Here is a 57,671-nt window from a genome sequence, read left to right as displayed (position 1 = left end):
TACCACTTAAAATGTGTAACCACGCTGTGCCACTGAAATTACTAGAACCTCGAATTTGGCGTAAATACCATTCAGCTTTAGTTTCATTTGCAGTGTCATCTGCTTCAAAATTCTCGGCATCTTCAGTGAAATGTCCATTAAAAATCACCGCCGATGCCCATACACTGCGTATGATATTGGCGACCACATTACCCGCAAAAACTGGCAGTGCATTTGGCCCTGCAATAAGCGGGAAAAATACATAATCTTTCACAACCTGACGTTTTATTTTTTTACGAACATCACGTGCTTCATGCCAAACCTCACGCCATGTTTTTGTTTTATAGACTAAAACATCTTCTAAATGTAGTCGCTGAATACCCACATACCATTCAAAAAACAGCATCAGTTGAATCGCCAGCGGAATATTGAACAAAAAGCGTGGTTCCCAAGCCTGGGATTCACTCACACGTAGTAAGCCATAGCCGACATCATGGTCTTTTCCGACAATATTGGTGTAGGTGTGATGAATATAATTGTGGGTATATTTCCAGTCATCGCCCGTGGCAATGGTATCCCAGTCATAATTGGCACCATTCAAATGAGGATCGTTCAACCAATCAAACTGACCATGCATGACATTGTGTCCCAACTCCATATTTTCAACAATTTTGGATACGCCCAGCAATGCCGTCCCAAGCAACCACACAGGTGGAATCGAGCCTGCAAACATGAGCAAACCACGTGAAGTGATTTCACTATATCGCACAAAATTACGAATTTTATAAATATAAGCTGCGTCTTTTTCATTGAGACTTTGCATTATCTCTCGTCGAATTTCTTCAACTTTGGCACCAAATTCTTCAACTTGTGCAGCATTTAAAAATCGGGATTTACTATTTTCATTAAAATATACGGGCTTATTCATTGTTATGCCTCACATTTTTATAAATTGATGGTGACAGGAGTTAAAGCCTGCGAAATGCATAATTTGATTTGAGTATTGGGCTCATGGCTCACTTCACCCGTGAGCATGTTTTGCACGCTTCCATTGAGTTTGGTACAGGAACAGGTATTGCAAACACCCATACGACAGCCACTTGCAGGTTTTAATCCTGCATGTTCTGCACTATCCAATAAACTACCTTGAGCCATAAAACTTTGTTGAGCACGTAAAAACTGTACGGGTTGTGCTGTAATGTTTTCATTTGCTCTGAACTGAAAAAATTCAGTTTTTAATTGAGCGAATATATCTAAGTCTTGATAGATTTGCTGCGCACTTTTCATCAAAGCTGCGGCACCGCAGGCATAGCACATCCGCTGCTGAAAATCTGGAATATACTGCTGAATCAGTTCAAGCTGTAAGTGTTGCTGTTGCTGAGTCGTATTAAAATAATGCAATTTAAATTGAGGATACTGCTGAAGCAGTGAGTGCAACTCTGGAAGATAAGCATCATCGCGACTGAAATAAATCAAATCTAAATTTTGAGTGCTTTTCTTTAAGTGCTCGACTGCGAGTGCATAAATTGCGGTAATGCCGCTGCCCGAAGCAAGTAATAAAGTTGCCTGTTTGTGTGCAGATACATCTAGTATAAAGTCACCTTGCGCTTGTGAAATTTCCAGCACATCACCACGTTTTAAATTACATAGTGCATGTGAAACTCGACCTTGCTTTTTTACTGCAATGACGACATTACCCTGCGCTGTAATTTCTACCACAGAATAGCTGCGTTGCTGGCGGACACCTTGCAAAGTCAGAGTAACTAAAATACTTTGACCTGCACGTACATTGTTTTGCTTAAAGTTCTGATTAGGCCGAAGTTTAAGCTCAACAAAATCATCACTTAAATTACGTTGTGAGATGAGTTCTACTTTGACTTTTTTCCATGCCCAAGTGGGATGAACTTTTTCTGCTATAAAATCGATAAAATCTTCACGAATCCATTCGGGTTGATAGGCTGTAATGCTCATGTTCATTCCCCTTGCGATAATGTTTTTAATTAAAATACAAATGTTCTTTATTTCTTGATTGAAGATAAAACTTGAGGTTTGGCTGCACCATGTCATTACAGGACAAAGCCGTGTCTTTAGAATTTTATTATGTGTTTTTGTCTAACAATTTAAGGTGGTGGAGACGTTAGCTGAACTTAAAAACTTAATAAAAAACCAAGCCGAAGCTTGGTTTTTTATTTTTAATTATTGAATTAAAAGGTTATTCATCAAAATGAATTACACTGCGAATTGATTTACCTTCATGCATCAAATCAAAGGCTTTATTAATTTGTTCAAGTTTCATGGTATGGGTCACAAAAGGTGCCAATTGAATATCACCACGCATGGCTTCATTTACCATTTCAGGAAGTTGTGAACGACCTTTCACTCCACCAAATGCTGTACCTTTCCATGTACGGCCTGTAACCAACTGGAATGGACGTGTTGAAATTTCCTGACCTGCACCTGCAACCCCAATAATAATTGACTGCCCCCAACCACGGTGTGCACACTCCAAAGCTGAACGCATAACATTGGTATTGCCAATACATTCAAATGAGTGATCAACGCCCCAACCTGTTTTTTCAACGATAACTTCCTGAATTGGGCGGTCATAATCTTTAGGGTTTAAAAATTCAGTTGCACCAAATTGTTCTGCCAGTTTGAATTTCTCAGGGTTAGTATCAATCGCAATAATACGGCTGGCTTTGGCTTTACGTGCACCTTGCACGACAGCTAAGCCAATTCCACCTAAACCAAACACTGCAACGGTATCGCCTTCTTGGACTTTGGCTGTGTTTTTAACTGCCCCCAAACCTGTCGTTACACCACAACCCAGTAAACAGACCTGTTCGTGATTGGCTTCAGGGTTAATTTTAGCCAAAGAAACTTCTGCAACCACAGTATATTCACTAAAAGTTGAACAGCCCATGTAGTGATAAATTGGCTGCCCGTTATATGAAAAACGTGTTGTTCCATCGGGCATGACACCTTTACCCTGTGTAGCACGGACTGAAACACATAAGTTAGTTTTACCTGACTTACAGAATAAACACTCACCACATTCTGCGGTGTATAGTGGAATTACGTGATCGCCAGGTTGTACACTGGTCACACCTTCGCCTACTTCAACAACAATTCCTGCACCCTCATGGCCTAAAACTGCAGGAAAAACACCTTCAGGATCATCACCCGATAAAGTGAATGCATCGGTATGACACACCCCTGTATGGGTAATTTTGACCAAGACCTCACCTGCTTTAGGCGGAGCAACATCAATTTCAACAATTTCGAGTGGTTGACCAGGGCCAAAAGCGACGGCTGCACGTGATTTCATGAGCACATTATCCCTAAAAAATTTGATTAACAGATGACTAACAGTATCCTCTTTCTATTGCGCGTTTCAAGCATTAACATGAATAGAATATCAACGTATAACAATATGCTAGAGAAGACTTAAGAATAATGACGCACACCCCAACACAGTACAGGCTTGGGATATTGGCTTTTGCAGCTATTTTACTGACAGGATGCAGTTTGCCTATGAATCAAGCAAGTAAAGATAGTCCTGTAGAACACTATGTAGATCATTGGCTAAATGGCAATGAAATTGATGCACATTTGGCCAAAAATCTCACTGCTTATTTGGCACTGAACGATGCGTTCAGTAGTATCGCCTCGCGTTTATACTTGATTCAAAAAGCACAGCATCATTTAGATTTACAATATTATATTTGGGAAGATGACTTAATTGGTCAGCTAATGCTGGCTGAACTTTTAAAAGCTGCAGATCGCGGGGTAAAAGTACGTTTATTGATTGATGATCAAAACGGTACGCAACTTGATTCGACCTTAAAAAGACTGGTTCAGCATCCTAATTTTGAAATTAAAATCTTTAATCCCTACAAGTTTCGTAATATTCGCGTCTTGGATTACCTGTTTCGATTTAAGCAGATTAACCACCGGATGCACAATAAACTGATTATTGCCGATGGCGCGATTGCCGTTACAGGTGGCCGTAATATTAGTCGTGAATATTTTGATGCCAGTGAAAACTTCCAATTTACCGATATGGATATTCTGTTTTATGGCAGTGCAGTCCCACAGGCCAATGCTGTATTTTTAGACTTTTGGAATGATGAATTAAGTTATTCAGTGCATCAGCTACTCGGTGCAGGCAGCGCAGTTCAACTTAGAGAATTGCGTAATCTTTATGAACAAAATGCAAAATATAAAGATAAGATTCGTGAACGGGTTGCCAGTGCGCAAGAAGAAGTCAGCATTAAATTGGAACAGCACCCTGTACAGTGGGTGAATGCACATTTTGTGGCGGACTCTCCGAATAAAATTCGTGGCAATGCTGAAACTGAGCAACTTATTTATCAGCAAATGCTCAATATTATGGGCAAACCCAAACAGCATTTGGAATTAGTTTCTGCCTACTTTGTTCCAACCGAAAAAGGCATGCATGCCCTGACCAATTTAGCGAAAAATGATATACAAATTCGGGTGCTTACCAATTCTTTTCTAGCTAATGATGTGCCCTTGGTACATGCGTTTTACCAGAAATATCGGGTAGATTTACTCAAGTCAGGTGTGCAATTATACGAATTTAAACCCTATATAGAGCGCAAAAGAAGAACTTGGTATGAAGTTGCAACGGGCAATGTAATTCCCGCCAAAGGTAAAAATGCCTCAAGTTTACATGCTAAATTCTTTGATATAGATGGTATGGTATTTGTAGGTTCTTTTAATTTTGATCCACGCTCTGCCAATTTAAATACTGAGGTCGGTTTAGTTCTAGAGTCAGAACAGCTTCAAAATGATGTTTCTCAATCTTTAGACCAATACTTACCGCAAATTGCCTATCAACTCAAATTAAATGAAGATGATGAACTGATTTGGTTAGATCACCAAGCCGACGGCAGTGTTAAAACCTATACCCATGACCCCGAAACCACAAAGTTCCAACGTTTTATGATGCATGCAATCTCTTATTTACCCATTGAATGGATGATGTAATGACATTGTAGTGTCTTTTATAGAGTCTAATAAAATACGTATTGATTGTGGATACCAATTACAAGATTAGTTAATATTAATATCAAAAGTTACTTATAGTAAGCCAATTTCTTTAAATAAGCTTAAATAGGCTTCTGCCTTTTTCTCTAAAGCCAAAGGATAAGCGCGTGATGAAGATGGCATGCGGTATAAACGTATCTCACGATTAGCCAAGTAACTTTGTGTCGACTGCCCAATCTGAGGTTTTTCTGTTTCTACTGGCATTGACTGCATGAGGGTATCTGTAGCTTTATCACCTGTAGTCATAATACTGCGGCATTCAGGCATCTGCTTTAAAAGTGCTGCAATATCCATATTTTGATGAATCTGCAAAAACTTATCGGAAGCATTGCCCTTGAGTCGAATCACCTGTTGCGCCGTATCAGAAATAGCGATTCCTGTTGCATTTAAGAACTCAATAATTTTATTTAAATGAAAGTTTTTATGTTCTAAATCTAAAAAATAGTTTTTATCTTGAAAAAAGCATAAACCAAAAATTCGCCACATATCGTTTTGATAATTCGGATAGTAAAAATCCATTTTCCAGCGGCTTTTTGGCGGAGGAAAACTACCCAACATTAACAGCTTAGCATTGGCGGGTAAAAAGGGTTTAAGCGGATGGGTTTCTATTTTGGAATCAGTCATTTATAGATAAAGTGTTTTATATTTTCAAATTCAGCTAAGACATTACTGTGCGGGCAACTTCATAATGGTTTTTATGTAATTTCCCTTGATTGAATAACCAGGTCGCAACTTCTGGCCAGAAGTACATGGCAGATTTAGATGCAAGCCCATACATAGGACGTGGAAAATTACCATCTCCACGTTTATTTTGAGCATATAGAGATAATGCTTGACGAGTCATACCCGCACGTTCAGCCATTTCGGCCAAAGTAGAATACCCTTGCTCTTCCACAATCAAATCATGAAATCCTAATGAGCGAATATCGTTTAAAGCAGAGCTAACAGCTTGTTCTGCATTGTCAGCTTCACGATCAAATTCAAGATAAATTGTATCGTTATAGCTACAAAGTAATGCATCATCACAACCCGCTTCAAAAAATTTATCTTCTAGTTCGGATAGATTAGCACGTGCATCACGTACCACAACGGTAAAGTGATAGTTATTCATAGCTCATCTCCATTACATTGCTTTAGCTTACGCAGGATTTGCTTTGCATGTGTTTCAGGATCTTTAGGTGTGCTCCACACACTCATTTGATGTTCCGTATGACCTAGGATACATTTTAATCGGCAAAATGCATGTCCTGACTTGCCAGAGTCGACAACATCCCAACTTCAACAGCATAGTCAATCGCTTCGCGAATATGCTTATTGGGATGTTTCTTCATTTTTCCACCTTTATCTATTTTTTAACTATAGCACCATGTTGACCAATGTCAACAAAAGAATTATCAAAAAATTACCTGAATTTATACTTAGTATTGCATCTATTTTAAAACCACGCTAAAACCCTATCCGCAACGTCTTTCCCCCAAATTTTATAAATTTCTTTACTCGGATGAAAACCATCTTTTGCCATTTCTAGATTCATGGACTGATATTTCTGAATATCGTATTCGATCCACTGCATAGCATCGTGTTGTGCAACAAATTGGGCTAATTTTTGATTCATTTGCTGTGCATATTGACCAAATAACCATGCCAAAGGGTTGGGCAATGCTGGAAATAAATGCATCGGTGGTACGCCTGTTGCAATAATCAATTCAGGTTGAAATTTATCCTGAATTAACTGATAAAACTGCTGTTGTTGCTTTATCCATTTTTGTGCAGACATGAGTTTAGTAACATCATTCACACCAACTGATGTCACAACGACGTCATATTTTTGATTGCTAAGTTTTTGTGTTTGATGAATAACTTGTGCTGTATTGTTACCCGATTGTGCTTCCAAACACCAATGCAGCTGATATTGATGTTTTAACTCAGCAATCATTGCACCGAGTAAGGCATCTTGCTGATGTTCTACGCCTACACCCGCAGCAGCGGAGTCACCTAAAATTAATAATGACAGTGGTCGGCCTTGCCCTGTAATACCCTTACGCTCACCTGAGGGTTCGGGCAGCCTTATAGTATTTTTCTGCACTCTACTGCCCTGTATTACTAAGGCTGGAATTAAGGCAAGGGTTGCCGTTTTTAACCACATACAACTTTCACTCTAAAAGACAAAGGCAGTAAAACTAAAAAGTAAACGCTCAAATATAAAAATAGCACCCCATCATTTAAAGTGAGTCATGTATAACTCATCATCTTTAAATTTTAGGATGCTAATCTGAAAATCAAAACACCACTGTTTAGCCCAGTTTATTCACCAGTTTTAATGGTAAGACTTTCATGGCTAAACCAAGTGGCAACCATGGCCATTTAGGTACATAAGCCTTAATAGGTGCTTTTTCAATTTCTGCGGCAAGTAAACGTGAACCTGTTTTTTCATCCACCTCAAACGGTAATTTTTTTGCACCTTCGTTAATCTCGGTACGTATATAACCTGGGAAAATTGTGGTGACTTGAATAGGCGTATCAATTAGTTCTGCACGAATACCTTCTGCTAAATGTGCCACTGCAGCTTTACTTGCGCCGTAAGCAGTCAGATGTTTTGGCATACCACGAATGGCACTCATAGATGAAATCATCACCAAATGCCCTGAATTTTGCTCACGGAAAATTTCAACTGCTGCTTCACACTGTGCCAAAGCCGAAATAAAGTTGGTTTCTACCGTAGCTTTGTTGATGGCAAAGTTGCCTTTACCAATGCGACGTCCTTCGCCCACACCTGCATTGACAATAATTCGATCCAACTGTCCAAAGTTTTGTTTAAATTCACGAAATACCTGAAATACTTGATCGTAATTGGTAACGTCCAAACTTTTAGCAATCACACGAATACCATATTGCTGCTCAAGTTCCTGTTTCAATGTTTCTAAACGCTCTAAACGTCGTGCACAAATGGCAAGGTTATAGCCCTTTTGAGCGAATTCACGCGCCATACCTGCGCCAATTCCAGAACTTGCACCTGTAATTAGAATTGTTTTTGTCATGGTTCGATCCTTGTTAAATCCAAGTCAATAAATTTGAGTTTTCAGCTTTAATAAAATGATGTTCATTTAAGCTTAAGAGTTGTGGCTCGCTGCCCACCAAGCGTAAAGTGGTGATGCTTGAGTTGGTAATCGCCCAGTTCAATGCAAAGGTTTTATTAGGCGTTAAGCCCAAAATTTTACCTGCCGCTACAGAAATGACACCACCCGAAGTAAACACAACTGCATAACGTGGCTGCTTTTGTGCCAAGTCGGTACATAAATTTTGTAAGGCATCTTCCACACGTTGTTTGAAATGCGGCCAAGATTCTTCATATTCATGGTGATACTCACCACCTGTCCAGCGCTCAATTGCACCTTCAAAAATCTTTGCCAAATACGCACGAGGATTCACCTCTTTAGCCACATCCTGCTTCATTAGTTCAGGGTGATTAAAACGCGGCTCATACTGCGCAAAGACTTGTTGATGATTAAACTCATTCCAAGCACTGTCAGTTTGAATTTCAACTTCAGGAAAACACTCTGCTAAAGCCAATTGCGCCGTTTGCTGATGACGCTGCATTGAACCAGCAACGACATAAGGCGCTTCTTTTAAAATACGTTCAAAGTAGCGGCCGAGTAATTTGGCCTGTAACTCACCATTAGGCGAAAGTTGGTCATAACTTTCTGCACCAAACGAAGCTTGCCCATGACGAATTAAATAAATAGTGGTCATTTCGGCATGAGTTCCTTAAATTTAGCGATGTATTTTTGCGCCAGTTCATTGGCTTCAATCTTTTGTAAACCAATAAGCTTCAACGCACGAATATGCAAGGCATGAATCACAATCCAGAAGTCTTTAAACGCAGGATTATTGGTTTGTTTGTGGTAATAGCGATAATAAATTTGCTGAGCAATCACGGCTAAACGGAAAATTCCAAATACTTCATAGAAAGTCCAGTTGTCAGTGCTTAATCCAGTTTTTTGCAAATAGTAGTCCACCACTTGCTGACGCGTGAACATGCCTTTTAAATGCGTTGGTTGACGACGAGTGGCTTTAAAAATTTGGTTGTCCGTACCTTCTACCCAATACGCCAAAGCCGAGCCTAAATCCATAAGTGGATCACCCAATGTCGCCATTTCCCAGTCCAGCACGCCAATAACTTGCGTCGGATTTTTGGGGTCTAAAATGACATTATCAAAACGCCAGTCATTATGAATAATACAAGTTTTTGAATCGGCAGGAATATGGTCTAACAACCATTTACGCACATACTTAAAAGATGGCACGTTAATGGTGTGTGCTTTTGCATAGCGAGCATCCCAACCTTCTACCTGACGACGACAATAGCCATCGCCCTTGCCTAATTTTTCAAGCTCTGTCCCCCGATAAGGCACTTGATGCAATTCAATGAGTTTATCAATGACATTCACACAAAGTTCATGCACTTGCGTTTCGTTAAACTCAAGTTCAGGCGGCAATTTAGCTCGTGGAATAATACCTTCAATGCGTTGCATCACGTAAAAATCACAGCCAATTACAGATTCATCCTGACACAAAGCCACCATTTCGGGTAATACAGGATAAAATGGTGCTAAATTCTTTTGCACATGATATTCACGTGCCATGTCGTGGGCAGATTTGGCCTTAGTACCTTTAGGTGGACGACGTAAAATTAAATCGGTATTACTATACTTGAGGCGATAGGTCCAGTTTGATGCACCACCTGAATATTGTGTGACTTCTACGGGTTCAACGACTTCTACATTTTGTTGTTTTAACCATGCCGTGACCGCCTGAATATCGAGCTCTTCGCCATCGCGTACTGTGCCGCCTACATCAATAACTGACATTATTTTTCCCTAATTTTCTATCTTTTTAAATCTAGCATAAATTTTCTGCGTTCTCTTAAGATGTATTGGCAATATCAACAATATTGCCAAATACCATGCAAGAGAAACAGGAAAAAGTGTGCGCTAATGCCTTATTTTTTACGACTGCTACGGTAGCCACGTTTTGCCAACTCGAGTTTAGCAATCATGCCTTTATGTACTTCATCAGGCCCATCGGCAAGACGTAAACTACGGGCTTGGGCAAAGAAACCTGTGAGCGGCGTATCTCTAGACACGCCTGCACCACCATGAATTTGCATGGCCATATCTACCACTTTTTCCAAGACACTTGGTGCAACAACTTTAATTGCGGAAATTTCAGTCAATGCCGCCATATTACCTAAAGTATCCATTTTATAGGCTGCATATAGGGTTAATAAACGCGCCTGATCAATGGCAACACGCGCTTCTGCCACACGTTCCAAATTACCACCAAGTTTTAAAATTTCCTTACCAAATGCGGTACGGCTCATGCCGCGATCGATCATCAATTCTAAAGATTTTTCGGCTGCCCCGATGCAACGCATGCAGTGGTGAATACGGCCTGGCCCTAAACGACCTTGTGCAATTTCAAAACCTTGCCCTGCACCGCCAATAAAGTTTGCGACAGGCACACGCACATTATCAAAACTAACTTCACCATGACCATGAGGTGCGTCATAATCGCCAAATACAGGTAACATGCGCTCAATTTTAACGCCCGCAGTATCTACAGGCACTAAAACCATAGAGTGTTGGTGATGTCGGTCTTTGCTTTCATCAGGGGTATGCGCCATAAAAATAATAATTTTGGCATTTGGATCGCCTAAACCCGAAGACCACCATTTACGACCATTTAAGACAATTTCATCACCATCTACCACAGCTGTCGCCTGCATATTGGTGGCATCACTTGAAGCCACTGCAGGTTCAGTCATACAAAATACTGAACGAATTTTGCCTTCTAGCAGCGGTGTGAGCCATTCTTGTTTCTGTGCTTCAGAACCATAACGCCACAAAACTTCCATATTGCCGCTGTCTGGTGCATTACAGTTAAAAACCGTTGGCGCAATTAAACTGCGACCACTGAGTTCTGCAATGTGTGCATATTCTTGTACCGACAAGCCCTGCCCCAATTCTGGACAAGGTAAAAACATATTGCATAAGCCAGCAGCTTTGGCTTTGGCTTTTAGTTGTTCTAATTGTGATGGCCATTGCCATTTGGTCCAATCACCACCCTGATTCAGCTCATGGACTTCTGCCCAAAATTCGGCTTCAATTGGCTCAATTTCTTGGGCAATAAAGGCTTTGGTACGTTCTATATAGTCTTTGGCACGTGCAGATAGCTCAAACATGGTTCAAATCCCTTAAAATATTGTATTCATTGCTTTACAACACCTTAACTTGAAAACTAATATGAACAAAATGATTTAATTCAATAAAACACTATGAATCATATTCATAATAATGCAAAAATTGATCTTGCTGCTTTTCATCGTTTAGACATCAATTTATACCCAATGTTTGTTGCAATTTATGAACAGCGCAGTATTTCCAAAGCAGCACAAATTTTGTGTATCAGCCAATCTGCTGCCAGTCATGCTTTGCAACGTTTAAGACAGCATTTACAGGATGATTTACTGGTGCGTAATGGCAATAAAATGTTACCTACTCCTTTTGCTGAGCAAATTTATCCCACCATAAAAAATGCCTTGTTGGCCATTCAAAGTATTGCGGTACAAAAACAGCAGTTTGAACCCAATATGCTGCAATCACTTAAAATTGCTGTACATGATGAAATTGAACCGATTATTTTTCCTAAACTGGTGGCGCATTTCCAAAACCTGAATCTAGATATTCAATTTTTTAGCCACAAATTAGAGCGTAAAACGGTTTTGGCAGATTTGGCTGCCCAGCAAATTGATTTTGTCATTGATTTAGAACAAAACTTTGGCGATAAAATCCAGTTTCAATCTTTAGTACAAGATCAATTTGTAGTGTGTAGCCAATTAAATGAAATGACGACGGAACTGTATTTATCATCTGCGCACATTGGGGTTTCATCGCGCCGTACTGGTATGTTGCTTGAAGATATTTATTTGCATCAAAAACAATTATCGCGACAGGTTTTTTTACGTTGTCAGCACTATTCAACAGCCTTACAAATTTTGCAGCAGCATCCCCAAGCGATTTTGACCATACCGGAAATGATCTTAAAACATTTAAGCATCAGCCAAAAACTAAAGATTTTTACCGTTCCTGTAGACCTGCCTTTGATCAATATGGGGATGTATTGGCATAAAGACTTACAGGAAAATTCAAGACATCATTTTTTAAGACAGGAAATTTCTAAAATTTTTGCTTAGGCTATTTTGGTCAATTGGTACTATTAGTGCTTTCCTCATTTTTTAACCAACTTAAAAATGTCGGCTAAAACGACGGCGATAATCTAAAGGTGTCAGCCCTGTTTTCTTTAAAAATAAACGGCGAAACGAGCTGCTGTCATTGTATCCAACTGCTAGCATAATCTGCTCAACGGTATAGTCGGTTTGTTCTAATTGTTTACGTGCAGCTTCTATACGCATAGCCTGTAAATATTGATTCGGTGCTAAGTCCAATGCTGCTTTAAAACGGCGAATGAGGCTGCGAGTGCTTAGATTGAAATGCTGAGCGACCTCATCTAAATTAAAGTTTTGCGAATAATGCTGTTCCATCCAATTTTGAACTTCCTGCACTAACGCATCTTGATGTGGTTTGGCAATTTTCATTAAGGAGTATGACAACTGGCTGTCACGGCGATAATCAATGACAAAAGATTTTGCAGTCTGTATCGCAACTTCAAAGCCATAAAAACGCTCAATTAAGTGCAAACCTAAATCAAACCATGCTAAGCCCCCTCCTGCACAGTAGATATGATCTGCATGGGTAATCATTCGCTCTACTTTTAATTCAACTAGCGGATAGCGCTGCTTAAAAATAGCTTCAAAACCCCAATGCGTCGTAGCCTGCTTGCCGTTTAGAATTCCCGCTTCAGCCAAGAAGAAATTACCAGTGCAATTTGCCGCAATCATGAAATGCTGCTGCTGTGCGTACTGTAAAAAATTTATCAATTCTGGTGTTCGTTGCAGCACAGACAATAAAGCGGCACCAATGGTTGGTACAACCACAAGGTCTGCATGTTGAATTTCCTGATAGCTAAATTCTGCATACATTTTAATGCCGTTAATGCATTGAATACTTTGCCCTTTGGGACTGGCAATTTTCACTTCAAACAGACGTTCAATCTGCTGGTTTTGAATACGGTTCCAACTGGCACCTGCCAGAGAAAATAAATCAACAATACCTGTAATGGCCGATGCCAAAGCACCATCAAAGGCTAGAATTACCACTTGCTTCATTGTTCTAATTCAATTTGTCACTTTTAGCTGCTTTGATGTCATTATTGACAATCGTCAGCTAATCTAGCAACTGTTATTTTTAACCCCAATATAAAAATATTCGGGTAAACCATGACACAGCTCATCAACGATCAAAATTTAGAATTTATGTTGTATCAGGTATTTAATGCTGAGCAATTGAACTCGTTTGAGCGTTATCAGGAACATGACAAAGTCACTTTTGACAGTATCCTGCATACAGCCAAAGGCATCGCCTGCGATTATTTTGCAGCGCATAACAGCAAAGCTGATCAGCAAGAACCAAGTTTTGATGGAAAAAAGGTAGAAACCATTGCCGAAGTGAAAACTGCATGGCAACAGTTTGCCAACGCAGGTTTGCTCAGTGCACAGCATGATTATGCAGACGGCGGCATGCAATTACCTACGCTCATCAATATGGCTGCAAATGCCTATTTTATGTCAGCCAATCCATCTACAGTGGCCTATTCATTCCTGACTGCTGCCGCAGCCAACGTAATTCAAGCGTTTGGCACAACAGAACAAAAACAGCGCTTTCTTCCACACATGTTCAGTGGCCGTTTTTCTGGCACGATGGCACTGACAGAACCAAACGTTGGCTCATCTTTAGGGGATTTGATCACTAAAGCCATTCCGCAGGCAGATGGCCAATACCTGATTAAAGGCCAAAAAATGTTTATTTCTGGTGGTGATCAAGACATTACCGAAAATATTGTGCATTTGGTTTTGGCACGTATTCAAGATGCACCCCAAGGGGTAAAAGGCATATCCCTATTTATTGTGCCTAAATTCAGAACGCATTTAGATGGTACATTAGCAGAAGCCAATGACGTACAACTTGCCGGCTTATTACACAAAATGGGCTATCGTGGCACAACATCTACCGTACTGAATTTTGGTGAGCAAGATGCTTGCTTAGGCTATTTAATTGGTGAAGCGGGTTCTGGTCTTAAATATATGTTTAAGATGATGAATGAGGCTCGTGTTGGTGTGGGTTTAGGTGCAGCTATGATTGGTTACCGTGGCTATTTGGAATCTTTGGAGTATGCCAAGCAGCGTCCACAGGGTCGTTTAGCGACTGAGAAAAATCCTAACAGCAAGCGTGTTAATATTATTGAACATGCAGATGTAAAACGTATGTTGTTGGCACAAAAGTCTTATGTTGAAGGTAGTTTGGCCTTATGTTTATTTGCTGCACGTTTAATAGATGAACACCAAGCAAATCATGATACTGACAGTGAAATTTTACTGGATTTAATTACCCCTATTGTAAAGTCCTTCCCTTCTGCTTATGGACCTAAAGCGAATGATTTGGCTATTCAGGTTCTAGGTGGTGCGGGCTATACCCGTGATTATCCTATAGAGCAATATTATAGAGATAACCGACTCAACCCAATTCATGAAGGTACTTTTGGTATTCAGTCATTAGATTTACTGGGACGTAAATTATGGCAGCATCAGGGTAAAGGCTTGAGCTTACTCATGCAGCGTATACAGCAAACGCTTACTGAAGTCTCCCATCCTGAAATACAAACCCTGGCCACAATTTTCCGTAATCATTTGGACACTGTCCAAAAGACCACGCAAACTCTTGGTACTGCCTTACAACAAGGCAAAATTCAGGAAGGACTGGCAAATTCGGCCTTATATTTAGATATGATGGGTAAGACTATGATTGCTTGGCTCTGGTTAGAGATGGCTAACAAAGCACATTTGCATTATGCAGCATCTACACACGAGCAAGACCAACACTTTTGGTTAGGGAAATTACAAGCCGCTCGTTATTTTATACGTTGGGAGTTGCCTGAAATAGAGCATCAAGCCAAACTGCTGTGTAGTTTTGATGATAGCTGCTCCACGATGCAAGCAGACTGGTTTTAATTAATTAAAAAGGGATTGTGCTATTTATAGACACAATCCCTGCTTCCTTCACGTTTATATTGAAATTGATATTGAATGAATATTTAAAATTTCGCTTCGAGCACTTTTGCCGAGACTTTGCCTTTCCATAAATCACGCAAAATAGGTAAATAGAATTTTTCACCGACTTCAACTAATTCTGCATCAATCAAGGCATGCGTTTCATGCATGAATAAATAATCCAGTTCCACTGTTTCTAGTTGTGGTTGCGCCTTGGCAAATGCTTTGCGTTTTTGTTGGGCTTGTTTGACTAACTGATCTGCGAAAGTTTTGCTCTTAAATTGACTAATTGCATTTAAACGCAATTCAATTACGCCCCAACCACTAAGCAACAATTTAAATAATGCAAGGTCTGCAGTGGTAGATTCCCAAGTCATTTCTTCTAGGTTTTCATTTTCAGGCAATACAGGAAGCATCAGTTCCATTACGCTTGGGAAAATCTTTTTAAAATTCAGAATAAATTTAACAGGATGCTCACCTGGATAATCTTGAAATTGCACATGTTGCTGAACATCAGTTAAATAAATATCGAACATTGAAAAAACCTTAAATAAGACACCGTTGTTTATCATTTTATCTTAAGTATGTGAAACAACAGCATACTTATAAAAGCATAAACAACAAGGGAGATGCATTTTAGCAACTATAGCATTTAATTCAATGTCGTATTTTTTGACAGCTCACAACAAAGTCTAAATTGAATAAGAAAACCGCCTCTTGGCGGCTTTCCTTTAAAGTATTGGGTATGCAAAATGAGTGATGATCATTCAGCAAGGTAAATTATTTCTGTTCCCTTAACGGATGATCTGGTTCAGCATTGGGCTTTTTCTGTGGCTCAGTGTTTTTATAAAGATCGTGCTTACCTTTATCTTCATTCGACTCTTGATGCAGATTTGACTCCTGCTGTGATGGATTGTTATTGCTCATGTGGTTAGTCCCTTATTTCTGTCTACGTTAAGAAATTAATAAAATGAATCGGGAGCAACATCAATAATGCTTATGTTACCCCTTACCAATCTGCAACAGAGCAACAAAATGATTATAAAAAAGTCTGTATTGACCTAATTTAAGCAAGGCACATACAGACTTTTTAAATACACTCAGCCCCGACTATTTAGCATTTGGCGCAATCATCTGCTCAGGACGCACCACCTCATCAAACTGTTCTGCCGTGACCAAATTCATTTCTACCGCAACTTGTTTTAAGGTTTTATTTTCCTTGTAGGCAGTTTTAGCGACCTTGGCTGCATTTTCATAACCAATCACAGGATTTAATGCTGTGACCAACATGAGTGAGTCATGTAAAAAATGATCTATTTTTTCACGATTGGCTTCAATTCCAATAGCACAATGTTCATTAAAGCTGTTACAAGCATCACCAAGTAATTGAATCGATTGCAACAAGTTATAAGCAATCACGGGCATGAACACATTCAATTCAAAATTACCCGATGCGCCTGCAACATTAATTGTGGTGTCATTACCCAAGACTTGTGCGACTACCATGGTCATGGCTTCACTCTGAGTTGGATTAACCTTGCCTGGCATAATACTTGAGCCAGGTTCATTTTCAGGAATACGCAACTCACCAAAACCACAACGTGGGCCACTGGCCAACCAGCGAATGTCATTGGCTATTTTATTTAAGCTTACCGCCAGTGTTTTTAATGTGCCAGATGCAAACACTGCAGCATCGCGCCCAGCCAAAGCTTCAAATTTATTGGGTGCAGTGATAAACGGCAAACCTGTAAGTTCGGCTAATTGTGCTGCTGCTTTTACTGCGTAATCTGGGTGAGCATTCAACCCCGTACCTACCGCAGTTCCACCAAGTGGTAATTCATATAATCCTGTTAAGGCCTGTTGTAAGCGCTTTAAGCCATGATCAAGCTGAGACACATAACCACTAAACTCCTGCCCTAAGGTTAAAGGTGTGGCATCTTGTAAATGTGTACGACCAATTTTGACAATATCTGAAAACGCTTCACTTTTGGCATGTAGTGTATGCCGTAAGGCTGTTACCGCAGGAATAAGAAGCTCATTCATTTGCAAGCTTGCAGCCACATGAATGGCTGTTGGAAACGAATCATTGGTCGATTGTGCACGGTTAACATGATCATTTGGATGTACTGGCTTTTGTGCACCCAGTGGATTCCCCAGTTTTTGATTGGCAATATTGGCAATGACTTCATTGCAGTTCATATTGCTCTGTGTGCCTGAACCCGTTTGCCAAACCACCAATGGAAATTGGCTGTCCCACTGACCTGCAATTACTTCGTCTGCAGCCCCCACAATATACTGCGCCAACTCCTGAGGAATTTGTCCTAACTCTGCATTCGTGATTGCAGCGGCTTTTTTAACCAAGCCCATGGCTCGAATCATGGGACGTGGCAAACGCTCATGACCAATTTTAAAATTTTGTAAGCTGCGTTGGGTTTGTGCTCCCCACATCGCATCATTGGGAACTTCAACTTCACCCATAGTGTCATGTTCAATACGTGTTTGCATGTTCCGCCTCTTTCCCTAATGATTGTTAGATGATATTAATTTGATCTTACAAAAAGTCCGCCACCCAGTAAATGATAATTATTATCAATAATAGCTTTTGAGAATATTTGCTTTCACGATGCTAACGTATATGTGACCTATCTACCTCGTTCTAAATTCTCTCTAATGCTTCAAGGTATTTTGATAAAACCGCCATTCATCTTCCAGCATTTTTTCCAGACTACGTTTAGGTTGCCAGTTTAGATATTGCTCTGCCTTGTCCAAACTTGCCCCTAATTGATCCAGTTCAGGGTGCTCATAATGAATTGCAGGCATAGTATGGATTTCAGCCTCAGTGACTTGGGCAATTTGCGCCAACAACTGTTTAATTGAAATGACCTCGCCTGCAATATTAAATGCCTCACACGCATGCGTTTGCTGAAATAACCAGTGCAATGTCGCAATAACTGCTTCACAGGCATCTAATACATGCACAAAACTACGTTCTACCGTTTGATCGTCTGTATTGGCTTGTTGACGCAGTTCAATTGCTTCCCGCTGCTGTACCGCGACTTGCATCGCCAAAGGAATAATATTTTTGGGTAGTGGCGCAACAACTTCGCCCAATACTCCATGTTCAAATGCACCAGCAACATTACTCAAGCGCAAAATGGCAATATTCCATTCATTATCGGTTCTAAAGGTATCTCTAATGATTTCTTCAACCATTTGCTGTGATTTTACATAAGGGTTGGCATAGGCATAATTAAAAGGCTGAGTTTCTTCTAAATCCAGTCCTGATTTGCCATAGACTGCCAAACTCGACAAATGCACCAAACGTCGCACACCTGTACGCTGCATAGAGCGCAATAAACTCATAATGCAACTGACATTATCGTTATAATATTCCAGCGGCTTTAACACCGATTCTTCTAAAGATTTAAAGCCCGCACAATGCACCACTGCAGCAATTGAATATTGTTCAAAAACTTTGTTTAAAGCAGGCGTATTGCGTATATCCACTTTGGCAAAAGGCACATAACGCCCTGCAATATATTCAAGTCGCTCTAAAGTTTGCATGCTTGAATTAGATAAATTATCTACAATAATGACCTCTTGCCCTTGAGCCATCAGGCTTAATGCAATGTGTGAGCCTATAAAGCCTAAACCACCAGTCACTAAAATCATTTATACTACCTTTGTCTTTATGAAGTCCAAATGCGCTTAGGCACATTTCATTAGTGAATTTTGATGAGTACCTTATTACTAATAACCTCTGCACCAACCTCCATTCATGCGTGGCATGCACTGGGGCTTGCCCAAGCTTTACAACACAAAAATGAAGCATTTCGTGTGTTTTTCTATCAAGATGGCGTTGCTGTGGCGAACGAATTGCAATGGGTACCTGACGATCAACGCAACCTGAAAACTGAATGGCAAAAATTGGGCATTCGTTTACCAGTATGTGTCAGTGCTGCCCTAGCACGAGGAATCTGCGATGCAGAGAATGCCAAACGCCACCAACTCAGCCAACACAATTTAGCCAAAGGCTTTGAATTAGTAGGCTTGGGCGAATTGGCCGATGCTGTGCAAAGTACAGAACGCCTGATTCAATTCTAAGCAATCTGTTATTAACCATGTGTTGCATTTAAAAGGTAAATTGTGTGAAAACTGTACTCGTTATTTTACGTCAGGCCAATTTAAGCAGTCTGCAAGTCCATGAAAGCTTGTCAGCAACGATGGTTTTGGCCACTTTTGGTTGTGAAGTCAAAGTCTTATTGCAAGACGCTGCCTTGAGTTTGTTGCAATCTGACCTTGCTTTTGACTCGCTACAACACGCCTTTAAGCTTGCGTCCAACTTGGTCGATAGCTTTGAATTTTACGATCTGAGTCCTATTTTGATAGAAAGTAAGCATGCTCAATCGGCTTTTGTACAAAATACACCACATGAAATTGAGTTGGTTGAGCTGAATCGCGCATTGATTCAAAGTTTTGATCGGGTTTTATATTGGTAATTTGCCTTAACTTAAAATGAATCGAGCATCGTATGTCTGAAGCACAGTTATATTTAGTCCAGTCTAGTTTTTCGAGTACACCTGCAGTTTTGGAACAACTCCAAGCGCTCTATGCCCCACAAGATTCTGTAGTTTTAATGGGTGGTGCAGTGCTGCATCAAACTCATGCTATATGTGCAGGTTTAGACAAAATTTATATGTTAGAGCATGATGCACAAATGCTGAATGGTCACCTGGCTGCCAATATACAAGTTTTAGATTATGTCGCTTTTGCAGACCTGTGTTTGGCACAGCAACGCTGTATCAGTTTAAAATAACTGTTTGTAATATTTTACCAAAGACCTAAAAAACGAAGATATAGAGTTTTCGCATTTATGAACCAAAACACAACTCTCGAACTAGACCAAGATGGACATTTATTGGATTACACCATTTGGGATGAACATGTCGCACAACAACTGGCAAATAGTTTAGACCTTGAGTTAACTGCATGGCATTTTCAGGTACTGCAAGCGGTACGTCAGTTTTATCAGCAGTTTGGGCACTCGCCTGCGACTCGACCTTTAATTAAGTTTTTAATGAAAACGGTTGGCCCAAAAATTAACAATGCCGTTTTACAGGAAAAATTTAACACTGGTTTGGTTGCACGTCATTTGAGTCGCTTAGCGGGTATTCCCAAACCTGCCAACTGCTTATAGCATTTTTTATGATTGTTAAATCGAAATAATTGATCGCTTTTTGCCTTTAATGTTCTAGGCTTCTTGCGCATCTTTTAGGTTTTGCTGTGCCTGAATGGCATGATAATACACAGGCGTCAGAAATGGTTTTACCTGTTTGGCATGTAACGCTTCACCACATGCTGAACAGACTAGAATAGGCTCAAACTTTTGGGCACAGGTTTTATGAATATATTCCACAGGTTTGCCTAAGCCTTGATCCATCCATTTATCTGCCCATTTCACCATAGACAGCATTAAGGGATATAACTCTAAACCTTTTTCAGTCAGTTTATATTCAAAACGCTCTTGCCGCTCTACATAAGGGACTTTGACTAAAACGCCATGCTCCACCAAACGCTTTAGACGATCAGATAAAACATGCCGCGTAACCCCTAAATGCTGCTGAAAGTCATCAAAGCGACGCATTCCCATAAAGGCGTTACGTATGATTAGCAATGTCCAACGGTCACCAATAACCGATAAAGTACGTGCAATTGAACACGGTTGATCACCAATTTCATCCCACTTCATCTATAGCCGTCCGTTCTGACTCAATACTTTCAAATTAAAGGATTCTATAAATTTTGCAAAGCAACTTTTGTTCATATACAGATATAAATTTAAGTTTTACTTCACAATACAGCATAAATTAAACACATCATAAAAAAATCCCCAATTTAGGGGATTCAGCGTTATTTCAGCACTAAGCTTACTGATTGATCTATTCTACAACAGCAGATGCAGCTAAAAGGCATTGATAAACCTTACTTCGCTTCTGCACAAAAAACCTGCTCGGTCATACCCGAGGCAGTCAAACTATTATGCTGTTGTTCCAAGTAACGATTGGCTACCATCAGCATGACACTGGCGGGATATAAATTTGGATTGCGCTCTGAAATATCTGCAATATTTTTATAGGCTTGGTAACGTGCACAAAATGCCTGTTTTTGCTCATTGGCAGTGGCTTGACTAGCAGGATCATCCAATACCTTTTTACTGTCATTCACCACTTGGGTGTATTGATTCAATAAGGCTTGATATTCTTGCTGAGACAAATGGCTGTGAGGCTGCTTTGCCTCACTCGCAAGCTTTGCTGTAGCTGTTTCCGCTGCCTGAAGACTAAAACTCAGACTGGAAAAGCTTAGTAATAGTGCAACACCAATTTTATTCAGTTGCATGATATGCCGTACGCTAAAATTAAGATGCATCGCCTTCTTTCCATACGTCTTCATAGTCTTCTGCATCTATCATAAAACGATAGCCTTCTTCCAAAGCCAAATATGGCAGTACATCGGGTAAAATGTCTTGTAACTCACGCACGGTCATGGTTTCAAAGTTGACATCATCTTCACCGAGTTCACCACCATAGATATACCAAGCTACTTGCTCATCACCTTCTGCCTTTTTACGCAAGCCAACTATCGGGTCTTTATTTAAAGTTTGTACAGCAACTGCTACCACGTCATCACCACTGACTTCGACATAAGTTGAACCAAATTCTTCACAAAGTAATTGCTGTTCTTCAATCAATGCTGCCAATGCAGTATTTTTTTGCTTTTGTTGTGGTTTAGGCATAGGGCTTTCCTGATCTGATACGCTGAAGTGAAGTCATAAATATTTATAAATAAACTTAGGATATTCTAGCGAGATTGCGCATAGAGAAAACTTTTATTTTAGGTTTTAGACATTGATTTGATCTGTTGAATGATTGTGCATTAGGCCCAAATCACCAACATTGCTGCTAGCATAACTAATCCCAACCCCCAATGGTCTGTTCGGGCGAGTTTTTCTTTAAAGAAATAGGCAGAAATTAGTAAGCTGAATAATATTTCAATTTGACCAAGTGTTTTGACAATTGCCACTGTTTGCATACTCATCGCACTAAACCAACCCAGTGACGCTAAAAAGCTACAGATACTGACTTTAAAGGTCAGCCCTACACGTTGCCACATCGCATATAAAGTGTGTCGTTTAAAAATGCCTAAATATGCCAATAAAATACAGCATTGAAAACCAATCACCCAAACCAATACCCATGCAGCGCGGTGGATAAAAGGCAAAAAATCAAGTTCTAAACTGGCTTCGCGTACTAAAAGTGAGGTGACGGCAAAACTCAGCCCACTGCCAATTCCAATAGCCAAAGTAGTCAAAGAAAAGTCGCTGCGCTGATTGCCTTTACTGAGTAAAAAAACTGCGATACCACCAATAGCAACACCGAGCCAAGCCAAAGCACTTAAATGTTCCTGTAAGAAAATCACACCGACGATTGCGGCCAGTACCGCTTCACTTTTGGCAAGGCCAACACCGACTGCATAATTTTTCTGTTGGAAAAGTTTGACCATTAAAGCGGTTGCCAATATTTGGCAAATAGCAGCAATAACTATATATAGCCAAAACTTTGAACTGAATTGTAGCTCGACTTGCACAGGCTGTTGCCACTGCAAAAGATTTAAATAAAGCACAGCAAAAGGTAAAGCAAAAATAAAACGTGCGAGCGTTACGCCGTAGACATCAACAGTGGTGCTAAGTTGTTTTTGAAAAGCATTACGCCATGCCTGCATAAAAGCAGCCATTAAGGTAAATAGCACCCAACTAGAAATCATCATCTACCACTAACTTAGATCCGCAGCGCTATAATTTACGCCTATTCAGTTCATTTTGCGATGGCGGATTAACTTTGTAATCGCCAATTACAAGCATTACAGCCTATATTTTGGAGCAATAAACAAAAAGACATTCATCGATCAATGAATGTCTTTAGTTTAGAATAGAAATAATGACTGAATTAAATGTTCAATACGCAATCATTAAAAACACAGTCATTAAAACTTATCGGCATTGACCACTAGAGCCACCCCAATACAGAACAAGGCAACATATACGGTAAACCAAATAATCATGTGTTTAAAAGCTTTGTCTGAAATACTGCTATCGGCATATTTCTGCGGTTTGCGTGGTGAATTATCTTCTTGCATATCGACTCCGATCTGACCAGACAAGTGGAATATTTGTATTATCTAAAACTAATGCACACTGCTGTAGATACAAATAATTCATTTAAAACTATAACAGTTAAGTGATCTACCAAGCCTATCTGTTATATAAATACTGATTTATTACATGATTTAATATTAAAATTAGAGCAAAATACACTTTAAGCAATAACACCTAGCATACGGAATGTTGCAATGTATAAATCAGAACAACTGGCTTTGAATATTCGGCAACTGATCGAAAATGGTGCATGGAAACCCCATAGTAAATTGCCTTCATTGCGAGAACAGTCGCACATGAGTGGCTATAGTTTAATGACGGTTTTAAATGCTTATCAGGAACTTGAAGCACAAGGGTTGGTGTATGCCAAGCAAAAGTCTGGCTTTTATGTCGCAGAACGTTTTAATTCTCAGCCAGTTCATACGGTCAGTAGCTTAAGTCTAAATTCCAACATTCAAATGAATTCTTTGGTATTTCGTTATTTGAAATCCATTCAGTCTGAAACCGTGTGTCCTTTAGGTTCTGCTTTTCCCAATGCAGAATTACTGTTTAATGCCAAATTAATGCAAATTTTGGCACAGCATGCCAAGCGAAAAAGTAGCTATTTTAGTCATGACCACATGCCACCTGGGCATAACGAATTAAGAAAGATTATTGCTAATCGGTACTGTTTACAAGGCATACCCACACATGCAGATGACATTGTCATTACATCAGGTGCTTTAGATGCTTTAAATTTGTCATTACAAGCCTTAACCAAACCAGGCGATTTTATTTTATTACAAGAAACAATTTTTTATGGTGCTTGGCAAGCTGCAGAGCGCTTAGGCTTACAGGTGATTACCATTCCTGAACATCCTGTTTCAGGTTTTGATATAGCGTCCTTTGAACAAGCATTGAAGCAATATCCAATTAAAGTGTGCTGGCTCATGCTAAATAGTCATAACCCGATTGGCTTTAGTGTGCGTCATGAAATTAAACAGCGTATTGCTGAACTATTAGAAGAATATCAAGTCTATTTAATTGAAGATGATGTCTATCAAGAGCTGTATTACGGTGCGCAAAAACCTCTACCTATGAAATATTTTGATAAAACACAGCGTGTATTGCACTGCTCTTCTTTTTCTAAAACGCTCGGTGCTGCGGTACGCGTGGGCTGGGTCTATGCAGGGCAATTTTCCAATGCAATTCAACATTTGCAATTAATGAGTACAGTTTCAGCAAGTCCTTTACTACAAAATAGTTTGGTCGATTTTCTATCGCATCACCACTATGAAAAGCATGTACGTCTGTTACGTAGTCAGTTGGAAAAGCATAAAAAAGTGTTTTATCAACAACTGAAACAACGTTTAAATCCTGCATGCAAGATTCACTACTATTCTAGTGGTTATTTTTTATGGGTTGAGTTGCCCATAAATTTAGATGGTTACGCAGTTTATCAAGCCTTAATTCAACAACAGATTGGTATTGCACCAAGTCAGTTATTTCGTTCTGAGCACGTTAAACAAAACTTTATCCGTTTAAATTGCTCTTTTGCTTGGACAGCAGAAATTGAACATGCGGTTACTGTACTTGCAGAGGTGATTCAGCAACATATTACGGCACACAAACAACTAGAAATATAACGTGATCTATATGCCATATTTCGCAACAAAAAAAGAGCCGAGTTTTTCACTCAGCTCTTTTGAAAGTTTGTATTTAGTTCAAACTTAGAAGTTATAAATGGCAACTGCATTAATTCGGTTGTCTTCACCTGTTTTACTGCCATTAACAGCTTCTAAAGCAGTACGTTCACCATAGACATACTCAAGACCAAAGCTTAATGGTTTACGCGGGCTATAGAAAATATTTGCCCACCCTTGCCATAAATCTTTGTTAATACTTGTTTTATCTGATGTTGCAGCTATATAGTTAGGGTCTTTATCAAAACTCATATAGCCATAGCCGAGTGTACCGTGAATTTGATCTGTAAATTTTTGGGTAATACCCACCATAATTGAATCAAATTCGCTTTGTGCAGCTATACGACTATCTACAGTAATGGCACCTTTATCATTTAAAGCGGTTACAGCAACGCCTTTATTGGCAAATGATACAAAGCTGCTATCACCTTTAACATGGTAATAATCTGCTTTAAGGGTTGTGCCAGGGACAACTTCATATTTTGCACCTACGCCCACACCCCATGCCATTTCCTCTTCAGAATTAACACGTTTTTCATGGCCCATAGCACGAACACTAACATTTAAATTATCTGCAAATTGATGATTTAAACGTGCTGTCAATGCAGGTAAACGCTGGCTAATTGTGGCATCTTTAGGGTCTTCAGCTGCTACAACCAAATTAGTTTGTGGACTAAATTTTGTAGTATGACGAACCTGAGGTGTACGTTTTACCGCACCACCTACAAATGCCAATGCATCAATGGTTTCTGGCATATAGTCAGGAATGGCAAAGTTTGACCAAGTTTGACCAATCAACCAATTGCCGTAGTTCAAATAAGCATGACGAATACGTAAATTATCAAGATTTGCTCCACCTAAGAAGTCAACTTCAATTTTACCTTTTACGTCTTGATCTCCCACTGGGCTTTTAAAATCTAAACCTAAACGGGTTGCAGAAAGTGTTGATCTTAAACGATCACTTTGTTCCTTATCGCCTTCAAGTGGTACGCCGTTAATTTGGTTATACGGCATATCTTTAGCACCACCTTCAACCTGATAAGACGCATCTAAACGCACATTACCATATAAGTTAAACTCAGCACCTTTGGCTGTTTTCAGAATCGGACTTGGGCTTGCTGAACTGCGTTGTACATTGGCAATTGCATTTGCTGTTTGCGTATTTTGTACTTTTTGCTGTTCTATCAGACCACGTAAAGCTTGAACTTCCTGTCTAAGTTGCTCAATTTCCGTTTGCTGTTGGGTCTGCGCCTGAGCTGCAACACTCATACCGCCCATACTCAATGCAATCATGCTCATCATGAGCGTGCGCTGCATTGTTGGTCGAACCGTTGTAGATTGAAAATTAAAAGATTGGGTTAATGTTTTCGCGTTCATCCTAAACTCGCTTGTTATTGTGCCATCAAATTCTAGCAACAGATCACCATCGCTTACGATGGCGATCTATATCATTGATGACGAAAGATTAATTGAAAGGTATAGAAATTATTGGGTTGCTTTTTGTGCAATTGGATTGCTTTCTACCGCAGGCTCTGCAAGGGCTTTGGCATCTACTGAAGCTTTTAAATTCACCATGAAGATCGCTAAAGCAGCAATTACACCTGGAATCGCAATAGCAAAGAAGTTCATTTGGTGCGGTAAATTCATGGTCAATAATGCGCCAGTTAAGACTGGTCCAACGATCGCGCCGATACGACCAATACCTGATGCCCAGCCCATACCTGTAGAACGTACAGTAGATGGGTAATATTGTGCGACGAAAGTATAAAGCAAGATTTGTGAACCAATGGTTGCTGCACCAGCAACTGCAATTAAGGTGTACAACACAATTTGTGGACTGTTAAAGCCAAGCAGAATTAATGCTGCTGCGCCACAGATAAACATAATGGTGAGTACTTTTTTGATATGGAAGCGGTCAGCCAATGCACCACCACCAATTGCGCCAATCATGCCACCAATATTCAGTGCGAATAGGAAGATCATACTTGCTCCCAATGAATAACCTGCTTGGATCATCAATTTTGGTAACCAGCTGCCCAAAGCATAAACCATTAACAAGCACATGAAGAATGCGATCCAGAACATGAACGTACTGAACATACGGCCTTGCTGGAACAATGCTTTTACAGGTGCTTCATCGCCTTTAGTGACTTCATTTAATACAAACTCAGTGTCACCGTTTAATTGTTGGCTTGGCGAAATTTTTTGCACAATGCTGCGAGTTTGCTCAATTTCTTTCTTGTTGGTCAAATACATAAGTGACTCAGGCAAGAATTTCCAAATTAATGGTAAAGCCATCAATGGAATAATTGCGATGTAGAACATGATTTTCCAGCCAAACTCTGGCACTAACCATGCACCCAACAATGCTGAAGTCATACCGCCAATGGCATAACCACTAAACATCAGCGCAACCAAAGTACTACGAATACGCTTAGGCGCATATTCTGTCATAAGGGCCACAACGTTTGGCATTACCCCGCCAATACCAAGCCCAGCAAGGAAACGTAAAATACCAAATTCGACTGGATTGCTTGCAAACGCACCTAAGAATGTAAAGCCACTGAAAATAGCCACACAAATCATGATGGTTTTTTTACGCCCCAATTTGTCAGAAAGCGTACCGAAGGTCATGGCACCAAACATCATGCCAAATAATGCGGTACTAGCCAGTAAGCCAGCTTGAACTGCACTTAAAGCCCACTCTTGCATGAGCAGCGGCAATGCAACCCCATAAATGACTAAATCATAACCGTCAAAAATAATGATCATCAGACACCAAAACAATACGCCCCAATGGAATGGCGTGAACTTGGCATCATCAATCAAGGTATTGATATTAATTTTATTGCTTTGCATCTTGCTTCACCTCCTAATTGTGAAGTCCGTTACTCCAACTCAGATGCACACAATGAATAAGAAGTTAAAATTTGTCCAAAACTGAATAGGCATGGATGCATACCTAAAAAGTCTAAGAAAATATAAATTATTGATATTTATAAAAATAAAATAGAAAGTGTATAAAAAATGCCGTCATCAGAAATAGTGAAAAAGTTTTTCTCTCTAATTCAGATGACGGCAAATACAAATAAAAAGCACAATAAATTAATGTGTGATTTAATTCTCAATCCATTGATTTAAATTAAATTTATTAGAATACACTACGGTCATAGGTCACAGCTTCCAAGTCATAAACTTGATAGATGCAGTCAAATAAAGAACGAATATCTTCACTTTCATCCATGTTACGAATAGCCATAAAGACTGGACTCACCGCCGCCTCATCTAAAACAGGTATAAAATGCAAATGTGCTAAATGAATATTTTCAGCACTTTCAGGAACCAGACACACCCCTTCACCAGCCGCAACAAAGCCTAAAGCCAGTTGCAGTTCACGTACTTCACGAGTTTTCCTTGGCTCTAGTCCATACTCAGAAAACACACCACGAATTTGCGTAGAGAAGTTAGGTTTATTGTGATTCGGATATAAAAATAGTTGCTGATCAACAACATCGGCCAAATACACCCCTTCTTTTTGCATCGCAAAAGGATGACTTGAATGCACCGCAACCATTAATCTTTCTTCACGCAACAGTATGCGTTTCACCGCAGGATCGGAAATACGCAAACGACCAAATCCGACATCTATACGTCCTTCTTTTAAGGCTTGAATCTGGTCATTGGTGGTCATTTCCACCATTTCTATCTTTAGATGCGGATGCTGCTGCTTAAACAAATATACAATTCTTGACAATAAACCGAACAATAAAGAACCAACAAAGCCAATAGTCACGGTACGATCAGCAATACCTACCCGTTTAGTCATCGACTTAATTTCTTCAGCATTAGACAAAAGTTTAACAGCATGCTGGTAAAAAAATTGGCCTGCTTCCGTGGTCTTAAGCGGTCTGCTACCGCGCTCAAATAGTTGAATTCCAAGTTCTTGTTCTAAATTTTGGATCTGTCTGCTCAAAGGTGGTTGAGCAATAAAGAGTTTTTCTGCTGCCTTGGTGAAACTTTGCTCTTCTACAACAGCAACAAAATAACGTAAATGTCTGAGTTCCATAGCTCAAAATACCTTTTAAGTATAAAAAAATGCAAATTTGATCTTCGACCAATGCAATTTATTCTTTTAAGGTATATCACATAACTGTAATAAAGCAATGATATGAAGGGCAAACCATGTATAAGTCAGTAGAAACTTTGCTGGTGGAAATACCAACCATCCGTCCACATAAGATGGCGGTTGCAACCATGCAAACCCAAACCCTGGTATTAGTCAAAATCACCACTGAAGATGGTTTTGTTGGCTGGGGTGAAGCGACCACAATTGGTGGCTTGGGCTATGGTGAAGAAAGCCCAGAAAGTGTGAAAACCAATATTGAAACATATTTCGCACCATTGCTAAAAACTTTAGCTGGCTTGAACGTTGCGCAAACTTTACAGGTCATTAAAAAGAATATCAATGGTAACCGTTTTGCGAAATGTGCCATTCAAACTGCTTTATTAGATATTCAAGCACAACGCTTAAACCAACCTTTAAGTGAAATTTTAGGTGGTCGTCTACGCAACTCTGTTCCTGTGTTATGGGTGCTTGCATCTGGCGATACAGAAAAAGACATTGCTGAAGCGCAAAAAATGATTGCGGCAAAACGCCACAACACTTTCAAACTCAAAATCGGTTCACGCCCTGTAGAGCAAGACGTTGAACACGTATTAGCCATTAAACAAGCTTTAGGTAAAGACGTTTCTATTCGTGTAGACGTTAACCGTGCTTGGTCAGAACTTGAAGCCATTAAAGGTATCCAACTTCTACAAGATGGTGGTGTAGACCTGATTGAACAGCCATGTGCAATTGACAACATTGATGCCATGGAGCGTTTAACTCGCAAATTTGATATTGCCATCATGGCAGACGAATCATTGATGGGCCCACAAAGTGCTTATCAATTAGCGAAACGCAATGCGGCATCTGTTTTTGCAGTAAAAGTTGCACAGTCTGCTGGTCTGATTGAAGGCTGTGAAGTGGCAACGATTGCACAGTTGGCAGGTATCGACCTATATGGCGGCACCATGCTTGAAGGCCCTGTAGGCACAATTGCATCTGCACACGTGTTCTCTACCTTCCAAAATTTAGCTTATGGCACTGAATTATTTGGCCCATTGCTGCTAACAGAAGAAATTTTAAAAACTCCGCTTCAGTACCAAGACTTTGAATTACACCTTCCAACAGGTGCAGGTCTAGGCATTGAACTGGATGAAGACAAAATTGACAACTTGCGTCGTCAGTAATTAGGAGAAACCCATGCTTTTCCACGTACGTATGGATGTAAACATTCCATTGGATATGCCAGCTGAAACAGCCAACGAAATCAAAGCCGTTGAAAAAGCCTATTCACAGGAATTACAGCATCAAGGCAAGTGGCGTCATATTTGGCGTATTACTGGCCAATATTCAAACATCAGTATTTTTGATGTAGAGAGCAACGAAGAACTGCACAACATTTTACAAGGTCTTCCACTCTACCCTTACATGAATATTGAAGTGATGGCATTGAACCGCCACCCATCTTCAATTCGTGAAGATGACACCTGATACAACACAAGTACTGGAATAAGTCATTTATTCCAGCACCAAAGAAATACACATATTTAACACCAAGTAAACAAGGAATGTGGCAGCTAAATATCTCTTTATTTAAGTCCAGAGATATTCGCCACCACAGCGCACACCTCTAAGGAGTAACAAAATGGATCGTCAAACCATTGAAAATGTAGTTAAAGCTTGTAACGTGGACACTTCAGAAGGTCCAGTAAATGCACGTGTACAACAGGTACTTGTTCGTTTAGTTACAGATTTATTCCAAGCGATTGAAGACTTAGATTTAAGCCAATCAGAAGTTTGGAAAGGTATTGAAACTATCATTGATATTGCAAAAGCTGATGAGTTTGCATTGATGGGTTCTGCTGTAGGTCTTGAACACTTCCTAGACTTACGTGCTGACGAAGCTGACGCGAAAGCAGGCTTGACTGGTGGTACGCCTCGTACAATTGAAGGTCCATTGTATGTTGCTGGTGCGCCTGAATCTACTGGTTTTGCTCGTATGGACGATGGTTCTGAAGAAGGCAAAATCCCTACTTTAATCATTGACGGTACAGTAACTGACACTGACGGCAACATCATTCCTGGTGCTAAAGTTGAAGTATGGCATGCAAACAGCCACGGTAACTATTCATTCTTTGATAAGTCACAAAGCCACTTCAACCTACGTCGCTCAATCTTAGCTGATGAAAAAGGTCAATATGTTGCTCAAACAACTATGCCTGTAGGTTATGGCTTAAACCCTGAAGGTCCACTTCAAGGTGTATTGAACCAAATCTCTCGTCACGGTCAACGTCCAGCACACGTGCACTACTTCATCTCTGCACCTGGCTACCGTAAGCTTACGACTCAGTTCAACATCGAAGGTGATAAATACCTTTGGGACGACTTCGCATTCGGTACTCGTGAAGGTCTAGTTGCTGAAGCTGTAGACGTAACTGACGAAGCTGAAATCGCACGTCGTGGTTTGAAAGGTCCTTTCAAATACATCCAATTCAACGTTGTTCTTCAGAAAGATAAAGAAGGTGCTCCTTCTACTGAAGTTGAACGTCGCCGCGCAAGCGCATAAATTGAATGGAATCGGGATGCAATCATTAGATTCATCCCGATGACTTCCCCTCCTTGGAAAGTCGGAGAAAGGACATGCCTCGTATTCCTGTAATTAACACCAGCCACTTAGACCGCATTGATGAGCTATTGGTTGATGATTTTGAATCTGGTGAATTTAAACTACACCGTTCAGTATTCACAGACCAAGCCCTGTTTGACCTAGAAATGAAATACATTTTTGAAGGCAACTGGGTTTATTTGGCACACGAAAGCCAAATTCCAAACAACAATGACTACTACACCACTTACATTGGCCGTCAGCCAATCATCATTGCACGTAACCGCAATGGCGAATTAAATGCCATGATCAATGCGTGTTCACACCGTGGTGCACAGTTATGTCGTTACAAGCGTGGTAACAAAGCAACTTATACTTGCCCATTCCACGGTTGGACTTTCAACAACTCTGGTAAGTTGTTAAAAGTGAAAGACCCTGCCGATGCGGGTTATTCAGATTGCTTCAACAAAGACGGTTCACACGACTTGAAAAAAGTTGCCCGTTTTGAAAGCTATAAAGGTTTCTTGTTTGGTAGCTTAAACCCAGATGTTCCTTCTTTAGAAGAATACCTAGGTGAAGCAACTAAAATCATTGACATGATTGTAGGTCAATCACAACAAGGTCTTGAAGTTTTACGTGGTTCTTCAACTTACACCTATGAAGGTAACTGGAAGTTAACTGCTGAAAACGGTGCCGATGGTTACCACGTGTCAGCAGTACACTGGAACTACGCTGCAACAACTCAGCAACGTAAAGAAAAAGAAGCTGGCGACAACATTCGTGCTATGAGCGCAGGTTCATGGGGCAAACAAGGCGGTGGTTCTTACGGCTTTGAAAATGGTCACATGCTACTTTGGACACAATGGGCTAACCCAGAAGACCGTCCTAACTTTGCCAAGAAAGATGAATACACCGAGCAATACGGTGAAGCGATGGCGAAATGGATGATCGAACGTTCACGTAACTTGTGTCTATATCCAAACGTGTACTTCATGGATCAGTTCGGTTCACAAATTCGTGTGTTACGTCCGCTGTCTGTAGATAAGACTGAAGTGACTATTTACTGTATCGCACCTGTGGGTGAAGAGCCAGAAGCACGCGCACGCCGTATCCGTCAATACGAAGATTTCTTTAACGCATCAGGTATGGCAACCCCAGACGATCTTGAAGAATTCCGTGCATGTCAAGCAGGTTACGCAGGTATCGCACTTGAGTGGAACGATATGTGCCGTGGCTCTAAGCACTGGATCCAAGGTCCAGACGATGCAGCCAACGAAATTGGTTTAAAACCAAAACTTTCTGGTATTAAAACTGAAGACGAAGGTTTATACCTTGCTCAGCACCAACACTGGTTAGAACTCATCAAACAAGGCATCGCAACTGAAAAAGAAATTGCGGCATCTACTGAAGGAGAAAACGCATGAGCGACATCACTTTAGAAAAAGTTGCACAGTTCCTTTATCAAGAAGCTCGCTTTTTAGATGATGAGCAATGGGATGAGTGGTTACAGTGCTACGCTCCTACTGCTTCTTTCTGGATGCCAGCTTGGGATGACGATGACCAATTAACTACAGATCCACAGTCTGAAATCTCTTTGATTTACTACCCAGACCGTCAAGGTTTGGAAGACCGTGTGTTCCGTATCAAAACTGAACGTTCGTCTGCAACCATGCCAGACACACGTACGAGCCACAACATCAACAACATTGAAATTGTTGAACGTGATGGCGATAAAGTGACTGTACGTTTTAACTGGAACACCTTGAGTTTCCGTTACAAAACCAACTACAGCTACTTTGGTATGTCACGCTACGAAATCGACTTTTCTGGCGACAAACCACAAATTTTAAGCAAGTACGTGGTGCTGAAAAACGATTACATCAACCAAGTAATCGACATTTATCACCTCTAAGACTGTATTGATTTACAGCTAGGTAAACCTTTCAGCCAGATGGAATTTTGGCTGAAAGGTCAAGTTTTAAAGATTTCTATAGGATATTCAGCCATGTCAAACCACAATGTTGCACTTCAATTTGAAGATGGCGTTACACGTTTTATTTCTGTTACAGATGGTGAAACACTGTCAGACGCAGCTTACCGTCAAAAGATCAATATTCCTTTGGACTGCCGTGACGGTGCATGTGGAACGTGCCGTGCGTTTTGTGAATCAGGTTCGTATGACATGCCTGAAGAAACTTATATTGAAGATGCATTGACACCAGAAGAAGCTGAACAAGGCTATATTCTTGCATGCCAATGTAAACCAACTTCAGACGCAGTATTCCAAATTCAAGCCACTTCTGATGTATGTAAAACTGAAATTCATGCATTTGAAGGTACATTGACACGTGTTGAAAACTTATCTGACTCGACTATTACCTTTGATATTCAGTTAGATGAAGGTCAACCAGACATTCACTTCCTTGCAGGTCAATATGTGAATGTGGGTATTCCTGGTACAACAGAAACTCGTTCGTATTCTTTCAGCTCTAAGCCTGGTAACCGCTTAACTGGCTTTGTGGTACGTAACGTACCAAACGGAAAAATGAGCGAATTCTTAAGCCAAAACGCTAAAGCTGGCGACAAAATGACCTTTACTGGTCCATTTGGTAGCTTCTACCTACGTAATGTAGCACGCCCTGTGGTGATGTTAGCGGGTGGTACAGGTATTGCGCCATTTATGTCTATGCTGCAAGTGCTTGAAGAAAAAGGTTCTGAGCACCCTGTACGTTTAGTCTTTGGTGTGACCAATGACTTTGACTTAGTCGCAATTGAAAAATTAAACGAACTACAAGAAAAATTCTCTTGGTTCGAGTATCGCACTGTAGTGGCAAATCCAGAATCTGCACATGAGCGTAAAGGTTACGTGACTGGCCATATCGAAAACGAATGGCTCAACGGTGGTGATGTAGACATCTACCTATGTGGTCCAGTGCCAATGGTAGAAGCGGTACGTGGCTGGTTAGATGCAGAAGGTGTTAAACCTGCAAGCTTCCTATTTGAAAAATTCTCTGCCAACTAAGTTTGTTAGACAGTCTAGAAACATAGTCGGAGAATACAATGAATCGCTCAAAAAGATTTGAAAACAAAGTTGTAATCGTGACTGGTGCCGCTCAAGGCATTGGTCGCGGTGTGGCTTTACAAGTGGCTAGCGAAGGCGCACAAGTAGTCATGGCTGACCTTTCTCCTTATGTAGAAGAAGTGTTGGCTGAAATTGAAGAGCTTGGTGGCGATGCTGTTACTGTAAAAGCCAATCTTGAAACTTTTGCAGGCGCAGAATCTGTTGTTGCAAAAGCACTCGATACCTATGGCCGTGTCGATGTACTCATCAACAACGTCGGTGGCGCAATTTGGATGAAACCTTTCCAAGAATTTTCTGAAGAAGAAATTATCAAGGAAGTGAATCGTTCATTGTTCCCAACCCTATGGTGCTGCCGTGCCGTGTTGCCAGAAATGATTAAGAATCAAAAAGGTACGATTGTAAACGTATCTTCTATTGCAACACGTGGTATTAACCGTGTGCCGTATTCGGCTTCAAAAGGCGGTGTGAATGGCTTAACCGCTTCCCTTGCCTTTGAACACGCCAAAGACGGTATTCGTGTCAATGCAATTGCCACAGGCGGCACTGAAGCACCACCACGCAAAGTACCACGTAACGCCAACCCGCTTTCTGAATCAGAACAAGCGTGGATGCAAGAAGTTGTAGATCAAACAATTGATCGTACTTTCTTGGGTCGTTACGGCACTATTCAGGAACAAGTGAATGCTATTTTATTCCTTGCTTCTGATGAATCATCGTACATGACAGGTACTGTTGTACCTGTAGGTGGTGGTGATCAGGGTTAAGCCAAGATCATGACCAACTTTAACAGGATCATTGCTTGATGCAAGGAGGCAAATATTCAATGAGTCACCTGTTCCAAACTTTAAAAAATGACTGGTCAATTTCAGCCACTGTTGCAGGATTCTTAGCAGTGCTGATCTCCTATTCGGGTCCATTGATCATCTTTTTTCAGGCAGCACAGCAAGCCCAAGTTTCCCCAGACATGATGATTTCATGGATTTGGGGAATTTCTATTGGTGCTGCAGTCGCAGGTATCTTTTTATCAATTAAGTATAAAGTACCTGTGGTGACCGCTTGGTCTGCACCGGGTACAGCCTTACTGGTAACGCTGTTTCCAGATATTTCTTTAAATGAAGCCGTTGCTGCTTACATCACCTCTGCCGTGGTGATTTTTTTGATTGGAATTACAGGTTATTTTGACAAACTTTTGTCATGGATTCCCAAAGAAGTTGCCGCAGGCATGATGGCGGGAATTTTGGTGCAGTTTGGTTTAGGTTTATTTACTGCAAGCGACAGCATGCCCTATATTGTATTTGGCATGTTGGCAGTATTTTTACTGGCGAAACGTTTCAGTCCTCGCTATGCAATGATTTGGGTATTGGCAGCAGGAATTGTACTGAGCTTAATGTTTGGTCAAATCAACCCAGTCAATACCAATTTTAGTTTGGCAATTCCACAGTTTATTGCGCCTGAATGGACATGGAATTCTACGCTTAACCTTGCATTACCTTTGATTTTAGTCAGCCTGTCTGGACAGTTTTTACCAGGTATGGCAATTATGAAAATCAGCGGTTATGACATGCCAGCCAAACCGATCATCAGCGCGACCAGTATTGCTTCGCTTGCGGTGGCGTGTGTGGGAGGTATTACCATTGTACTTGCCTCAATTACCGCAGCATTATGTTTAGGTAAAGATGCACATGAACTGAAAGAAAAGCGCTATATCGCAGGTGTGGCAAACGGTATTTTCTATATTTTAGGTGGGTTATTTGCAGGTAGCATCGTCATGCTATTTAGCTTATTGCCCAAAGAACTGATTGCAGCTTTGGCGGGTCTGGCACTGTTAGGTGCTATTGCCACCAATATTTCTGTTGCAATGGGTCAGGAATCACAACGTGATGCAGCCCTCATCACCTTTTTAGCAACCGCCTCTGGCATGCAGTTTTTAGGGCTAAGTTCTGTATTTTGGGGGATCTGTATTGGTTTGATCGCTCATTTGGTTTTAACCAAACGTGACAACTCAGCAGCGCCCCTACCTTCAACTCAAAGTTCCAAAAGTTAATGGACAGGCAATTGTCTAGGACACATTATGATTGATAAAAGTCAAACTTCTTTAACAGAAGTTCTTTCGCAAATTAAAGATGGTTCAACCATCATGATTGGTGGTTTTGGTACCGCAGGTCAACCAGCGGAACTCATTGATGGTTTGATTGAACTTGGCATCAAAGATTTAATTATTGTGAACAACAACGCAGGTAATGGCGACTACGGTTTGGCTAAATTACTCAAAGCGGGTGCAGTACGTAAAATCATCTGTTCATTCCCACGTCAGTCTGACTCTTGGGTGTTTGATGAGTTGTATCGTGCAGGCAAAATCGAACTTGAACTTGTGCCACAAGGTAACTTGGCATGCCGTATTCAGGCTGCTGGTATGGGCTTAGGGCCAATCTACACCCCTACAGGTTTTGGTACGTTGCTTGCAGAAGGCAAACCAACCCTAAATTATGAAGGTAAAGATTACGTTCTTGAAAACCCAATTCGTGCGGACTTTGCTTTAATTAAAGCACAGCAAGGCGACCGTTGGGGCAACTTGGTGTACCGCAAATCTGCACGTAACTTTGGCCCAATCATGGCTATGGCGGCAGATGTGACCATTGCGCAAGTTTCTGAAGTGGTAGAGTTGGGTGCGTTAGACCCTGAACACATTATCACCCCAGGTATTTTTGTTCAGCACGTTGTTGCCGTTGGCGCAAAACAACCTGAACAATCTGCATAACTGTCACGTGAAGGAGAACATCATGAGCTATACCAAATTAACACGTGATCAAATTGCTGAACGTGTGGCGCAAGACATTCCAGACGGTGCTTATGTCAACCTTGGCATTGGCTTACCAACTAAAATTTCTAACTACCTGCCTTCAGACAAAGACGTATTCTTACACTCTGAAAATGGTTTATTGGCATTTGGTCCACCACCACCTGCAGGCGAAGAAGACCCTGAACTGATCAACGCGGGTAAAGAGTTCGTCACCATGCTCACAGGCGGTTCATTCTTCCATCATGGTGACTCATTTGCCATGATGCGTGGTGGTCACTTAGACATCGCAGTACTAGGTGCATTCCAAGTCGCTGAAAATGGCGACTTAGCAAACTGGCACACTGGCGCGCCAGATGCCATTCCTGCCGTAGGTGGTGCAATGGACTTGGCCGTTGGTGCGAAAAAAGTCTTTATTACGACTGACCACGTGACCAAAAAAGGCGAAGCTAAAATTGTGGCTGAACTGACTTATCCTGCTACAGGTTTAAAATGTGTAGACCGCATTTACACAGACTTGTGTGTGATTGACGTGACAGATGAAGGCATGAAAGTGATTGAGAAAGTTGAAGGCTTAAGCTTTGAAGAGCTGCAATCTTTAACTGGCGCTAAACTGATTGATGCGACTCAATGAGTATAAATAGACAGACATCGCTATTTTAAACGACGCATTGAATAGAGATTGAACGTTCCTTCTCTTGCGCCATATATGGCTCAGGGCGAAGGTTATGATGAAGGGAATTTCCAAACATCCTCTCCCTAACCCTCTCCTTCAAAGGAGAGGGAACTTTATAAAGAAGAGAATACTCCATGAAAAACGCATATATCATTGATGCCATCCGTACCCCATTTGGTCGTTATGCAGGTGGTTTAGCACCTTTACGTGCAGATGACTTAGGCGCTCTCCCAATCAAAGCCCTTATGCAACGCAACCCATCAGTTAAATGGGAACTGGTTGATGACGTGATTTACGGCTGTGCCAACCAAGCTGGTGAAGATAACCGTAACGTAGGTCGTATGTCTGCACTTTTAGCAGGTTTACCGTACCAAGTGCCTGCAACCACTGTGAACCGTTTATGTGGCTCATCGCTTGACGCTATTGCAATGGCTGCACGTGCAATTAAAGCAGGTGAAGCCAACTTAATTATTGCAGGCGGTGTAGAATCAATGAGCCGCGCACCATTTGTAATGGGCAAATCAGAATCTGCTTATGGTCGTAGTCAGAAAATTGAAGACACCACTATGGGCTGGCGTTTCATTAACCCAAAACTTAAAGAAATGTACGGCGTAGAAACTATGCCGCAAACCGCTGAAAACGTAGCGGAACAGTTCAATATTAACCGTGCCGATCAAGACTTGTTTGCTTTAACTAGCCAGCAACGTACAGCAGCTGCACAAGCACGTGGTTTCTTTGATAAAGAAATTATTGCGGTGGAAATTCCACAACGTAAAGGTGAACCTGTAGTTGTATCTACAGACGAGCACCCGCGTGCATCAACCACAGCAGAAGCTTTGGCAAAATTGAAGCCTGTAGTAAAAGCTGAAGGTACTGTAACTGCGGGTAATGCGTCAGGCATTAACGATGGTGCAGCTGCCCTACTGATTGCATCTGAAGAAGCGGTAGCACAACACGGTTTAAAACCACGTGCCAAAATTATTGGTTCGACTGTTGTGGGTGTTGAACCACGCATTATGGGTTTTGGTCCTGCACCTGCCATTAAAAAATTATTGGCACAAACAGGTTTGAGCCTTGAGCAAATGGATGTGATTGAACTGAACGAAGCCTTTGCAGCACAAGCTTTGGCTTGTACCCGTGATTTGGGTATTGAAGATGGTTCAGAAAAAGTCAATCCAAATGGTGGCGCAATTGCTCTAGGTCACCCACTAGGTGCATCAGGTGCGCGTCTGGTGACGACTGCACTGAACCAACTTGAACAAACAGGCGGTAAATACGGTCTATGTTCAATGTGTATTGGTGTCGGTCAAGGTATTGCTTTGATCATTGAACGTGTTTAATCGCTGAATGCTCTTTCCTCCCTCCTTGATTCAAGGAGGGAGGAAAGAGGATTAAAAAAGCCTAGGATATAAAAAATGCCAACATTTACATCAAATGATGCACAAATCAATTACCAAACTTTTGGTGATGCTGCAAAACCTGCACTGATTTTTTCAAACTCGCTCGGAACCAACTTCAAAATGTGGCAAGCACAGATTGATTTTTTCCAGCAAGATTTCTTTGTGATTTGTTATGACACCCGTGGTCATGGTGCTTCATCTGCGCCACAAGGGCCATATAGCATTGATCAATTGGGTCAAGACGTTGTAAATCTACTTGACCACTTGAATATTGAAAAAGCGGCTTTCTGTGGTATTTCCATGGGTGGTTTGACAGGTCAATGGTTAGCGATTCATCGTCCAGAGCGCTTTAATCAGGTGGTGGTGTGTAATACTGCAGCAAAAATTGGTCAGGAACAGGCTTGGAATGACCGTGCTGCATTGGTACGTGAACAAGGTCTGCAACCGATTGCATCTACTGCAGCATCACGCTGGTTTACTGAACCCTTTATCCAAAGCAACGCGACAGTGGTCAACAATCTTCAAAACGACTTGGCAGCTGGCAGCGCCGAAGGTTATGCGAGCTGTTGCGAAGCTTTGGCTAAAGCGGATGTACGCAAACAACTCAAAGACATTACTGTGCCTGTTTTAGTGGTTGCTGGTCAGCAAGACCCTGTCACTACAGTTGCAGATGGTCAGTTTATGGTTGAACGTATTGCCAACAGCCAATTGTTTGAAATCAATGCATCGCACATTTCTAATGTGGAATTGCCAAATGAATTTAACCAAGCGGTGAAGCAATTTATCCAATAATTGCCACTTTAAAAAATATAGATTATTCAAAATAGAGCTCTTTCGAGAGCTCTATTTTTTTATAGAGGAATACGCAAATTAGACAGACTGGGCTTAAACTAGCTCCACAGCAATTGCTGTTGCTTCACCGCCACCAATACACAATGACGCAATGCCTTTTTTCGCACCAATTCGTTTAAGTGCATGAATGAGCGTCACAATAATACGTGAGCCTGAAGAACCCAAAGGATGCCCTAAAGCACACGCTCCGCCCTGAATATTCACTTTAGCAGGGTCTAAATCGAAGGCATCTATTGCCAACATCGTCACCATGGCAAAGGCTTCGTTAATTTCCCATAAGTCTACATCTGCAACAGACCAACCTGCTTTATCTAGCACTTTTTGAATCGCGCCTACAGGAGCAATGGTAAACTCAGAGGGATGCTGTGAATTAGTCGCGTATGCCACAACCTTCGCCAATGGCTGCAATCCACGTTCTGCTGCAACTGTATCTGAGGTAATGACTAACGCGGATGCACCGTCTGAAATTGAACTGGCATTGGCGGCTGTAATCGTGCCATCTTTTTTAAATGCAGGACGTAAACTGGCAATTTTATCGACCTTAGCATTTAAAGGCTGCTCATCCTGATCAATTACTACCTCACCCTTACGGCTTGTTACGGTCACAGGTACAATTTCATTTTTAAAATAACCGTTTTGAATCGCATCTACCGCACGATTTAAAGAGCGAATGGCATATTCATCTTGTTGTTCACGGGTGTAATTTTTCTTGTCTGCCATTTCTTGCGCCAATACACCCATCGACAAGCCTGTTTCAGCATCTTCTAAACCTTCCTGAAACATGTGGTCTGTGACTTTGCCATGCCCCATGCGAAAGCCCGCACGTGCTTTATCTAACAAATACGGCGCATTTGACATAGACTCCATACCACCTGCAACCACAATTTGCGCTGAACCCGCCTGAATTGCATCTGCAGCCTGCATCACCGCTTTCATCCCAGAACCACAAATTTTATTGATGGTGGTTGCACCTGTGCTGTCGGGTAAACCTGCCTGACGCATCGCCTGACGCGCAGGCCCTTGTTTTAAACCTGCTGGCAGTACACAACCAAAAATTACTTCATCAATATCTGTTGCACATAAGCCTGAACGGGCAACCGCTTGCTGAATCGCGACAGCGCCTAAATCGGGTGCAGTACAACTGGCCAATGAACCTTGAAATCCGCCCATTGCGGTACGTACAGCATCTACAATGACAATCATTTTTTATTCCCTTATTACCGTCTTTTTAAGTTCTTCGCGTAAAAGCCACACTTTAATTCGCTTTTAATAACATCCCTGTGGGTTTCAAAGTAAATCACGTTAAATGTAAATCAAAAGATCAACTGATATTCAGGCAAATGGCTGAATTATGAGCTTGATTAGCGTTTAGCTTTTACTGCTACTCCCAGAAAAATAGAATAAAACGTTATAGAATCCAATTTTATTTCACCAAAATGACCTCTTTGGTTCAGTTTTATTGACAACAAATTTCAGTTATGGATTGTGCTATTTTTCACGTAATCCGTCATCCGTAAATACATAGGTATTTTTAACCAATCATTTGTATCGGGTTTCAAGACCTTGGTGCTATTTGCAAGCATACAAAACTGTTTTAGACTGCAACTTTGTTAGATTTGTTGTATTTGGACTATTCAATGACGACCCTACGCCAAGAAAATTTCCGACGTCGCAAAGAGAAAATTTTGGCAATGGCTGAAATTTTATTACTTGAAAATCATAATGAGATTACGCTAAGTGAACTGGCTGCAGAATTAGACATCGCCAAAGGCACAATTTATAAATATTTTAAGAGCAAAAACCAGCTGTATTTGGAACTGATTATTTTAAATGAACAGCGCTTGCTGGAAATTTCCAAAAAATATCGTGACCATTTTAAAACTTATGTATCGCAATACATGCTGTATAACATGCTCAATTCCAATCGCACGATTTTACTGCATTCCATTGAAGAGCGACTGACCAATAACGAGCGTAAACTGAATGAGTTGTTTGAACAACTGTATGATGTACGTGAGCAACGGATTCTAGAAATTAAAGATATTACACAAGCTTATCTGGAATCATTTAACAGTGCCATGTCTATTCGTGATTATCTGTCTTATATTTGGACAGTGACTTATGGTGCTTCGTTATTACTCAATTCTACGCATTATCAAAAAGCGATCGGTTCACGTGAGCGTTTAATTAAGTTGTATATCAATCAAGCGCTAATGACGCCAGATAAAGTATCTTCTATTGCTTAGCCATACTCTAGGAACAAAAAAAATCCCAAAGTCAAAACTTTGGGATTTTTTTATAGGATTCTGACTGTCTGAAGACACATCATTCTGCACTAATATCTTCAAATAAAACTGAAGATAAATAACGCTCACCGCTATCAGGTAAAATTACGACAATATTTTTCCCAGCATTTTCAGGGCGTGCTGCCAGTTTTGCTGCTGCTGCCATAGCAGCACCACTTGAAATACCCACTAAAATGCCTTCATGCGTTGCTGTTTTACGTGCCCATTCAATTGCTTCAGCACTTTCAATGGCAATGACTTCATCAACCAAGTCTAAATCTAGGTTCTTTGGAATGAAGTTTGCACCAATGCCCTGAATTTTATGAGGTGCAGGTGTAATTGCCTCACCACGTTTCGTTTGCCCAATAATTGGAGATTCGGCTGGTTCAACTGCAACCGTATGCAATGCCTGACCTTTCACTTTCTCAAAATAGCGAGAAATACCTGAAATTGTCCCGCCTGTACCCACACCTGCCACTAGAATATCGACTTTACCGCCTGTTGCTGTCCAAATTTCTGGGCCTGTGGTTTCTTCATGGATTTGTGGATTGGCTGGGTTATTGAACTGCTGTGGTAAATAATACGTTTCAGGCTGTTCAGTCGCCAAACGCTCTGCTTCTTCTACTGCACCTTTCATGCCTTTAGCAGGCTCTGTCAGTACCAAATTTGCACCTAAAGCTTTCAATACTTTACGGCGCTCAATACTCATACTTGCAGGCATAGTCAGGGTAATGTCATAACCTTTAGCTGCTGCCACAAAAGCCAATGCAATGCCTGTATTACCGCTGGTTGGCTCTACAATGTGCATCCCCGCTTTTAATACACCACGTTTTTCTGCATCTGCAATTAAAGCAGCACCAATACGACATTTCACTGAAAATGCTGGGTTACGGCTTTCAACTTTCGCCAAAACCGTTGCACCACCTGAAATTAAACGGTTAATACGTACCAATGGTGTATTACCAATGGCTTCTGCATTGTTGCTGTATACTGCAATGCCTAAATTTTCTGGTGTTGGAAAAGCTGCATCTGTGGTCATGTTTATTCCCTAAATTCGTTATATACAAGATAAGATTCAATTTATCATACATTTTTATCTAAATTTTTGGTGAAGTTTAGCCAAAAATGTTTTATACAAAAAAATGATTAGCTTTCAAAATAATGCGAATTAGAATGTGCTCAGAGTTTCTTGTTAGTTCGTCTAGTCGTTAAATTTTCAGTTAAAATTCCAAGTCTGAATGATTCTTTGACTAAATGCCGATTTTATCGGCAGTATTGTTTGAAATTCACTATTTATTTTTTGACAATAGCCGCATATATGCCAATGTAGGGAATGCAATGTCTAATAAAAGTTACAGTCGTTTCTATCGTAATTTCACACAAAAAATCCTAGATAAGATTGTGACGCCACAAGTATTAGGCTCCACCGCTGAATTAGAACATCACTATGCACAGCGTTCCGATCAAACCCAGTTTTGTTACGTCCTACAAGATGCTTCGTTAAGCAATACCGTATTAATAGATCAACAAGCACAATCCCGTGGTTTACCTTCTGTCTATGCGCCTCTACAAATAGCCGAGCATAAAGAAGAAAACTCAATTTTGGTACTGAATGAGAAAAAGCCTCAGCAATATGCTTATCGTTATTCTGCAAAATTAATTCGATTGATTGAAACCCTACAGCAACATCCTGAACAAGATGTGATGTTCGTACCTGTCACCGTGCTTTGGGGACGTTCACCCGAATATGAAGATTCTTGGCTGAAAGCCCTATTTGCCGATGCGTGGTCTACGCCCAACACACTTAAACAAACCATTAATATTTCACTGTATTCACGTGATAACTACATTGAATTTCATAAAGCAATTTCCTTACGCCAATTAATTGCACAAGCGACGCAAGAACAACCACATTTATCACCAGCACACTTTATTGAACAGCGGCTTGAGCATAATTTTAATCAGCACAAAGCCGCTATTTTGGGCCCCGACTTGTCTGACCGCCGTAATTTAATTAATGCTTTAATGAAAAGTGCAGCGGTACAACAAGCCATTCGTAAAGAAAGTATCGAACAAAAAGTAAGTATGTTTGAGGCTGAAAACCGAGCCAAAAGCTATTTAACTGAAATTGTATCTGACTTTTCTTATTCGACCTTACGCTTTGCAGAACTGGCGCTAACTAAGTTATGGACGCAACTTTATGACGGTATTGAAGTGCATAATTTTGACACGGTACGAGAACTGGCCAAAGATTATGAAATTGTCTATACCCCTTGCCATCGTAGTCACATAGACTATTTGTTGTTGTCTTATGTCATTTTTAATCGTGGCTTAATGGTGCCGCACATTGCAGCGGGTATCAATTTAAACTTACCTATTGTTGGTCAATTGATGCGCGGTGCAGGCGCATATTTTATACGCCGTACCTTTAGCGGCAATGAACTATACACTTCTGTATTTAAAGAATATTTGCATAGCTTGTTGTCACGTAATACCCCACTCGAATACTTCATTGAAGGTGGACGTTCACGTACAGGTTTGTTATTGCCACCCAAAAAAGGCATGTTGTCGATGACTATCCAAAGTCATTTACGTGGTGCGACTAAACCAATTGCCTTTATTCCGACCTATTTTGGCTATGAAAAGCTGCTTGAAGGCACATCATATTTAAATGAGCTGAATGGTAAACCCAAAGAAGCTGAATCTTTATGGGGTATTTTAAATTCTGCCCGTAAAATTGAAAAAGTCTTTGGGCAAGTTTATGTGAACTTTGGTGAACCTGTATTTTTAGATGATGTACTGGCAGAAAATCAGGCAAAAGACCTCAAATTAAATATTAATGATGAATTGCCAACTTCCGTAATTCACACGGTAGATCATACCGCACATGCCATTTTAGAAAATATTAATAAAGCGGTGGTGATTAATCCAATTGCACTAATTTCTCTCATTTTACTCAATGCAGATCAACATGCGCTCACTGAGCAAGCCTTACTGCATCGTATCGAGTCATACCGTCAATTACTCAAACAATTATGCTATGACCCACGCATGATTATTACTCATCTTAATTCACAAGAAATTATTGAATATGCTTTAAAGCTTAAACAAGTTGAGCGCTATAACCAAGATGGCGTAGAGCAAATTCGGGTTGCAGAAAGCCAAAAAATCTTACTGAGTTATTTTAGTAATAATATTTTGCATTGCTTTATTGTGCCTGCATGTGTGGCATTAATTATTGAGCAAATGGCAGAACAAAAACATAATTTGACTGCTGCAGATTTAATGCAAAAAATGCAGCATCTTTATCCTTATTTAAATCAAGAGTTTTTCTTGGCGTGGACACAACAAGAATTAACTCAGGAAGTTGAAAAAATTCTGGCTTATTTTAATCAGCAAGATTGGATTCAAATGCTAGATGAACAGATTATGCCATCTGAATCACCTGAAAAACAGCAAGCGCTTTTAGCTTTGGCAGAACTAGCAAAACCAAGTTTGAATAATTTTGTGCTCATTCAAAGTTTATTACAGCGTTATAGTCCACATTTACCTTTAAACCTGAAAGTGTTAGAGAAAATGGCTAAAACTGTGTTACAGCGTGCAGCACATACACAACAATTTAAATCGGGCTATTATTTTGACAATGCGACATTAAGAAGCTTTATTGGCAGTTTGGATCAACAAGCGCTGCTCCAGCAAACGGCTACACAAATCACGCTCGATCCGAGTTTTGGTTCCAAAATGGCAGATTATTTCTCATGGTATAACCCTGCTGTGCATCAGCTTCTTGAAGCATCTAGCGAATTTACCGAAAAAGAATTAAAGAGCTTTGAACAATTGAAAAAGTAAGTTTATTGTAACTGCTCAAGTTTTTTACTTTTATTTTGATTAAAATGTCAGCCCCTTATTTATGGTGGCTGATATTTTATCTCAAATGATATTTGTTCTCATAAAATAAGTTATAATGAATGTTATATAATTTTCTTCCACTCCCGCCTAATGTCCGCATTGGGTTTACAGCCAATTAAGAGAAAAATGCAATGAACGATGGTCTTGAAATCACCTCAATGCGTGAATCTGCGGATACCGTTGTTGGAATTTTAAAATCCTTAGCAAATAGCGACCGTCTTTTAATTCTGTGCCATTTATCTCAACAAGAGTTAAATGTGTCTCAAATTGAAGAAATTACTCAAATTCATCAACCTACACTTTCACAACAGTTGATGATGCTACGTAAAAGTGATGTGGTAAATACACGCCGAGAAGGCAAACAAATTTTTTATTCCATTAAAGATGAAAAAATGGTCACAGTGCTCAACACACTGTATGCCCTGTATTGCCCGCGATAACTTGTAATTCCTACTTGAAAATATATTTCTCAAATTTATTTATCTAAAAGCACCTTTTCCTTCATTTGAATACAAAGACTTCTTTGCATTTTTTGTTCATAATATATCTAAATTTATGATTTAGATTTTAATATGTCAGATTTCAATTCACGTTTGGCTCGTGTACTGCCTGCTTGGCGCTGGTTGCGTAAATATAATGCAGACACATTGAAATCTGACTTGCTGTCTGCATTTATTGTTATTGCGATGCTTGTGCCACAAGGTATGGCTTATGCCATGCTGGCAGGTTTACCACCAGTCATGGGACTATATGCCAGTGTAATCCCTATGCTGATGTATGCCTTAGTCGGTGGTAGTCCAACCCTCTCCATTGGCCCAGTCGCCATTATTTCAATGATGACCTTTGCCACTTTAAACCCATTATTTGAAGTTGGTTCAGCCGAATATATTCAAGCTGCTTGTTTATTGGCCGTTATGGTGGGTTTAATCTCTCTGTTACTTGGGGTCTTACGCTTTGGTTTTTTAATTCAGCTGATCAGCCACCCCGTGATTAAAAGCTTCATTATTGCTTCTGCCCTTATGATTGCAATTGGTCAGCTGAAATTCGTATTAAATATTCCACTACAAGCCAGTAATTTACCCCAGTTTTTATATAGCCTTTGGCAATATATCGGACAGACACATTTATATAGTGTGATTTTAGGCATTGCAGCAATTTTATTTCTTATTTATGCCCCTAAAATCATCAACAGCAATGCCATTCGTGAACGCATTCGGGGTAGCGGCTTTATTTTAAAAGCCTTGCCTTTGGTATTGGTTATCGGCTCTATTGTTTTGGTATTTTCCTTTAATCTGCAACAGGTCGGCATTAAAACAGTTGGGGAAATTCCTTCAGGATTTCCACCCATTCAACTGCCTGAGTGGAATCTAAATCTGATCATGCAGCTACTGCCAGGCGCAGCCATGATTGCCATGATTAGCTTTGTAGAGTCGCTGTCTATTGCACAAGCCACAGCCTTACAACAACGTAGTCATTTAAACAGCAATCAGGAGTTAATTGCCTTAGGTTTAGCTAATTTTGGTGCGGGTGTTAGTTCATCGTTCCCGGTTACAGGTAGTTTGTCACGTACCGTTGTCAATGCAGATGCCGGCGCAAAAACGCCAATGGCTGGCGTATTTACTTCCATCGTGATTGTAATTGTAAGCTTGTACTTCACAGGTTTCTTTCGTGATTTACCGCTTGCAGTCCTTGCAGCGACCATTATGGTTTCCATTTGGAAATTAGTTGAGTTTAAGTCTTTCCGTGAAAGCTGGCGTTATTCAAAAGCAGATGGTTTGGCTATGTGGGTCACCTTCTTTGGCGTCGTACTCATTGATATTTCTACAGGCCTAATTATTGGGATAGTCTCTACTTTTATTTTAATGTTGTGGCGAATTAGCCGTCCGCATATTGCAGAAATTGGTTTACTTGAAGGAACACAACATTTTCGCAATATTCAGCGCCATCAAGTCCGCACTGCTGCGCATGTATTGTCTATGCGCATTGATGAAAACCTGACTTTTTTAAACGCCAATACCTTAAAAGGCTTTTTTATTAATCAAGTCAGTCAAAACCCGCAACTCAAGCATGTGGTCGTCAACTGCTCGAGTATCAGTAGCATTGATTTAAGTGCTTTAGAGATGCTTGAAGATTTAAATGCAGAACTGAAAAAATTAAATATCTGTCTGCATTTTTCAGAAATCAAAGGCCCTGTAATGGACAAGTTACAGCATTCCAAACTATTACAACAGCTCAGTGGCAAAGTTTATTTATCGCATTATTTGGCTATGCAGGAATTAGCACCTGAGCTGACACAAAGCGTATCATCAAGTTGATAAGCCAAATTTTGAGACTTATTTAACTACCAGATGAACTTTAACATCTGTTAAAAAATATGGTTTCTTAAATATCATTTTCAAAAATAGGTACTTAATTTTTATATCAAAATTATTTTTAAGCGAGTGATTGTTTCAGTATAAAATAGCCGTTTTTCTTTTACTTTGCGTTCTTATGTTTTCAGCTTTTCTGCGTTTGAGCTTAGTCTCCCGAATTATGATTGCAATTGTGCTGGGTGTGGCCGTTGCAATTGTATTTCCTGAATCTGCCGCTTATTTAAGCCTGTTAGGGGACTTATTTATTAAAGCCCTTAAATCTGTTGCACCAATTTTAGTGTTTATTTTGGTCATGGCATCTATTGCCAATTTTAAAATTGGTAGCAGCAATGCCTACATTAAACCAATTATGTTGATGTATGCGATTGGCATGTTTTTAGCCGCACTCAGCGCAGTAATTGCCAGTGTTTTATTTCCAAGCACTTTATTTTTAGATGTAGCCACTCAAGCTGACCTCACTCCTCCTGGTAGTCTTGCAGAAATTTTGAAAAACTTATTACTTAGCTTTGTGGCAAACCCTGTCGTGGCAATTGCTGAGGCAAACTTCATTGGTATTTTGGCTTGGGCTGTCGCTTTAGGCATTGCTTTTAGACACGCCACAGAAACCACCAAAGCATTTTTAACCGATGCTGCCAATGCAGTAAACCGTGTGATTCGCTTGGTAATTAACTTTGCCCCTTTCGGTATTTTTGGCTTGGTTGCTGTTACATTTGCCGATGCCGGATTAAGTACACTTGCAAGCTATGCCCAATTACTGGCTGTACTGCTCGGCACGATGTTCTTTGTCGTATTGGTGATTAATCCAATTATGGTAGCTTTTGTAACTCGGGCTAATCCATATCCCTTGGTATTGCAATGTTTAAGAGAAAGCGGCATTACTGCATTTTTCACACGCAGTTCGGCAGCAAACATTCCTGTGAATTTAGATTTGGCAAAGCGTTTGGGCGTGCAAGAATCGACTGCAAGCGTTGCAATTCCGTTAGGTGCAGCAATTAACATGGCGGGGGCTTCGGTTACCATCACCGTGCTGACCTTAGCTGCAGTGAATACTTTAGGCATTTCAGTCGATTTTAGTACCATGCTAATCTTATCTGTCGTTGCAACAGTGTCTGCATGTGGCGCATCAGGGGTTGCAGGTGGTTCATTACTGCTCATTCCAGTGGCCTGTGGTTTATTTGGAATTTCGTCAGATATTGCAATGCAAGTTGTCGCAATTGGCATGGTGATTAGCGTATTGCAAGATTCTACAGAAACTGCATTAAACTCCTCTACCGATGTGTTATTTACTACTGCGGTTGACCGTGGTTTGAGTTAAGATACAATGAGTTAGAAAACTCATTCAATCTTCAATTATGCCTTTTCAAACTTTACCTCTTTGGGTGCAACTCGGTGCATTTTTTCTGGCAGTGAATGCTGGAATTATTAACGTGCTCGGACTGGTGACCGTGTTGCATCAGTCCGTCTCACACATGACTGGAAATGTCAGTATTTTGGCCATGGCGATGATTGACTGGAAGCCTGATCAAATGATTTTTTTGTTTCTGGTTATTCTATGTTATGTGATTGGTTCATTTTATAGTGGGGTAATTTTAGGCAATAGCCATTTCCGCCTAGGCCGTCGCTATGGCCTGCCTATGAGTTTAGTGGCATTTTTTATTTTAATTTGCTGGGCACTGTTACCCTATTTCCCACGTTATGCACTGCTTTGGGCTTCGGTGGCGATGGGCATACAAAATGCCATGATTAGCTATTATAAAGGCACCATCATTCGCACGACACATTTATCTGGAGTACTGACCGATTTAGGCTTGGCGCTCGGCTACCGTGTACGTGGTTTAGCCGTTGAAAAACGACGTATTGTTTTACACTTGCTAATTTTACTGGGTTTCTTTGTAGGTGGTTTGCTTGCTGCAGCCATTTACCCATCATTTAAACTCAATTCTTTTCTAGTACCTGCAGGACTCAGCCTTAGCCTGAGTTTGGTGTACTGGATCATTTATTTTCGCTATCGACATATTCAACATTAAGTTTTGGAAATTATCATGGTTAAAAACGCACTACAGGCACAATTGCTGAAAGCAGGTTTAGTCGATAATAAAAAGGCAAAAAAACTGTCTAAACAAGCCGTACACGAACAACGCACAGGCGAAAGTAAAGATGCTGAAGTAAAAGCTAAAATTGCACAGGCACAGCAGGAAAAGTTAGCGAAAGATCAAGCTATTGAGCAAGAAAAGAAAGCGGCTTTGCAGGAAAAAGAACTGAAAGCAGCCATTATGCAAATGATCAGCCAACATAAAATTCGCGATACAGATGGCGAAGTTGCTTATCAATTTTTAGATAGCAAAATTAAAAAGGTATATATCAACCAACAAATTTATAATGCCCTTGTTGCAGGTAGTTTGGTGGTTGCCAAAGAACAAGACAACTATGCTTTCTTACCTAAAGCGCTGGCAGATCGTATTAACAGTAAAATGCAGGGTTTCATCATCGTCAATAATTCCGAAAAAAATGAAGCAACCACCGATGAAGATGATCCATACGCAGCTTATGTGATTCCTGATGATTTAATGTGGTAAATCTGAGCATTTACGATTTAAAAGCCAGTATATTTACTGGCTTTTTTATGAAATTAAACTTTGAATAAAAACAAATAATTGAAATGTAGCAAAAAGTTACTCAGCCTTAATTTTTTAAACTTCAGCCTATACACTATCTAACAATTTATAGATTTAGCATGAGGGTTTTACTCTACACAGCAATGCGAATCATCGTTCAAATTGAATGTAGCAGTCTTCAACCCTTTAAAGAGAGGATCTTTTGCAAGAGTTTCGCATATTTCAAAATATTCAGGAATGGTATAACCAATACCCATGGTTAGAGATGCTGACCTCACTCAGTCTGGTCATTCTATTGGCAATTTTGGCCAACTTTATTGCCAAGCAAATTGCGGTACGTGGTATCCGTAAACTCATTTCTAAAATGACCTTTGCCAATAGCGAAATTATCTCGCAACACAGTGTAATTCGCCGTATTGCCAACATTGTGCCTGCTTTGATCATTATGAATGGCATTACTACCGTGCCGCATTTATCTGACAAAGTCGAAACCCTAATACAAATGGGCGCACAGGCATTTATCTTCCTGACTATTGCCTTGGCCATTTCTGAATTTTTAAATATTTTCAATTTGTTCTATCAGCGCAACCCTAAATCACGCAACAAGCCAATCAAAGGCTATTTGCAACTGGTCAAACTCATTATTTATGTGGTCTGTGCCTTGATGATTTTAGGTACTTTCCTGAAAAAAGATGTGTTTACCTTGCTTGCAGGTTTTGGTGCAATGGCTGCGGTATTGATGTTGGTCTTCCAAAATACAATCTTGTCTTTGGTTGCTTCGGTACAAATTTCTTCTTATGACATGGTACGCATTGGCGACTGGATTGAAATGCCCTCTTTAAATGCCGATGGCGATGTCATTGATATGTCATTACACACCGTTACGGTACAAAACTGGGATAAAACCCTGACCACCATTCCAACCAATAAACTGATTACTGATACCTTTAAAAACTGGCGTGGTATGCAAGAAGCTGGCGCTAGACGCATTAAACGTGCCATTTTACTGGATCAGAGTTCTGTGCACTTTATGACGGCAGATGAACAAAGCAAACTCAAAGAATTTTTGTTATTAGATCAATATTTGCATAGCAAAAATGAAGAGATTGAGCAGTTTAATCAGCAGTTGGCGAATCAGTCACAATACAACCAACGCCGTTTAACCAATTTAGGGACATTTCGCGCCTATGTTGAATTTTACCTGAAACAACATCCTGGAATTAATCAGGCGCAGTCATTAATCATTCGCCAATTACAACCCACGAGCGAAGGCTTACCTCTGGAAATTTACGCCTTTACCAAGACTACAGCTTGGAAAGAATATGAAAATATTCAGTCAGATATTTTTGATCACCTCTTGGCTATTATTCCTGAATTTGGCTTAAAAGTGTATCAAGCACCATCGGGTGCAGATTTAAAGCAAATTGGTGCCCCCCTTTAAAGCCATGCCAACAAAAAGCTTAAATCCTGTAGAAATTGACGAGGCATAAACAAGCTAGCTGTTCTTGAGCCATGTTGGATTTTGTCGTGACAAACACTCACATGGCTCAAACATTCGTTCCATTTTTGATCGAACGATAAAATATTTTTATATATTGAAATACATTTGTATATATGAAATATGCACAAAATAATTTTTTCTTTCTGAAGGACTTAGGCTTTATGTATCTATCTAGTAAATATGAAAGTTCATGTATTATAAGCATTTACAAGAAAACCTGAGCATTTTACGGGGTTTTAATCTGTTTTTTTCCATTTGTATAATGCGCCTCCCTATACTAACGATTGCTTAATCTATTCCTGAATAGATTCTTTTCTTATGAAATATATTTTACCTTTTAGTTTATTCTCCTTGGTTTTTCTCACCGCATGTGGCGGTGGCGGTTCATCTACATCATCTGCACCTGCAGCTAGTGGTGCGCCAACAACCATAGCGCCAATAGATACAGCAGTGAGCAATCCTGCACCAAGGCCCACTACACAAGCTTTAGACATGTTGGCTCAGGCTAAACTTGCAGTAACACCAGAATCAGAACTCAAATACCCTGAGTTTAAGATGCTGTGTTCACTTTTGGTGGTGCTGAAAGAAAGTTGACTTATCAAGACTTTTTAACTTCATCAGAACAAGCTAAAACGTATATTGCCAGCCTTATAATATGTAATGGCAGTTGTTATAAAGATGCAACAGCGCTTAAAACAGCTCAAATTCAATTCAATATTGTGCCGCAAAGCAATGGCTCAATGCACATTGAAAACCTGAAATATCGTCTATTAGATGAAAATACGCTTGATCTGTACGCTATTCAGCAGCCACAATCTTCATTAATGACCAGCAATCGTATTGCTGAAAGCCGTATTGATATACCGACTTCATTTGAAATGCTTGATGAAAACCGCCGTATTTTCGAGTTTTCAATTGAGGGGAATCCGCTCAAAGATGAAATATCTTTTAGCAAACTTCAAATTGCCTTTTCAGAGCACGGGCAATGGTTTACTTCGCTCAGTCAAGATGTGCTCATGGCTGGCACACGAGTTGTAGATCAAACAAGCTACAACCCATTAACAGGATTTAGCAAAGCGCGTGCATTTTCAGGTATTGCATTTAATTTAGATCAATCTATGCAAGAACAGATTAATACCTTTGATGTCGCTTCATATAAAGATACCTATATGAGCACCAAAAAATTTAGCAGTATGTTTAATGCCTCAACCATCAAACATGGTTTATATAGCCCAATTGGCAAGAGCAATGCCTTTGGTTATGGCTACACCGAAAATTCAGCTGAATTTTCACTGGGCGATAATGCTGTCTACCGCACTGCTGGTGTATTTGTGATTGATCCAAGCGCAACTTTTGCACTTGGCATGGAAAAACGCGAAAACAATAAAGACGTCAGTACTCTCTTACAATAATTTTAGTACAGATTTCTAAGCAGCATCCTTCAAGTCGCTTATCAATTTAAGAAACTTGAAGGATGTCTTTTAAGTGCTCATCTAATTTATTATTGAGCTTTTAATTTGTTATTCAATAAATTTTAGATTGATTTTTAAAAGGTTATTTAACTGTATGCACGTTTACGAGGATGAATCGCCTTTATTCAATACATCCTCAAGTTAAATGGTTTTACACTTGGTTTAAGGCAAAACTCGATACAAAGTTGCAAAACATTGTTCTGCTTTTTCATTACTACAAAAATTAATGGTATGTGCATTTTTCCATTTCACAAAATACTGTGAAATATCACCGGTTTGATCTTCCTGATGCCCTGAACAATCGACCTCGTTATTGTCATATTTAATTTGTAAAATTAAGGCAGGTAACAGGTTGGCAGGATCTTGAGATGGTTGATAGTCATACACCCCAGCAGACCATTCCTGACCACTTTTGATGATCACATCGTTATTACTTTTGAAATTATAATATTCAATGCATTTACGATTATTGGGAATTTGCATACCCCACAGTCCTACAATTTCTGGACGTGTTACAACGCGAAATTTATTTGTATTCTGTACTGACTGTGCCGTTTGAACCGTTGCTAATTTTGTAGCATCAATAGTTGATGTATTTTCATTGGCAATTGCGAATGTTGAACATAAAACAAACGCTGTCATTAGATATATTTTTTTCATACATTTATTGATAGATATAAACCATTTGCTCAAATTAGCATACTTTTAAATTGATTCAGAATCTATAAACATAACTCAACAATTTTTATTTCACCAAAGTGTGACGCAGTTTACATTTATTTAACTTTATAGGTCATGATTATTTGCTATGATCACATTTTTGTTTCAAATGTTGTCTAAATTAAGCTTTTTTGTTCATTAATCAACAAATTGCAATACAGAGAGTAATCCCTTGCAAGACCTAAGCATGACGCAAACGCCATCTACATTCCAAAGGCAGATTTTTGCCTTTGTGCTGCTCGCGGTTTTGGTTTTTCTTGCCTGTTTGCTGGGTATTATTACTCGTCCCTTAAGTTATTTTGCATTTTTTTGGCCAACCAATGCGCTGTTATTGGGCTTGTTCATTCGTTTTCCAAACCTTAAAAATGCCGCAGGCTTACTGGGCGTATTTACGGGTTATATGGTAGCAGATTTAGTCACCGGCAATTCCATACTAATTAGCCTTGCACTGACTTTCTCTAATCTTATTGCTGTATTGAGTGGCTTGTTTTTATTTGATTATGCACGTTCTAAGCTGTCAATAAATCACCAAAATGTGTCTTTACTGTACCCACATATTATTGGCGTGACTTGTGGATGCTTCTTTGGCGCACTCACTGCAATCACGGTTATTCCGCATCTTCCGCACAGTTTTATGCTGGTAGAAAATCGCTGGATTGATTTTTTTACTTGGTGGTCGGGTGAAGTACTCAATGCCGTTATTATTCTGCCGTTAATTTTGGCTGCACCCAGTTGGCAAAAAATTAAACACGCGACACATTTACAAAATTTAAAGCAAATCCGTGTCTATGACACTTTGCCATTTTTGGCGCTATTACTTTCTATTGTCTGCACACACATTTTTTATGGGCCAGGTGCATTGCTCTACCCGCTTGCAGCTTTAATTTGGGCGGCATCGACCTATCGCTTATTTAACTTATCTGTAATTAACAGTTTGGTGGCATTAACGCTTTACCATAGTGTTACAGGCATGTTTTTAGATGAAGTAAATTCGAGTTATTTAACCACGATTATTTCAATACGTGTCGGGCTTATCATTTTAGCGTTGGCAACTTTACTTTTATGTGTGATCAGTCAAAACCGCAGACAGCTCTATCAAGAAGTTTTATATCTCGCCAATCACGACAGTCTAACTGAAACACTCAACCGTCGTAGTTTTGTCGAGTTCAGTGAAATTGCCTTAAAAGACAGAAAAAATCGTGCAATTTCATTAATCATGTTGGATATTGACCATTTTAAACAAATGAATGATCAATATGGGCATTATGTGGGTGATCGTGCCTTACAACATTTGGTCGCTTTGGTAAAAAGCAACTTACGTGAAACGGATTTATTTAGCCGCGTCGGTGGTGAAGAATTTATTATCTTACTTAAGAATAATAGCTTAAGTGAAACAGAAAAAATTGCAGAAAGAATCCGTCGTAGTATAGCGGAAACACCACTCAAATTAGCACAGCGTGAACCGATTACACTTACTGTCAGTATTGGGGTTTCACACAGCAACCTACCCACAACATTGGCATTACAAGAGCTTGTTAATCAGGCCGATCAAGCTCTTTATCAAGCCAAAACTCGTGGTCGTAATCAGGTCATTCTTGCATCTTAAAGCAAAATCGCATACAACATCATTTTGACAATAACAATTTTCAGGATTGAAATGAAACTTGCAGAATATCTTCAATATGATGCTTTGGGATTAGCCAAATTGGTGGCCAAAAAAGAAATTCAGGCATCAGAATTACTAGAAATTGCCTTAGACCGAGCCGAACAAACCAATCCAAAATTAAATGCCATTATCATCCCCATGCATGATCATGCACGGCAGCGCACCCAAGCAAAGCTGACTGGCCCATTTGCAGGTGTACCTTTTTTAGTTAAAGATTTATTTCAACAATACAAAGGTTATCCAATCTCTTTTGGCTGTCAGGGCTTAAAACGTGCAGGCCATCTTGCAGAAGAAAATGCTGAAATTGTGAATCGTTGGGAAAATAGTGGTATTGTCACTTTTGGTCGTACCAACACACCTGAGTTTGGCATTAAAGGAATAACTGAACCCGATGCTTGGGGGGCATGTAAAAATCCATGGAATTTAAAACATAATAGTGGCGGTTC

At 40.2% G+C, this 57,671-nt stretch carries 58 protein-coding genes (2 of these 58 only partly in view); 32 read left to right on the top strand and 26 right to left on the bottom strand.

What is annotated here, in order from left to right:
* The 3 genes from ACNS8M_RS06480 to ACNS8M_RS06470 all read right to left on the bottom strand — a co-directional run.
* Positions 1 to 907 carry the 5' portion of a fatty acid desaturase family protein gene (locus ACNS8M_RS06480; RefSeq protein ID WP_419225303.1) on the bottom strand. The gene continues 269 nt to the left of window position 1, outside the view, so only the first 907 of its 1,176 coding nucleotides appear in the window; the start codon lies at positions 905 to 907; its stop codon lies off the left edge, out of view.
* A gap of 17 nt (positions 908 to 924) precedes the next feature.
* Positions 925 to 1,950, bottom strand: coding sequence for a flavin reductase family protein (locus tag ACNS8M_RS06475; RefSeq protein WP_228278945.1), 1,026 nt, complete (start codon positions 1,948 to 1,950; stop codon positions 925 to 927).
* 241 nt (positions 1,951 to 2,191) lie between these two features.
* Entirely contained in the window at positions 2,192 to 3,307 is a 1,116-nt protein-coding gene (locus ACNS8M_RS06470; RefSeq protein WP_419225302.1) for an S-(hydroxymethyl)glutathione dehydrogenase/class III alcohol dehydrogenase, read from the bottom strand.
* A 206-nt stretch (positions 3,308 to 3,513) separates the two neighbouring features.
* On the opposite strand from ACNS8M_RS06470, the gene ACNS8M_RS06465 reads away from it, so the two are divergent.
* Positions 3,514 to 4,992 (top strand): phospholipase D family protein, encoded by a 1,479-nt coding sequence (locus tag ACNS8M_RS06465; RefSeq protein ID WP_168418300.1) that lies wholly within the window; start codon positions 3,514 to 3,516, stop codon positions 4,990 to 4,992.
* 93 nt (positions 4,993 to 5,085) lie between these two features.
* Here the strand turns inward: ACNS8M_RS06465 and ACNS8M_RS06460 are convergent, their stop codons facing one another.
* The 7 genes from ACNS8M_RS06460 to ACNS8M_RS06430 form a co-directional block, all read right to left on the bottom strand.
* A complete protein-coding gene (locus tag ACNS8M_RS06460) occupies positions 5,086 to 5,676 on the bottom strand; it encodes a uracil-DNA glycosylase family protein (protein WP_168418299.1) in 591 nt (196 codons plus the stop codon).
* Between the two features lie 34 nt (positions 5,677 to 5,710).
* Positions 5,711 to 6,163, bottom strand: a complete 453-nt coding sequence (locus ACNS8M_RS06455; protein WP_168418298.1) for an XRE family transcriptional regulator — start codon at positions 6,161 to 6,163, stop codon at positions 5,711 to 5,713.
* A gap of 324 nt (positions 6,164 to 6,487) precedes the next feature.
* Positions 6,488 to 7,198 (bottom strand): SGNH/GDSL hydrolase family protein, encoded by a 711-nt coding sequence (locus ACNS8M_RS06450; RefSeq protein WP_419225301.1) that lies wholly within the window; start codon positions 7,196 to 7,198, stop codon positions 6,488 to 6,490.
* Positions 7,199 to 7,346: 148 nt separating this feature from the next.
* Entirely contained in the window at positions 7,347 to 8,090 is a 744-nt protein-coding gene (locus ACNS8M_RS06445; RefSeq protein ID WP_168461111.1) for an SDR family oxidoreductase, read from the bottom strand.
* Positions 8,091 to 8,103: 13 nt separating this feature from the next.
* Positions 8,104 to 8,802 carry a histidine phosphatase family protein gene (locus tag ACNS8M_RS06440; protein WP_168418295.1) on the bottom strand — a complete coding sequence of 233 codons (699 nt, stop codon included), beginning with the start codon at positions 8,800 to 8,802 and terminating at the stop codon, positions 8,104 to 8,106.
* Positions 8,799 to 9,920 (bottom strand): phosphotransferase family protein, encoded by a 1,122-nt coding sequence (locus ACNS8M_RS06435; RefSeq protein WP_168461112.1) that lies wholly within the window; start codon positions 9,918 to 9,920, stop codon positions 8,799 to 8,801. The genes ACNS8M_RS06440 and ACNS8M_RS06435 overlap by 4 nt, the downstream gene beginning before the upstream one ends.
* Before the next feature lie 131 nt (positions 9,921 to 10,051).
* Entirely contained in the window at positions 10,052 to 11,293 is a 1,242-nt protein-coding gene (locus ACNS8M_RS06430) for an acyl-CoA dehydrogenase family protein (protein WP_168418293.1), read from the bottom strand.
* Positions 11,294 to 11,386: 93 nt separating this feature from the next.
* Between ACNS8M_RS06430 and ACNS8M_RS06425 the strand changes: the two genes are divergently transcribed.
* On the top strand, positions 11,387 to 12,304 hold the full coding sequence (locus tag ACNS8M_RS06425) for a LysR family transcriptional regulator (RefSeq protein WP_168418292.1): 918 nt from the start codon (positions 11,387 to 11,389) through the stop codon (positions 12,302 to 12,304).
* A 51-nt stretch (positions 12,305 to 12,355) separates the two neighbouring features.
* On the opposite strand, the gene ACNS8M_RS06420 is transcribed toward ACNS8M_RS06425, so the two are convergent.
* A complete protein-coding gene (locus ACNS8M_RS06420; RefSeq protein ID WP_419225300.1) occupies positions 12,356 to 13,336 on the bottom strand; it encodes a GlxA family transcriptional regulator in 981 nt (326 codons plus the stop codon).
* A gap of 111 nt (positions 13,337 to 13,447) precedes the next feature.
* Between ACNS8M_RS06420 and ACNS8M_RS06415 the strand changes: the two genes are divergently transcribed.
* Positions 13,448 to 15,235, top strand: a complete 1,788-nt coding sequence (locus ACNS8M_RS06415; RefSeq protein WP_168461114.1) for an acyl-CoA dehydrogenase — start codon at positions 13,448 to 13,450, stop codon at positions 15,233 to 15,235.
* A gap of 83 nt (positions 15,236 to 15,318) precedes the next feature.
* Here the strand turns inward: ACNS8M_RS06415 and ACNS8M_RS06410 are convergent, their stop codons facing one another.
* From ACNS8M_RS06410 to ACNS8M_RS06395, 4 genes are all read right to left on the bottom strand, one after another.
* Entirely contained in the window at positions 15,319 to 15,810 is a 492-nt protein-coding gene (locus ACNS8M_RS06410) for a hypothetical protein (RefSeq protein ID WP_168461116.1), read from the bottom strand.
* A 244-nt stretch (positions 15,811 to 16,054) separates the two neighbouring features.
* Positions 16,055 to 16,201: a hypothetical protein gene (locus tag ACNS8M_RS06405; protein WP_419225299.1), complete on the bottom strand. Its 147-nt coding sequence runs from the start codon at positions 16,199 to 16,201 to the stop codon at positions 16,055 to 16,057.
* 183 nt (positions 16,202 to 16,384) lie between these two features.
* Positions 16,385 to 17,779: a class II fumarate hydratase gene (gene fumC, locus ACNS8M_RS06400; RefSeq protein WP_168461118.1), complete on the bottom strand. Its 1,395-nt coding sequence runs from the start codon at positions 17,777 to 17,779 to the stop codon at positions 16,385 to 16,387.
* A 162-nt stretch (positions 17,780 to 17,941) separates the two neighbouring features.
* A complete protein-coding gene (locus ACNS8M_RS06395; protein ID WP_168461119.1) occupies positions 17,942 to 18,946 on the bottom strand; it encodes an SDR family NAD(P)-dependent oxidoreductase in 1,005 nt (334 codons plus the stop codon).
* 63 nt (positions 18,947 to 19,009) lie between these two features.
* Here ACNS8M_RS06395 and tusD point away from each other — a divergent pair, with 63 nt between their 5' ends.
* The 4 genes from tusD to ACNS8M_RS06375 are packed head-to-tail and all read left to right on the top strand — an operon-like array spanning position 19,010 to position 20,471.
* Positions 19,010 to 19,378 (top strand): sulfurtransferase complex subunit TusD, encoded by a 369-nt coding sequence (tusD, locus tag ACNS8M_RS06390; RefSeq protein WP_168461121.1) that lies wholly within the window; start codon positions 19,010 to 19,012, stop codon positions 19,376 to 19,378.
* A gap of 44 nt (positions 19,379 to 19,422) precedes the next feature.
* Complete coding sequence (locus tag ACNS8M_RS06385; RefSeq protein WP_168418284.1) at positions 19,423 to 19,773, top strand: hypothetical protein; 351 nt, start codon at positions 19,423 to 19,425, stop codon at positions 19,771 to 19,773.
* A 32-nt stretch (positions 19,774 to 19,805) separates the two neighbouring features.
* On the top strand, positions 19,806 to 20,090 hold the full coding sequence (locus ACNS8M_RS06380; protein ID WP_168461122.1) for a hypothetical protein: 285 nt from the start codon (positions 19,806 to 19,808) through the stop codon (positions 20,088 to 20,090).
* 57 nt (positions 20,091 to 20,147) lie between these two features.
* Complete coding sequence (locus ACNS8M_RS06375; protein WP_419225298.1) at positions 20,148 to 20,471, top strand: TusE/DsrC/DsvC family sulfur relay protein; 324 nt, start codon at positions 20,148 to 20,150, stop codon at positions 20,469 to 20,471.
* 54 nt (positions 20,472 to 20,525) lie between these two features.
* On the opposite strand, the gene ACNS8M_RS06370 is transcribed toward ACNS8M_RS06375, so the two are convergent.
* The 5 genes from ACNS8M_RS06370 to ACNS8M_RS06350 form a co-directional block, all read right to left on the bottom strand.
* Positions 20,526 to 21,023, bottom strand: coding sequence for a winged helix-turn-helix transcriptional regulator (locus tag ACNS8M_RS06370; protein WP_168525818.1), 498 nt, complete (start codon positions 21,021 to 21,023; stop codon positions 20,526 to 20,528).
* A 233-nt stretch (positions 21,024 to 21,256) separates the two neighbouring features.
* Positions 21,257 to 21,700, bottom strand: coding sequence for a hypothetical protein (locus ACNS8M_RS06365; protein ID WP_252726304.1), 444 nt, complete (start codon positions 21,698 to 21,700; stop codon positions 21,257 to 21,259).
* The gene (locus tag ACNS8M_RS06360; RefSeq protein ID WP_168418280.1) at positions 21,690 to 22,067 is read right to left on the bottom strand and encodes a hypothetical protein; all 378 of its coding nucleotides are present in this window, start codon (positions 22,065 to 22,067) and stop codon (positions 21,690 to 21,692) included. The genes ACNS8M_RS06365 and ACNS8M_RS06360 overlap by 11 nt, the downstream gene beginning before the upstream one ends.
* Positions 22,068 to 22,207: 140 nt before the next feature.
* The gene (locus ACNS8M_RS06355) at positions 22,208 to 23,095 is read right to left on the bottom strand and encodes a DMT family transporter (RefSeq protein WP_419225328.1); all 888 of its coding nucleotides are present in this window, start codon (positions 23,093 to 23,095) and stop codon (positions 22,208 to 22,210) included.
* Positions 23,096 to 23,314: 219 nt separating this feature from the next.
* Positions 23,315 to 23,467 carry a hypothetical protein gene (locus ACNS8M_RS06350; RefSeq protein ID WP_168461126.1) on the bottom strand — a complete coding sequence of 51 codons (153 nt, stop codon included), beginning with the start codon at positions 23,465 to 23,467 and terminating at the stop codon, positions 23,315 to 23,317.
* 213 nt (positions 23,468 to 23,680) lie between these two features.
* Between ACNS8M_RS06350 and ACNS8M_RS06345 the strand changes: the two genes are divergently transcribed.
* Positions 23,681 to 25,111, top strand: a complete 1,431-nt coding sequence (locus ACNS8M_RS06345; RefSeq protein ID WP_419225297.1) for a PLP-dependent aminotransferase family protein — start codon at positions 23,681 to 23,683, stop codon at positions 25,109 to 25,111.
* An 84-nt stretch (positions 25,112 to 25,195) separates the two neighbouring features.
* Here the strand turns inward: ACNS8M_RS06345 and ACNS8M_RS06340 are convergent, their stop codons facing one another.
* From ACNS8M_RS06340 to ACNS8M_RS06330, 3 genes are all read right to left on the bottom strand, one after another.
* Positions 25,196 to 26,545, bottom strand: a complete 1,350-nt coding sequence (locus tag ACNS8M_RS06340) for a DcaP family trimeric outer membrane transporter (RefSeq protein WP_419225296.1) — start codon at positions 26,543 to 26,545, stop codon at positions 25,196 to 25,198.
* A gap of 108 nt (positions 26,546 to 26,653) precedes the next feature.
* A complete protein-coding gene (locus tag ACNS8M_RS06335) occupies positions 26,654 to 28,027 on the bottom strand; it encodes an MFS transporter (protein ID WP_168418276.1) in 1,374 nt (457 codons plus the stop codon).
* A 292-nt stretch (positions 28,028 to 28,319) separates the two neighbouring features.
* Positions 28,320 to 29,234 (bottom strand): LysR substrate-binding domain-containing protein, encoded by a 915-nt coding sequence (locus tag ACNS8M_RS06330; protein ID WP_419225295.1) that lies wholly within the window; start codon positions 29,232 to 29,234, stop codon positions 28,320 to 28,322.
* Between the two features lie 116 nt (positions 29,235 to 29,350).
* Here ACNS8M_RS06330 and ACNS8M_RS06325 point away from each other — a divergent pair, with 116 nt between their 5' ends.
* The 12 genes from ACNS8M_RS06325 to pcaD all read left to right on the top strand — a co-directional run bounded on the left by ACNS8M_RS06325 (position 29,351) and on the right by pcaD (position 40,625).
* Positions 29,351 to 30,460 (top strand): muconate/chloromuconate family cycloisomerase, encoded by a 1,110-nt coding sequence (locus ACNS8M_RS06325; protein WP_104851981.1) that lies wholly within the window; start codon positions 29,351 to 29,353, stop codon positions 30,458 to 30,460.
* 13 nt (positions 30,461 to 30,473) lie between these two features.
* Entirely contained in the window at positions 30,474 to 30,764 is a 291-nt protein-coding gene (gene catC, locus ACNS8M_RS06320) for a muconolactone Delta-isomerase (protein WP_168418274.1), read from the top strand.
* Between the two features lie 154 nt (positions 30,765 to 30,918).
* Positions 30,919 to 31,839 (top strand): catechol 1,2-dioxygenase, encoded by a 921-nt coding sequence (catA, locus tag ACNS8M_RS06315; RefSeq protein ID WP_131261935.1) that lies wholly within the window; start codon positions 30,919 to 30,921, stop codon positions 31,837 to 31,839.
* A gap of 74 nt (positions 31,840 to 31,913) precedes the next feature.
* Positions 31,914 to 33,302: a benzoate 1,2-dioxygenase large subunit gene (benA, locus tag ACNS8M_RS06310; protein WP_131261936.1), complete on the top strand. Its 1,389-nt coding sequence runs from the start codon at positions 31,914 to 31,916 to the stop codon at positions 33,300 to 33,302.
* Positions 33,299 to 33,790 carry a benzoate 1,2-dioxygenase small subunit gene (gene benB, locus ACNS8M_RS06305; RefSeq protein ID WP_131261937.1) on the top strand — a complete coding sequence of 164 codons (492 nt, stop codon included), beginning with the start codon at positions 33,299 to 33,301 and terminating at the stop codon, positions 33,788 to 33,790. The genes benA and benB overlap by 4 nt, the downstream gene beginning before the upstream one ends.
* A gap of 93 nt (positions 33,791 to 33,883) precedes the next feature.
* Positions 33,884 to 34,900: a benzoate 1,2-dioxygenase electron transfer component BenC gene (benC, locus tag ACNS8M_RS06300; RefSeq protein WP_419225294.1), complete on the top strand. Its 1,017-nt coding sequence runs from the start codon at positions 33,884 to 33,886 to the stop codon at positions 34,898 to 34,900.
* Positions 34,901 to 34,938: 38 nt separating this feature from the next.
* A complete protein-coding gene (gene benD, locus ACNS8M_RS06295) occupies positions 34,939 to 35,724 on the top strand; it encodes a benzoate diol dehydrogenase BenD (RefSeq protein WP_160241299.1) in 786 nt (261 codons plus the stop codon).
* A 59-nt stretch (positions 35,725 to 35,783) separates the two neighbouring features.
* Complete coding sequence (benE, locus tag ACNS8M_RS06290; RefSeq protein ID WP_168418272.1) at positions 35,784 to 37,004, top strand: benzoate/H(+) symporter BenE; 1,221 nt, start codon at positions 35,784 to 35,786, stop codon at positions 37,002 to 37,004.
* A gap of 27 nt (positions 37,005 to 37,031) precedes the next feature.
* On the top strand, positions 37,032 to 37,718 hold the full coding sequence (locus tag ACNS8M_RS06285; RefSeq protein WP_104851986.1) for a 3-oxoacid CoA-transferase subunit A: 687 nt from the start codon (positions 37,032 to 37,034) through the stop codon (positions 37,716 to 37,718).
* Between the two features lie 22 nt (positions 37,719 to 37,740).
* Positions 37,741 to 38,391 carry a 3-oxoacid CoA-transferase subunit B gene (locus ACNS8M_RS06280; protein ID WP_168418271.1) on the top strand — a complete coding sequence of 217 codons (651 nt, stop codon included), beginning with the start codon at positions 37,741 to 37,743 and terminating at the stop codon, positions 38,389 to 38,391.
* 176 nt (positions 38,392 to 38,567) lie between these two features.
* The gene (pcaF, locus tag ACNS8M_RS06275; RefSeq protein WP_194558217.1) at positions 38,568 to 39,773 is read left to right on the top strand and encodes a 3-oxoadipyl-CoA thiolase; all 1,206 of its coding nucleotides are present in this window, start codon (positions 38,568 to 38,570) and stop codon (positions 39,771 to 39,773) included.
* A gap of 75 nt (positions 39,774 to 39,848) precedes the next feature.
* Entirely contained in the window at positions 39,849 to 40,625 is a 777-nt protein-coding gene (gene pcaD / locus ACNS8M_RS06270; RefSeq protein ID WP_419225293.1) for a 3-oxoadipate enol-lactonase, read from the top strand.
* 93 nt (positions 40,626 to 40,718) lie between these two features.
* Here the strand turns inward: pcaD and ACNS8M_RS06265 are convergent, their stop codons facing one another.
* Complete coding sequence (locus tag ACNS8M_RS06265; RefSeq protein ID WP_168461134.1) at positions 40,719 to 41,888, bottom strand: thiolase family protein; 1,170 nt, start codon at positions 41,886 to 41,888, stop codon at positions 40,719 to 40,721.
* Between the two features lie 434 nt (positions 41,889 to 42,322).
* On the opposite strand from ACNS8M_RS06265, the gene ACNS8M_RS06260 reads away from it, so the two are divergent.
* A complete protein-coding gene (locus ACNS8M_RS06260) occupies positions 42,323 to 42,931 on the top strand; it encodes a TetR/AcrR family transcriptional regulator (protein ID WP_168418267.1) in 609 nt (202 codons plus the stop codon).
* Between the two features lie 79 nt (positions 42,932 to 43,010).
* On the opposite strand, the gene cysK is transcribed toward ACNS8M_RS06260, so the two are convergent.
* Entirely contained in the window at positions 43,011 to 44,009 is a 999-nt protein-coding gene (gene cysK, locus ACNS8M_RS06255; RefSeq protein ID WP_286429264.1) for a cysteine synthase A, read from the bottom strand.
* Between the two features lie 299 nt (positions 44,010 to 44,308).
* Between cysK and plsB the strand changes: the two genes are divergently transcribed.
* The 9 genes from plsB to ACNS8M_RS06210 all read left to right on the top strand — a co-directional run bounded on the left by plsB (position 44,309) and on the right by ACNS8M_RS06210 (position 54,779).
* Complete coding sequence (plsB, locus tag ACNS8M_RS06250; RefSeq protein ID WP_168461137.1) at positions 44,309 to 46,819, top strand: glycerol-3-phosphate 1-O-acyltransferase PlsB; 2,511 nt, start codon at positions 44,309 to 44,311, stop codon at positions 46,817 to 46,819.
* 191 nt (positions 46,820 to 47,010) lie between these two features.
* Positions 47,011 to 47,319 carry an ArsR/SmtB family transcription factor gene (locus ACNS8M_RS06245; RefSeq protein WP_168418264.1) on the top strand — a complete coding sequence of 103 codons (309 nt, stop codon included), beginning with the start codon at positions 47,011 to 47,013 and terminating at the stop codon, positions 47,317 to 47,319.
* Positions 47,320 to 47,451: 132 nt separating this feature from the next.
* A complete protein-coding gene (locus ACNS8M_RS06240) occupies positions 47,452 to 49,194 on the top strand; it encodes a SulP family inorganic anion transporter (protein ID WP_168418263.1) in 1,743 nt (580 codons plus the stop codon).
* Between the two features lie 175 nt (positions 49,195 to 49,369).
* Positions 49,370 to 50,566: a serine/threonine transporter SstT gene (gene sstT, locus ACNS8M_RS06235; RefSeq protein ID WP_168418262.1), complete on the top strand. Its 1,197-nt coding sequence runs from the start codon at positions 49,370 to 49,372 to the stop codon at positions 50,564 to 50,566.
* A 37-nt stretch (positions 50,567 to 50,603) separates the two neighbouring features.
* A complete protein-coding gene (locus ACNS8M_RS06230; protein WP_168461142.1) occupies positions 50,604 to 51,278 on the top strand; it encodes a YoaK family protein in 675 nt (224 codons plus the stop codon).
* Between the two features lie 15 nt (positions 51,279 to 51,293).
* Positions 51,294 to 51,827: a DUF2058 domain-containing protein gene (locus ACNS8M_RS06225; RefSeq protein ID WP_168461144.1), complete on the top strand. Its 534-nt coding sequence runs from the start codon at positions 51,294 to 51,296 to the stop codon at positions 51,825 to 51,827.
* A gap of 241 nt (positions 51,828 to 52,068) precedes the next feature.
* Positions 52,069 to 53,307 carry a mechanosensitive ion channel family protein gene (locus tag ACNS8M_RS06220; RefSeq protein ID WP_168461145.1) on the top strand — a complete coding sequence of 413 codons (1,239 nt, stop codon included), beginning with the start codon at positions 52,069 to 52,071 and terminating at the stop codon, positions 53,305 to 53,307.
* Positions 53,308 to 53,685: 378 nt separating this feature from the next.
* Complete coding sequence (locus ACNS8M_RS06215; protein WP_419225292.1) at positions 53,686 to 53,961, top strand: hypothetical protein; 276 nt, start codon at positions 53,686 to 53,688, stop codon at positions 53,959 to 53,961.
* Positions 53,958 to 54,779 carry a hypothetical protein gene (locus ACNS8M_RS06210; RefSeq protein WP_419225291.1) on the top strand — a complete coding sequence of 274 codons (822 nt, stop codon included), beginning with the start codon at positions 53,958 to 53,960 and terminating at the stop codon, positions 54,777 to 54,779. The genes ACNS8M_RS06215 and ACNS8M_RS06210 overlap by 4 nt, the downstream gene beginning before the upstream one ends.
* 222 nt (positions 54,780 to 55,001) lie before the next feature.
* Here the strand turns inward: ACNS8M_RS06210 and ACNS8M_RS06205 are convergent, their stop codons facing one another.
* The gene (locus ACNS8M_RS06205; RefSeq protein ID WP_168461151.1) at positions 55,002 to 55,499 is read right to left on the bottom strand and encodes a hypothetical protein; all 498 of its coding nucleotides are present in this window, start codon (positions 55,497 to 55,499) and stop codon (positions 55,002 to 55,004) included.
* 247 nt (positions 55,500 to 55,746) lie between these two features.
* Here ACNS8M_RS06205 and ACNS8M_RS06200 point away from each other — a divergent pair, with 247 nt between their 5' ends.
* Both ACNS8M_RS06200 and ACNS8M_RS06195 read left to right on the top strand, forming a co-directional pair.
* Positions 55,747 to 57,165, top strand: a complete 1,419-nt coding sequence (locus ACNS8M_RS06200) for a GGDEF domain-containing protein (protein WP_168419498.1) — start codon at positions 55,747 to 55,749, stop codon at positions 57,163 to 57,165.
* Between the two features lie 51 nt (positions 57,166 to 57,216).
* Positions 57,217 to 57,671: the 5' portion of an amidase gene (locus ACNS8M_RS06195; protein WP_419225290.1), read on the top strand. 1,036 nt of this gene lie beyond the right edge of the window; the window shows 455 of its 1,491 coding nt (coding positions 1-455); it begins with the start codon at positions 57,217 to 57,219; the stop codon falls past the right edge of the window.

Source organism: Acinetobacter sp. A2 (assembly GCF_048537555.1).
Taxonomy (GTDB): Bacteria; Pseudomonadota; Gammaproteobacteria; order Pseudomonadales; family Moraxellaceae; genus Acinetobacter.
This window is presented reverse-complemented; position numbering and strand designations above follow the sequence as displayed.

What these genes read in the sequence shown, in the direction of transcription:
- ACNS8M_RS06475 (WP_228278945.1), bottom strand. Translation starts at nt 1,950, where the DNA reads ATGAGCATTACAGCCTATCAACCCGAATGGATTCGTGAAGATTTTATC.
- ACNS8M_RS06470 (WP_419225302.1), bottom strand. Translation starts at nt 3,307, where the DNA reads ATGAAATCACGTGCAGCCGTCGCTTTTGGCCCTGGTCAACCACTCGAA.
- ACNS8M_RS06465 (WP_168418300.1), top strand. Translation starts at nt 3,514, where the DNA reads ATGAATCAAGCAAGTAAAGATAGTCCTGTAGAACACTATGTAGATCAT.
- ACNS8M_RS06460 (WP_168418299.1), bottom strand. Translation starts at nt 5,676, where the DNA reads ATGACTGATTCCAAAATAGAAACCCATCCGCTTAAACCCTTTTTACCC.
- ACNS8M_RS06455 (WP_168418298.1), bottom strand. Translation starts at nt 6,163, where the DNA reads ATGAATAACTATCACTTTACCGTTGTGGTACGTGATGCACGTGCTAAT.
- ACNS8M_RS06450 (WP_419225301.1), bottom strand. Translation starts at nt 7,198, where the DNA reads ATGTGGTTAAAAACGGCAACCCTTGCCTTAATTCCAGCCTTAGTAATA.
- ACNS8M_RS06445 (WP_168461111.1), bottom strand. Translation starts at nt 8,090, where the DNA reads ATGACAAAAACAATTCTAATTACAGGTGCAAGTTCTGGAATTGGCGCA.
- ACNS8M_RS06440 (WP_168418295.1), bottom strand. Translation starts at nt 8,802, where the DNA reads ATGACCACTATTTATTTAATTCGTCATGGGCAAGCTTCGTTTGGTGCA.
- ACNS8M_RS06435 (WP_168461112.1), bottom strand. Translation starts at nt 9,920, where the DNA reads ATGTCAGTTATTGATGTAGGCGGCACAGTACGCGATGGCGAAGAGCTC.
- ACNS8M_RS06430 (WP_168418293.1), bottom strand. Translation starts at nt 11,293, where the DNA reads ATGTTTGAGCTATCTGCACGTGCCAAAGACTATATAGAACGTACCAAA.
- ACNS8M_RS06425 (WP_168418292.1), top strand. Translation starts at nt 11,387, where the DNA reads ATGAATCATATTCATAATAATGCAAAAATTGATCTTGCTGCTTTTCAT.
- ACNS8M_RS06420 (WP_419225300.1), bottom strand. Translation starts at nt 13,336, where the DNA reads ATGAAGCAAGTGGTAATTCTAGCCTTTGATGGTGCTTTGGCATCGGCC.
- ACNS8M_RS06415 (WP_168461114.1), top strand. Translation starts at nt 13,448, where the DNA reads ATGACACAGCTCATCAACGATCAAAATTTAGAATTTATGTTGTATCAG.
- ACNS8M_RS06410 (WP_168461116.1), bottom strand. Translation starts at nt 15,810, where the DNA reads ATGTTCGATATTTATTTAACTGATGTTCAGCAACATGTGCAATTTCAA.
- ACNS8M_RS06405 (WP_419225299.1), bottom strand. Translation starts at nt 16,201, where the DNA reads ATGAGCAATAACAATCCATCACAGCAGGAGTCAAATCTGCATCAAGAG.
- fumC (WP_168461118.1), bottom strand. Translation starts at nt 17,779, where the DNA reads ATGCAAACACGTATTGAACATGACACTATGGGTGAAGTTGAAGTTCCC.
- ACNS8M_RS06395 (WP_168461119.1), bottom strand. Translation starts at nt 18,946, where the DNA reads ATGATTTTAGTGACTGGTGGTTTAGGCTTTATAGGCTCACACATTGCA.
- tusD (WP_168461121.1), top strand. Translation starts at nt 19,010, where the DNA reads ATGAGTACCTTATTACTAATAACCTCTGCACCAACCTCCATTCATGCG.
- ACNS8M_RS06380 (WP_168461122.1), top strand. Translation starts at nt 19,806, where the DNA reads ATGTCTGAAGCACAGTTATATTTAGTCCAGTCTAGTTTTTCGAGTACA.
- ACNS8M_RS06375 (WP_419225298.1), top strand. Translation starts at nt 20,148, where the DNA reads ATGAACCAAAACACAACTCTCGAACTAGACCAAGATGGACATTTATTG.
- ACNS8M_RS06370 (WP_168525818.1), bottom strand. Translation starts at nt 21,023, where the DNA reads ATGAAGTGGGATGAAATTGGTGATCAACCGTGTTCAATTGCACGTACT.
- ACNS8M_RS06365 (WP_252726304.1), bottom strand. Translation starts at nt 21,700, where the DNA reads ATGCATCTTAATTTTAGCGTACGGCATATCATGCAACTGAATAAAATT.
- ACNS8M_RS06360 (WP_168418280.1), bottom strand. Translation starts at nt 22,067, where the DNA reads ATGCCTAAACCACAACAAAAGCAAAAAAATACTGCATTGGCAGCATTG.
- ACNS8M_RS06355 (WP_419225328.1), bottom strand. Translation starts at nt 23,095, where the DNA reads ATGATTTCTAGTTGGGTGCTATTTACCTTAATGGCTGCTTTTATGCAG.
- ACNS8M_RS06350 (WP_168461126.1), bottom strand. Translation starts at nt 23,467, where the DNA reads ATGCAAGAAGATAATTCACCACGCAAACCGCAGAAATATGCCGATAGC.
- ACNS8M_RS06345 (WP_419225297.1), top strand. Translation starts at nt 23,681, where the DNA reads ATGTATAAATCAGAACAACTGGCTTTGAATATTCGGCAACTGATCGAA.
- ACNS8M_RS06340 (WP_419225296.1), bottom strand. Translation starts at nt 26,545, where the DNA reads ATGAACGCGAAAACATTAACCCAATCTTTTAATTTTCAATCTACAACG.
- ACNS8M_RS06335 (WP_168418276.1), bottom strand. Translation starts at nt 28,027, where the DNA reads ATGCAAAGCAATAAAATTAATATCAATACCTTGATTGATGATGCCAAG.
- ACNS8M_RS06330 (WP_419225295.1), bottom strand. Translation starts at nt 29,234, where the DNA reads ATGGAACTCAGACATTTACGTTATTTTGTTGCTGTTGTAGAAGAGCAA.
- ACNS8M_RS06325 (WP_104851981.1), top strand. Translation starts at nt 29,351, where the DNA reads ATGTATAAGTCAGTAGAAACTTTGCTGGTGGAAATACCAACCATCCGT.
- catC (WP_168418274.1), top strand. Translation starts at nt 30,474, where the DNA reads ATGCTTTTCCACGTACGTATGGATGTAAACATTCCATTGGATATGCCA.
- catA (WP_131261935.1), top strand. Translation starts at nt 30,919, where the DNA reads ATGGATCGTCAAACCATTGAAAATGTAGTTAAAGCTTGTAACGTGGAC.
- benA (WP_131261936.1), top strand. Translation starts at nt 31,914, where the DNA reads ATGCCTCGTATTCCTGTAATTAACACCAGCCACTTAGACCGCATTGAT.
- benB (WP_131261937.1), top strand. Translation starts at nt 33,299, where the DNA reads ATGAGCGACATCACTTTAGAAAAAGTTGCACAGTTCCTTTATCAAGAA.
- benC (WP_419225294.1), top strand. Translation starts at nt 33,884, where the DNA reads ATGTCAAACCACAATGTTGCACTTCAATTTGAAGATGGCGTTACACGT.
- benD (WP_160241299.1), top strand. Translation starts at nt 34,939, where the DNA reads ATGAATCGCTCAAAAAGATTTGAAAACAAAGTTGTAATCGTGACTGGT.
- benE (WP_168418272.1), top strand. Translation starts at nt 35,784, where the DNA reads ATGAGTCACCTGTTCCAAACTTTAAAAAATGACTGGTCAATTTCAGCC.
- ACNS8M_RS06285 (WP_104851986.1), top strand. Translation starts at nt 37,032, where the DNA reads ATGATTGATAAAAGTCAAACTTCTTTAACAGAAGTTCTTTCGCAAATT.
- ACNS8M_RS06280 (WP_168418271.1), top strand. Translation starts at nt 37,741, where the DNA reads ATGAGCTATACCAAATTAACACGTGATCAAATTGCTGAACGTGTGGCG.
- pcaF (WP_194558217.1), top strand. Translation starts at nt 38,568, where the DNA reads ATGAAAAACGCATATATCATTGATGCCATCCGTACCCCATTTGGTCGT.
- pcaD (WP_419225293.1), top strand. Translation starts at nt 39,849, where the DNA reads ATGCCAACATTTACATCAAATGATGCACAAATCAATTACCAAACTTTT.
- ACNS8M_RS06265 (WP_168461134.1), bottom strand. Translation starts at nt 41,888, where the DNA reads ATGATTGTCATTGTAGATGCTGTACGTACCGCAATGGGCGGATTTCAA.
- ACNS8M_RS06260 (WP_168418267.1), top strand. Translation starts at nt 42,323, where the DNA reads ATGACGACCCTACGCCAAGAAAATTTCCGACGTCGCAAAGAGAAAATT.
- cysK (WP_286429264.1), bottom strand. Translation starts at nt 44,009, where the DNA reads ATGACCACAGATGCAGCTTTTCCAACACCAGAAAATTTAGGCATTGCA.
- plsB (WP_168461137.1), top strand. Translation starts at nt 44,309, where the DNA reads ATGTCTAATAAAAGTTACAGTCGTTTCTATCGTAATTTCACACAAAAA.
- ACNS8M_RS06245 (WP_168418264.1), top strand. Translation starts at nt 47,011, where the DNA reads ATGAACGATGGTCTTGAAATCACCTCAATGCGTGAATCTGCGGATACC.
- ACNS8M_RS06240 (WP_168418263.1), top strand. Translation starts at nt 47,452, where the DNA reads ATGTCAGATTTCAATTCACGTTTGGCTCGTGTACTGCCTGCTTGGCGC.
- sstT (WP_168418262.1), top strand. Translation starts at nt 49,370, where the DNA reads ATGTTTTCAGCTTTTCTGCGTTTGAGCTTAGTCTCCCGAATTATGATT.
- ACNS8M_RS06230 (WP_168461142.1), top strand. Translation starts at nt 50,604, where the DNA reads ATGCCTTTTCAAACTTTACCTCTTTGGGTGCAACTCGGTGCATTTTTT.
- ACNS8M_RS06225 (WP_168461144.1), top strand. Translation starts at nt 51,294, where the DNA reads ATGGTTAAAAACGCACTACAGGCACAATTGCTGAAAGCAGGTTTAGTC.
- ACNS8M_RS06215 (WP_419225292.1), top strand. Translation starts at nt 53,686, where the DNA reads ATGAAATATATTTTACCTTTTAGTTTATTCTCCTTGGTTTTTCTCACC.
- ACNS8M_RS06205 (WP_168461151.1), bottom strand. Translation starts at nt 55,499, where the DNA reads ATGAAAAAAATATATCTAATGACAGCGTTTGTTTTATGTTCAACATTC.
- ACNS8M_RS06200 (WP_168419498.1), top strand. Translation starts at nt 55,747, where the DNA reads ATGACGCAAACGCCATCTACATTCCAAAGGCAGATTTTTGCCTTTGTG.